At 71.7% G+C, this 55,007-nt stretch carries 50 protein-coding genes and 1 riboswitch; of the genes, 32 read left to right on the top strand and 18 right to left on the bottom strand.

Going from position 1 to position 55,007, the window contains the following annotated elements; all coding sequences use genetic code 11:
- The coding region (locus tag ACWC09_RS39010) for an alginate lyase family protein (protein ID WP_450855789.1) at window positions 1-1,072 on the top strand (1,072 nt) is incomplete at its 5' end.
- A gap of 89 nt (window positions 1,073-1,161) precedes the next feature.
- The gene (locus ACWC09_RS39005) at window positions 1,162-1,620 is read left to right on the top strand and encodes an acyl-CoA thioesterase (RefSeq protein WP_450855788.1); all 459 of its coding nucleotides are present in this window, start codon (window positions 1,162-1,164) and stop codon (window positions 1,618-1,620) included.
- Here ACWC09_RS39005 and ACWC09_RS39000 read toward each other — a convergent pair.
- Window positions 1,580-2,794 carry an MFS transporter gene (locus ACWC09_RS39000; protein WP_450855787.1) on the bottom strand — a complete coding sequence of 405 codons (1,215 nt, stop codon included), beginning with the start codon at window positions 2,792-2,794 and terminating at the stop codon, window positions 1,580-1,582. The two genes, ACWC09_RS39005 and ACWC09_RS39000, sit on opposite strands and share 41 nt — an antisense overlap.
- Before the next feature lie 165 nt (window positions 2,795-2,959).
- Between ACWC09_RS39000 and ACWC09_RS38995 the strand changes: the two genes are divergently transcribed.
- Window positions 2,960-4,255, top strand: a complete 1,296-nt coding sequence (locus tag ACWC09_RS38995) for an ROK family transcriptional regulator (RefSeq protein ID WP_450855786.1) — start codon at window positions 2,960-2,962, stop codon at window positions 4,253-4,255.
- 229 nt (window positions 4,256-4,484) lie between these two features.
- Here the strand turns inward: ACWC09_RS38995 and ACWC09_RS38990 are convergent, their stop codons facing one another.
- From ACWC09_RS38990 to ACWC09_RS38980, 3 genes are all read right to left on the bottom strand, one after another.
- Window positions 4,485-4,964: a hypothetical protein gene (locus ACWC09_RS38990; RefSeq protein ID WP_450855785.1), complete on the bottom strand. Its 480-nt coding sequence runs from the start codon at window positions 4,962-4,964 to the stop codon at window positions 4,485-4,487.
- Window positions 4,961-5,701 (bottom strand): SDR family oxidoreductase, encoded by a 741-nt coding sequence (locus tag ACWC09_RS38985; protein ID WP_450855784.1) that lies wholly within the window; start codon window positions 5,699-5,701, stop codon window positions 4,961-4,963. The genes ACWC09_RS38990 and ACWC09_RS38985 overlap by 4 nt, the downstream gene beginning before the upstream one ends.
- Before the next feature lie 344 nt (window positions 5,702-6,045).
- Complete coding sequence (locus ACWC09_RS38980; protein ID WP_450855783.1) at window positions 6,046-6,936, bottom strand: RNA polymerase sigma-70 factor; 891 nt, start codon at window positions 6,934-6,936, stop codon at window positions 6,046-6,048.
- A gap of 231 nt (window positions 6,937-7,167) precedes the next feature.
- Window positions 7,168-7,298: riboswitch (FMN riboswitch) on the top strand.
- 144 nt (window positions 7,299-7,442) lie between these two features.
- Here ACWC09_RS38980 and ACWC09_RS38975 point away from each other — a divergent pair.
- The 9 genes from ACWC09_RS38975 (at window position 7,443) to ACWC09_RS38935 (ending at window position 14,728) form a co-directional block, all read left to right on the top strand.
- Window positions 7,443-8,048 carry a riboflavin synthase gene (locus ACWC09_RS38975; protein ID WP_450855782.1) on the top strand — a complete coding sequence of 202 codons (606 nt, stop codon included), beginning with the start codon at window positions 7,443-7,445 and terminating at the stop codon, window positions 8,046-8,048.
- Entirely contained in the window at window positions 8,045-8,686 is a 642-nt protein-coding gene (locus tag ACWC09_RS38970) for a nicotinamide mononucleotide transporter family protein (RefSeq protein WP_450855781.1), read from the top strand. The genes ACWC09_RS38975 and ACWC09_RS38970 overlap by 4 nt, the downstream gene beginning before the upstream one ends.
- Complete coding sequence (locus ACWC09_RS38965; RefSeq protein WP_450855780.1) at window positions 8,683-9,972, top strand: bifunctional 3,4-dihydroxy-2-butanone-4-phosphate synthase/GTP cyclohydrolase II; 1,290 nt, start codon at window positions 8,683-8,685, stop codon at window positions 9,970-9,972. Before ACWC09_RS38970 ends, ACWC09_RS38965 begins: the two co-directional genes overlap by 4 nt.
- Window positions 9,973-9,997: 25 nt before the next feature.
- Entirely contained in the window at window positions 9,998-10,483 is a 486-nt protein-coding gene (gene ribH, locus ACWC09_RS38960) for a 6,7-dimethyl-8-ribityllumazine synthase (RefSeq protein ID WP_450855779.1), read from the top strand.
- Between the two features lie 33 nt (window positions 10,484-10,516).
- On the top strand, window positions 10,517-10,789 hold the full coding sequence (locus ACWC09_RS38955) for a phosphoribosyl-ATP diphosphatase (protein WP_030946750.1): 273 nt from the start codon (window positions 10,517-10,519) through the stop codon (window positions 10,787-10,789).
- Window positions 10,790-10,837: 48 nt separating this feature from the next.
- Complete coding sequence (gene hisG / locus ACWC09_RS38950; RefSeq protein WP_450855778.1) at window positions 10,838-11,686, top strand: ATP phosphoribosyltransferase; 849 nt, start codon at window positions 10,838-10,840, stop codon at window positions 11,684-11,686.
- Window positions 11,687-11,700: 14 nt separating this feature from the next.
- The gene (locus ACWC09_RS38945) at window positions 11,701-12,144 is read left to right on the top strand and encodes a PH domain-containing protein (protein WP_450855777.1); all 444 of its coding nucleotides are present in this window, start codon (window positions 11,701-11,703) and stop codon (window positions 12,142-12,144) included.
- A 176-nt stretch (window positions 12,145-12,320) separates the two neighbouring features.
- Window positions 12,321-13,646, top strand: coding sequence for a hemolysin family protein (locus ACWC09_RS38940; RefSeq protein ID WP_450855776.1), 1,326 nt, complete (start codon window positions 12,321-12,323; stop codon window positions 13,644-13,646).
- Window positions 13,643-14,728 (top strand): hemolysin family protein, encoded by a 1,086-nt coding sequence (locus ACWC09_RS38935; RefSeq protein WP_450855775.1) that lies wholly within the window; start codon window positions 13,643-13,645, stop codon window positions 14,726-14,728. Before ACWC09_RS38940 ends, ACWC09_RS38935 begins: the two co-directional genes overlap by 4 nt.
- Before the next feature lie 107 nt (window positions 14,729-14,835).
- On the opposite strand, the gene ACWC09_RS38930 is transcribed toward ACWC09_RS38935, so the two are convergent.
- Together ACWC09_RS38930 and ACWC09_RS38925 are read right to left on the bottom strand one after the other, a co-directional pair.
- Window positions 14,836-16,695 carry an AAA family ATPase gene (locus tag ACWC09_RS38930; RefSeq protein ID WP_450855774.1) on the bottom strand — a complete coding sequence of 620 codons (1,860 nt, stop codon included), beginning with the start codon at window positions 16,693-16,695 and terminating at the stop codon, window positions 14,836-14,838.
- Window positions 16,696-17,123: 428 nt separating this feature from the next.
- Entirely contained in the window at window positions 17,124-17,744 is a 621-nt protein-coding gene (locus tag ACWC09_RS38925) for a uridine kinase family protein (protein ID WP_450855790.1), read from the bottom strand.
- Between the two features lie 263 nt (window positions 17,745-18,007).
- Between ACWC09_RS38925 and ACWC09_RS38920 the strand changes: the two genes are divergently transcribed.
- From ACWC09_RS38920 to ACWC09_RS38895, 6 genes are all read left to right on the top strand, one after another.
- Window positions 18,008-19,360: a peptidase C39 family protein gene (locus ACWC09_RS38920; RefSeq protein ID WP_450855773.1), complete on the top strand. Its 1,353-nt coding sequence runs from the start codon at window positions 18,008-18,010 to the stop codon at window positions 19,358-19,360.
- 144 nt (window positions 19,361-19,504) lie between these two features.
- Window positions 19,505-19,645 (top strand): SCO1431 family membrane protein, encoded by a 141-nt coding sequence (locus tag ACWC09_RS38915; RefSeq protein WP_450855772.1) that lies wholly within the window; start codon window positions 19,505-19,507, stop codon window positions 19,643-19,645.
- 124 nt (window positions 19,646-19,769) lie between these two features.
- Window positions 19,770-20,429, top strand: a complete 660-nt coding sequence (locus ACWC09_RS38910; protein ID WP_450855771.1) for a TetR/AcrR family transcriptional regulator — start codon at window positions 19,770-19,772, stop codon at window positions 20,427-20,429.
- Window positions 20,430-20,913: 484 nt separating this feature from the next.
- A complete protein-coding gene (locus ACWC09_RS38905; RefSeq protein WP_450855770.1) occupies window positions 20,914-22,086 on the top strand; it encodes an acyl-CoA dehydrogenase family protein in 1,173 nt (390 codons plus the stop codon).
- A gap of 319 nt (window positions 22,087-22,405) precedes the next feature.
- Entirely contained in the window at window positions 22,406-23,506 is a 1,101-nt protein-coding gene (locus tag ACWC09_RS38900) for a hypothetical protein (protein WP_450855769.1), read from the top strand.
- 13 nt (window positions 23,507-23,519) lie between these two features.
- Entirely contained in the window at window positions 23,520-24,617 is a 1,098-nt protein-coding gene (locus ACWC09_RS38895; RefSeq protein ID WP_450855768.1) for a phosphotransferase family protein, read from the top strand.
- A gap of 10 nt (window positions 24,618-24,627) precedes the next feature.
- Here the strand turns inward: ACWC09_RS38895 and ACWC09_RS38890 are convergent, their stop codons facing one another.
- Window positions 24,628-25,059, bottom strand: a complete 432-nt coding sequence (locus ACWC09_RS38890) for a hypothetical protein (protein WP_450855767.1) — start codon at window positions 25,057-25,059, stop codon at window positions 24,628-24,630.
- A gap of 269 nt (window positions 25,060-25,328) precedes the next feature.
- Between ACWC09_RS38890 and ACWC09_RS38885 the strand changes: the two genes are divergently transcribed.
- From ACWC09_RS38885 to fxsA, 4 genes are all read left to right on the top strand, one after another.
- Window positions 25,329-25,769, top strand: a complete 441-nt coding sequence (locus ACWC09_RS38885; RefSeq protein ID WP_020138156.1) for an Lrp/AsnC family transcriptional regulator — start codon at window positions 25,329-25,331, stop codon at window positions 25,767-25,769.
- A 46-nt stretch (window positions 25,770-25,815) separates the two neighbouring features.
- Window positions 25,816-27,414 (top strand): amidohydrolase, encoded by a 1,599-nt coding sequence (locus tag ACWC09_RS38880; protein ID WP_450855766.1) that lies wholly within the window; start codon window positions 25,816-25,818, stop codon window positions 27,412-27,414.
- 530 nt (window positions 27,415-27,944) lie between these two features.
- Window positions 27,945-28,739 carry a polyprenol monophosphomannose synthase gene (locus ACWC09_RS38875; protein WP_450855765.1) on the top strand — a complete coding sequence of 265 codons (795 nt, stop codon included), beginning with the start codon at window positions 27,945-27,947 and terminating at the stop codon, window positions 28,737-28,739.
- 111 nt (window positions 28,740-28,850) lie between these two features.
- The gene (fxsA, locus tag ACWC09_RS38870) at window positions 28,851-29,411 is read left to right on the top strand and encodes an FxsA family membrane protein (protein ID WP_450855764.1); all 561 of its coding nucleotides are present in this window, start codon (window positions 28,851-28,853) and stop codon (window positions 29,409-29,411) included.
- Window positions 29,412-29,514: 103 nt separating this feature from the next.
- Here the strand turns inward: fxsA and ACWC09_RS38865 are convergent, their stop codons facing one another.
- The 4 genes from ACWC09_RS38865 to yczE all read right to left on the bottom strand — a co-directional run bounded on the left by ACWC09_RS38865 (window position 29,515) and on the right by yczE (window position 32,976).
- A complete protein-coding gene (locus ACWC09_RS38865) occupies window positions 29,515-29,889 on the bottom strand; it encodes an RNA polymerase-binding protein RbpA (protein ID WP_010046329.1) in 375 nt (124 codons plus the stop codon).
- A gap of 267 nt (window positions 29,890-30,156) precedes the next feature.
- On the bottom strand, window positions 30,157-31,491 hold the full coding sequence (locus ACWC09_RS38860; protein WP_450855763.1) for an MFS transporter: 1,335 nt from the start codon (window positions 31,489-31,491) through the stop codon (window positions 30,157-30,159).
- Between the two features lie 58 nt (window positions 31,492-31,549).
- Window positions 31,550-32,326: a glycerophosphodiester phosphodiesterase gene (locus ACWC09_RS38855; protein WP_450855762.1), complete on the bottom strand. Its 777-nt coding sequence runs from the start codon at window positions 32,324-32,326 to the stop codon at window positions 31,550-31,552.
- Complete coding sequence (gene yczE, locus ACWC09_RS38850) at window positions 32,323-32,976, bottom strand: membrane protein YczE (protein WP_450855761.1); 654 nt, start codon at window positions 32,974-32,976, stop codon at window positions 32,323-32,325. The genes ACWC09_RS38855 and yczE overlap by 4 nt, the downstream gene beginning before the upstream one ends.
- 99 nt (window positions 32,977-33,075) lie before the next feature.
- Between yczE and ACWC09_RS38845 the strand changes: the two genes are divergently transcribed.
- Window positions 33,076-34,575: an SCO1417 family MocR-like transcription factor gene (locus ACWC09_RS38845; protein WP_450855760.1), complete on the top strand. Its 1,500-nt coding sequence runs from the start codon at window positions 33,076-33,078 to the stop codon at window positions 34,573-34,575.
- 75 nt (window positions 34,576-34,650) lie between these two features.
- Here ACWC09_RS38845 and ACWC09_RS38840 read toward each other — a convergent pair whose 3' ends face one another.
- Both ACWC09_RS38840 and ACWC09_RS38835 read right to left on the bottom strand, forming a co-directional pair.
- Window positions 34,651-36,228 (bottom strand): hypothetical protein, encoded by a 1,578-nt coding sequence (locus ACWC09_RS38840; protein WP_450855759.1) that lies wholly within the window; start codon window positions 36,226-36,228, stop codon window positions 34,651-34,653.
- Window positions 36,229-36,268: 40 nt separating this feature from the next.
- Window positions 36,269-36,463, bottom strand: a complete 195-nt coding sequence (locus tag ACWC09_RS38835) for a hypothetical protein (RefSeq protein WP_450855758.1) — start codon at window positions 36,461-36,463, stop codon at window positions 36,269-36,271.
- A gap of 260 nt (window positions 36,464-36,723) precedes the next feature.
- On the opposite strand from ACWC09_RS38835, the gene ACWC09_RS38830 reads away from it, so the two are divergent.
- The 5 genes from ACWC09_RS38830 to ACWC09_RS38810 all read left to right on the top strand — a co-directional run bounded on the left by ACWC09_RS38830 (window position 36,724) and on the right by ACWC09_RS38810 (window position 42,210).
- On the top strand, window positions 36,724-37,116 hold the full coding sequence (locus tag ACWC09_RS38830; RefSeq protein ID WP_450855757.1) for an ankyrin repeat domain-containing protein: 393 nt from the start codon (window positions 36,724-36,726) through the stop codon (window positions 37,114-37,116).
- 300 nt (window positions 37,117-37,416) lie between these two features.
- Entirely contained in the window at window positions 37,417-38,835 is a 1,419-nt protein-coding gene (locus ACWC09_RS38825; RefSeq protein ID WP_450855756.1) for a HEAT repeat domain-containing protein, read from the top strand.
- 230 nt (window positions 38,836-39,065) lie between these two features.
- Window positions 39,066-40,211: a glycosyltransferase family 4 protein gene (locus ACWC09_RS38820; RefSeq protein ID WP_450855755.1), complete on the top strand. Its 1,146-nt coding sequence runs from the start codon at window positions 39,066-39,068 to the stop codon at window positions 40,209-40,211.
- A complete protein-coding gene (locus tag ACWC09_RS38815; protein ID WP_450855754.1) occupies window positions 40,208-41,365 on the top strand; it encodes a glycosyltransferase in 1,158 nt (385 codons plus the stop codon). Before ACWC09_RS38820 ends, ACWC09_RS38815 begins: the two co-directional genes overlap by 4 nt.
- A complete protein-coding gene (locus ACWC09_RS38810) occupies window positions 41,362-42,210 on the top strand; it encodes an SGNH/GDSL hydrolase family protein (protein WP_450855753.1) in 849 nt (282 codons plus the stop codon). The genes ACWC09_RS38815 and ACWC09_RS38810 overlap by 4 nt, the downstream gene beginning before the upstream one ends.
- A 100-nt stretch (window positions 42,211-42,310) precedes the next feature.
- Here the strand turns inward: ACWC09_RS38810 and ACWC09_RS38805 are convergent, their stop codons facing one another.
- From ACWC09_RS38805 to ACWC09_RS38785, 5 genes are read right to left on the bottom strand one after another with little or no spacing between them, the layout of a single operon-like run.
- Window positions 42,311-43,180, bottom strand: a complete 870-nt coding sequence (locus ACWC09_RS38805; RefSeq protein ID WP_450855752.1) for a 5-oxoprolinase subunit C family protein — start codon at window positions 43,178-43,180, stop codon at window positions 42,311-42,313.
- Window positions 43,177-43,794, bottom strand: a complete 618-nt coding sequence (locus ACWC09_RS38800; protein ID WP_450855751.1) for a 5-oxoprolinase subunit B family protein — start codon at window positions 43,792-43,794, stop codon at window positions 43,177-43,179. Before ACWC09_RS38800 ends, ACWC09_RS38805 begins: the two co-directional genes overlap by 4 nt.
- The gene (locus tag ACWC09_RS38795) at window positions 43,791-44,549 is read right to left on the bottom strand and encodes a LamB/YcsF family protein (protein ID WP_450855750.1); all 759 of its coding nucleotides are present in this window, start codon (window positions 44,547-44,549) and stop codon (window positions 43,791-43,793) included. Before ACWC09_RS38795 ends, ACWC09_RS38800 begins: the two co-directional genes overlap by 4 nt.
- A 20-nt stretch (window positions 44,550-44,569) precedes the next feature.
- Complete coding sequence (locus ACWC09_RS38790) at window positions 44,570-45,406, bottom strand: putative hydro-lyase (RefSeq protein ID WP_450855749.1); 837 nt, start codon at window positions 45,404-45,406, stop codon at window positions 44,570-44,572.
- The gene (locus tag ACWC09_RS38785) at window positions 45,403-46,698 is read right to left on the bottom strand and encodes an MFS transporter (protein WP_450855748.1); all 1,296 of its coding nucleotides are present in this window, start codon (window positions 46,696-46,698) and stop codon (window positions 45,403-45,405) included. The genes ACWC09_RS38790 and ACWC09_RS38785 overlap by 4 nt, the downstream gene beginning before the upstream one ends.
- A 174-nt stretch (window positions 46,699-46,872) precedes the next feature.
- Here ACWC09_RS38785 and ACWC09_RS38780 point away from each other — a divergent pair, with 174 nt between their 5' ends.
- From ACWC09_RS38780 to ACWC09_RS38765, 4 genes are all read left to right on the top strand, one after another.
- Window positions 46,873-47,568, top strand: coding sequence for a GntR family transcriptional regulator (locus ACWC09_RS38780; RefSeq protein WP_450855747.1), 696 nt, complete (start codon window positions 46,873-46,875; stop codon window positions 47,566-47,568).
- Between the two features lie 91 nt (window positions 47,569-47,659).
- On the top strand, window positions 47,660-49,189 hold the full coding sequence (locus ACWC09_RS38775; protein ID WP_450855746.1) for a hypothetical protein: 1,530 nt from the start codon (window positions 47,660-47,662) through the stop codon (window positions 49,187-49,189).
- A gap of 31 nt (window positions 49,190-49,220) precedes the next feature.
- Window positions 49,221-50,111 carry a hypothetical protein gene (locus ACWC09_RS38770; protein WP_450855745.1) on the top strand — a complete coding sequence of 297 codons (891 nt, stop codon included), beginning with the start codon at window positions 49,221-49,223 and terminating at the stop codon, window positions 50,109-50,111.
- 37 nt (window positions 50,112-50,148) lie between these two features.
- A complete protein-coding gene (locus tag ACWC09_RS38765) occupies window positions 50,149-54,783 on the top strand; it encodes a hypothetical protein (RefSeq protein ID WP_450855744.1) in 4,635 nt (1,544 codons plus the stop codon).
- Window positions 54,784-55,007 lie beyond the last annotated feature (224 nt).

The raw sequence follows: 55,007 nt of genomic DNA, 5'->3' as shown, positions 1-55,007 counted from the left end.
GACGGCCCGCGCCGACAACTGGCTGTCCCAGGGCCCCTGGACGGTCGTCGACAAGCCCAAACCCGCACCCGGCGGCGACATCCACGACTACCTCAGTCAGGCCCCCTACTGGTGGCCCACCACGACCCCGACCGCCGACAACCCCTGGGGCTGCCCGTACGTCCAGCGCGACGGACAGCGCAACCCCGAGGTCGACTCCGGCACCGACCGCCAGGACGTGGAGCACGTCTTCGACTCGACGTACGACCTCTCCCTGGCCTGGTACTACACGGGCAGGAAGGCGTACGCGGAGAAGGCCGCCCAGATCCTGCGCACCTGGTTCCTCACCCCGGCCACCCGCATGAACCCGAACCTGAACCACGCCCAGTTCATCCCGTGCAAGTACGACGGCCGGTCCATCGGCATCATCGACTTCTCGCAGTCGTACACGAGCGTGCTCGACGCACAGGCCCTCCTCGCCACCGGCGCCCCGGGCTGGAGCGCCAAGGACCGTGCCGCGATGGGCAAGTGGAACTCCGACTTCCTCGGCTGGCTGAAGAACGGCGACTTCGGCAAGGAGGAGGGCGCGGCCGCCAACAACCACGGCACCTTCTACGACATGCAGCTCGCCGCCCTGGCGTACGCGACCGGCGACCGGGCGCTGGCCCGGCGGACCGTGCTCGACGCGCGCACCAAGCGCATCGACCCGCAGATCGCGGCCGACGGCAGCCAGCCGCAGGAGCTCGCGCGGACGCGCAGCTGGCACTACTCGACCTTCGACCTGGTCGCCTACACGCGGCTCGCCGCCATCGGCCGGCATGTCGGCGTGAACCTGTGGGCCTATCAAGGGCCGGAGGGGCAGGGGGTGTTCAAGGCGCTGGACTATCTGCTGCCCCCGGCGACCGGGGCTGCCACGTGGTCGTATCCGGAGCTCGAGTTCCACCGGTTCGCGGCGAGCGACATCGTGCACGCCGCGGCGGACGCGGGGGACAAGGCGGCGCAGAGGGCCGTACCGAACCTGGAGACCCCGCCCGGCGGTGACCTCTGGGCGCTGCGCCCGGCCGCCGAGCAGCTGGACTCCATAGCGGGCTGACCAGGCCCTTCCCGACCGGGACTCCTGAGCGTCCGCTTAGGATGGAGTGTCCCCACCGCTCCGCCCCGCGACGCCCAGGAGTCCCACCCGTGACCGCACAAGCCCCGACGGCCCCCGCCCTCTCGTACGGCCGGCTGATGCCCGTCACCGTGCACTTCGACGATCTGGACGCGCTCGGACTGCTCCACAACGCCCGCTACCCGCTGAAGGTCGAGCGGGCCTGGACCGAGCTGTGGCAGGAGCACGGCATTCACTTCGACGGCGACTGGGTCGCGGCCGGCGACGCCTGCAACGCGGTCAAGGAGCTGGTCATCAGCTACGAGGCACCGGTGACCCGGCCGGGCGAGTACGCCGTCCACCTGTGGCTGGAGCGGCTGGGGAACACCGGGCTGACGTACGGCTTCCGATTCTGCTCGGCGGACGGCACCGAGACGTACGCGCGGGGCACCCGGGTGCTGGTCCGGCTGGACGCGACCACGATGCGCCCCGCGCCGTGGAGCGACGGTTTCAGGGCCGCGGGTCGGGAACTGCTGCGGCCCGCGGACTGACCTCGCGCCGGGTGCGGGGGTCGCCGGTGCGCAGGACGCCGGCGAAGGCCGCGAGGCCGCAGGCCAGGACCGTCACCAGCATGAACGACACCACCAGGCTCGTCGCCTGCGCCACCCCGCCGATCAGGCTGGGGGCGATCAGGCCCGAGGTGTAGGTGATGGTCGCGACGCCCGCGATGGCCTGGCTCGGATTCGGGCCGCTGTGCCCGGCCGCCGCGAAGCAGAGCGGTACGACGACCGCGATGCCGAGGCCGAGCAGCGCGAACCCGGTCATCGCCACCGCCGGAACACCGGCCACGACGATGAGCAGGCCGCCGAGCACGGCGAAGGCCCCGCCCGCCCGCACCGTGCGGACCGCGCCGAAGCGGTTCACCACCGCGTCGCCCACGAGCCGGGCCACCGCCATGGTGAGCATGAAGCCGGTCGTGCAGGCCGCGGCGAGACCGGCCGAGGTGTCCAGCTGGTCCCGCAGGAAGACCGCCGACCAGTCCAGGCTCGCGCCCTCCGCGAAGACCGCGCAGAAGCCGACCGCGCCGATGAGCAGCGCCGACTTCGGCGGCAGCGCGAACCGCGGCGGCGGCTCCTCGTCCGCGGCGGGCTGCACATCGAGGACCCAGGTGCAGGCCAGGACGCCGAGAGTCGTCAGCGTCGCCGACGCCAGCGCGAAGTGCACACGGGCGTCCGCGCCCAGGTGCGCCGCCAGCGTGCCGCCCGCCGAGCCGATCAGCGCGCCCGCGCTCCACATGCCGTGCAGCCCGGACATGATCGACCTGTTGAGCCGGTGCTCGATCTCGATGCCGAGTGCGTTCATGGCGACGTCGGCCATGCCGGCGCTCGCGCCGTAGGTGAACATCGCCAGGCACAGCGTGAGCATGTTCGGGGCGAGGGACGGCAGGACGAGGGCCAGCGTCCACAGGACGATCAGCCCGCGCAGGGCCGTACGGCTGCCGAAGCGGTGGCTGATGCGGCCGGCCAGCGGCATCGAGCAGGAGGCGCCGAAGGCCGTGAAGGCGAGCGCGAAGCCCAGCTCGCCCGCGCTGAGGTGCGCGTGCTCCCGGATCCACGGGACGCGGGTCGCGAACGAGCCGGTGACGGCGCCGTGCACGGCGAACACGGCCGCCACGGCGTACCGGGCGCGCCTCACCACACGCAGGTCATGGACCACGTCGTTCATTCTGCGTCCCCTCCCGTTTCCCGTTTCCCGTCCTGTGCTCGGTAGCGCCGCGTAAACTATCAGGGTCCCTTCCTGATAGATAGAGGATTAATGGACGATCGGGCGACAGGTCGGGTGGCAGGGCTCCCTGCCTGCCCGCCCCCGCTCATCTGGAAGGATCCCGGCATGCCCGCATCCCCGAGCACCGCCCGGGCCATCAACGACCGGCTCGCCCTGCGGCTTCTGCAGCAGGAGGGCCCGTTGACGGCGGGGCAGTTGAAGCAGCTGACCGGACTGTCCCGGCCGACGGTCGCCGACCTCGTCGAGCGCCTCGCCGCGGCCGGGCTGATCGGTGTGGTCGGGGAGGCGGGGGAGCAGCGGCGAGGGCCGAACGCGAAGCTGTACGGGATCGTGGCCGACCGTGCGTATCTGGCGGCGCTGGATGTGCGGATGGAGGGCGTCTCGGTCGTCGTGTCCGACCTGGTGGGACGGGTGCTCGCGGAGGCTTCCGTGCCGATCGGCGGGGACACGGGGACCGAGCCGGCGGTGGAACAGGCGGTCGCGCTGGTCGAGCGGGTGGCGAAGGAGGCCGCCGCGGACCGGCTGCACACGATCGGGATCGGTGCGCCCGGGCTGATCGACCCGGTCACGGGTGAACTCCGCGACTCGACCGGCCTGCCCGAATGGCACCGCCGCCTGTGCGCCGCCCTCCAGGAGCGCTTCCCCGAGGCGCGGGTCAGCGTCGAGAACGAGACCAATCTCGCGGCACTCGCGGAACAACGGGACGGCGCGGCCCGGGACCGGGACACCTTCGTGCTCCTGTGGCTGGGGCACGGGACGGGGGCGGCGGTGGTGCTGGACGGTTCCCTGCGGCGGGGCGCTTCGGGCGGCACCGGGGAGATCGGGTTCCTGCCGGTGCCGGGGACGACCGGACTGCCGTCGGCCACCGCGTGTGACGGGGGGTTTCACTCGCTGGCGGGGTCGGCGGCGGTGGTGGAGTTGGCGGGGGAGTTCGGGGTGGTGGCGGACGGGGCGGTGGATGAGCCGCCGGCCGCAGCGGTGGTGCGGGGGGCCGTGCTCCTGGTGTCCGGGGATGCGGGGGCGAGCGCGGGTGAAGCAGGGTCGGTGTCGGAGATGAGCGAGGGGCCGGCCCTTGCCGAAGGCGTTGAGCGGCATGCCGGTGGCGTGTCGGACGCGGGCTCCGCCGAACGTTTCCTCGACGCCCTCGCCGATCGCCTCGCCATAGGCGTCGCGTCGGTCGTGGCCGTCCTCGACCCCGGATGCCTCGTCCTCGGCGGTGAGGTCGGGCAGGCCGGCGGGGGTGAGCTCGCCGCACGTGTGGCGGAGCGGGTCCGGCGGATGTCGCCGCTGCCCACCGAGGTCCGGTCGAGCGACCTCGGTGGTGGCGCCGTACTGCGCGGGGCGCTGCTCACCGCGCGGGACCGCGCTCAGGACGAGTTGTTCGCGCCGCCCGAGCGGTAGTCACGTCTGCCGAGGGGCGGTTCGGGACGGTGCGCCGGTCCGGACGGCGTGTCCGCGGCTTCCGTGCGCTGGTCCGGACCGCGCGTCAGCGACTGCCGCTCGCCAGTCCGGACCGGCGAGTCCGAGACCCCCGCTCGGCGGTCCCGACGGAGCGTCCGCGCCCCCCTGCTCGCGACTCTCCTCCACTCGGCACTCGTTTCTACTCAGCACTCGTTCGCGTCCCCGCGTCTCATCCGTCGGCGTCAGCAGCGGTGTTGGTGTCGGGCGTCGGAAGTGGTGTTGGCGTCGACGTTCGTGTCGGCGTCGGCTCGGCGAAGGCCGAGGGTGTGGTCGCCAGCCACAGCAGCCCGGCCGGCGCCCCCACCCCCACTCCCAGCAACGCCATCAGCCCCGCGTCGCTGCCCGCCGACAGGGACCCCAAGTGCTGGGCGTGGAACAGCAGATGCGGCACCGAGGCCGTCAGGTAGGCCGTCAGTGCCGTGAGCACCAGGCGCCGTTCCATCGCCGTGACGGCCGCGCACAGCACCACGGCCAGCGCGAGGTCTGCCCCGCCGAGGTCCCGGAGCAGATGTTCGTTGTACGGCGGAAGGAACGACACCCAGCGCCACTTCCAGAACGCCTCCGGCAGCAGCAGGACCCACAGCCCGAGCAGCACCTGCGTACCGGCGAGGACCCCCAGCCCGGCCCGCAGCCAGTGACGTCGGCTCACCCCTGCCCCCTCGCCAGGTACTCCTCGAACGTCCCCTTCCCGACCGCGTGTTCCGGCGTGCAGTGCCCGCCCTCGCGGAACGCCCGGTACGCCTTGCCCCACAGCGGCACGTTCACCACCGCCCGCCTCCGCCCCGTCGCCTTCAGATAGGAACGGGCCAGCGACTCGAAGGTCCGGATCTCGGGGCCGCCCATGTCCTCGACCCGTCCCGCAGGCTCCCCCTGCGCCAACTCGGCCAACCGGTCCGCGACTTCGGCCACCTCGATCGGCTGGTCCGACACTCCGGCCGGGAGCGGTACGACCGGTAGTTTGGCCAGCGCCCGGAACAGCATGACGGGCAGGTCGTGGAACTGGGTCGTGCGCAGCACCGTCCAGCCGAGTCCCGACTCCTCGATGCGCCTCTCCACCGCGAGCTTGGTCCGGTAGTACGGGAACGGAACCCGGTCGATGCCGACGATCGAGATGTAGACCAGATGAGTCACCCCGGCCCGGCGCGCCGCCGCGATCAGGTTCGTCGCCGCCTTCTCGTCGCCGCCGGTCTGCGTGGTCGCGCAGTGCACGATCGTGTCCACGCCCTCGACCGCCGCGTCCAGCCCGGCACCGCCCGCCCGCAGATCGACGCCGTACGGCTGCGAGTGCCGACTGAGCACCCGCACCTCGTGGCCGTCCGCCCGCAGCCGCTCGGTGACGAGCCGGCCGAGTGTTCCGGTCCCGCCGGTCACCAGGATCGTGGTCATGCTGTTCAGCCCCTTCACGCGCCGGGTGCTCCCGGGTGGAACGCCCTTCGCCAGCTGAGACTGAGCAGCCCCCGCGGAATGTGACAGGCGCCCGGCAGGGCCCGTCCAAGCCCTGCCGGCCGACGCCTGTGGTGAGCAGGCCGGTCCGCAGGCCGCAGCTGGGTCGAGGACGGCCGGAGAGGCGAGGGTCGAGTCGTCGAAGCCACCGCGGCCGACGAAGTCCCGGCGTCTTGGCCTTGTGCGGGTGGTTGATCCAGGCCACGTCCTGGAGGACGGCGGGACCGCCCCGCCGGCGACGGTGCGACGCGCGGGCCGGGATCCGCTCGAACGGACCCGACCGGGCCCTACCGGGAGCGCGTGAGCTGGCGCCGTACGAAGCCCAGCTTGTCCGGGTTGACCATGACCCGTACATGGCCGATCAGGCCGTCCCGCACATCGAACGCGACCACAGCGGCAAGCGTGTCCCCGGCCCATGCGGCCAGCCCGGGCGCGCCGTTGACCTCGGCCCACGTGTACTCCAGGCCCGCCGCGAACCGTTCGACACCGCCCGCCACCAGCCGTACGACCTTGTCCCGGCCGAAGACCGGCCGCCGGGCCGCGCTGACCTTGCCGCCGCCGTCGCTGGACCAGGTCACATCCGCCGCGAGCACCTTCTCCAGACCCGCGAGGTCCCCGTCCCGGGCCGCCGTCAGGAACGACGTGACCAGCTCCTGCTGCCGCTCCGGCACCGGCTCGAACCGCGACCGGTCCTCGCCCACCCGCCGCACCGCCCGTCGGTACAGCTGACGGCAGTTGGCCTCGGTCAGATCCAGCGCGCCGGCGATCTCCCGGTGGCCGTACCCGAAGGCCTCGCGCAGCACGTACACCGCGCGCTCGGTCGGTGTGAGCCGCTCCAGCAGGACCAGCATCGCCATCGACACGGCGTCCCGCTGCTCCGCCGACTCCAGCGGGCCGAGCGTGCCGTCCGAGGTGATGACCGGCTCCGGCAGCCAGGTGCCGACGTACTGCTCGCGCCGGGCCCGCGCCGAGGTCAGGCGCGTGAGGCAGAGATGGGTGACGACCTTGGCCAGCCAGGCGGCCGGGTGCTCGATGGCCGTACGGTCCACGCCGCTGAAGCGGAGATACGCGTCCTGCACCGCGTCCTCGGCCTCGTCGGCCGAACCCAGCAGGCGGTAGGCCAGGCCGAACAGGCGCGGACGGTGCGGCTCGAAGTCGTCGGCGGTCGCGCTGCTCATGGCTCCACCCTGCCAGAGCCCACCGACAACGGAGTGAGGTGGCCCGGCGACGGGCAAGGGCCGTCGTCACCGCCGCCGGGCCGGCACGGGAAGATCCAGAAAGGACTAGACCATAGGGTCCAACAGGTGAGCGGGAGTTGAGAAGTCCAGTAACGTCACCTGTGAGCCAACCCACACCGCTCGCCCGTATGGGCGTCAATCAGGCGTGGCACACTGGCTCTGTACCAGAAGCAGCGCACTCCGGGGTCGGTGAAATTCCGAACCGGCGGTTACAGTCCGCGACCCGGTCGCTTCCAGCGGCCGGTTGACCAGGTGAAATTCCTGGACCGACGGTTAAAGTCCGGATGGGAGGCAGTGCGCGGCGGGCGGGCATTCGTGCGCGCCGCCGTATGCGCTCGTCCGTGCGGACGGGTCGGTCCGGCGTCGCCCCCGGTGTCCTCGCTCGTCCTCTGTCGTCTTCGACAGCCCCGGAGTCCGTGCCCGAATGAGGCAGGAGGACCCGGGAAGTGTTCACCGGAATCGTCGAAGAGCTGGGTGAGATCACCGCTGTCGAGAACCTCGGTGACTCCTGTCGTTTCCGAGTGCGCGGCCCGGTGGTCACCGAGGGCGCGAAGCACGGGGACTCCATCGCCGTCAACGGCGTCTGCCTCACGGTCGTCGAGCACGAGACCGACTGGTTCACCGCCGACGTCATGGCGGAGACCCTCGACCGCTCCAGCCTCGGCGCCATCGCCGTCGGCTCCCGCGTCAACCTCGAACGGCCCATGGCGGTGGGCGCGCGCCTGGGCGGGCACATCGTGCAGGGTCATGTCGACGGCACCGGGCAGGTCCTGGAGCGCAAGCCGTCCGAGAACTGGGAGATCATCAAGATCTCGCTGCCCGCGGACCTCACGCGCTACGTCGTGGAGAAGGGCTCCATCACCGTCGACGGCATCAGCCTCACGGTCGTCGACGCCGGCCCCGACTACTTCACGGTCAGCCTCATCCCGACCACCCTCGCCCTGACCACGCTCGGCATCAAGCAGCCCGGCGACCCGGTCAACCTCGAGGTGGACGTCGTGGCCAAGTACGTCGAGCGCCTGCTCGCCGCCGGTCAGGGGGCCGCGCAGTGAACTCCCTCAACTCCGAGGCCTTCGTCCTGTTCGGCCAGCACATCCTCTGGTCGGACATGATCGGCAACATCCTCGGCCTGATCGCCCTCGCCCTCGGCTGGCGGCGCAACCTCTGGAGCTGGCCGGTCCAGTTCGCCTCCGGCCTCATCCTCTTCGGCGCCTTCTTCGGCCATCTGACCGGCAGCGCGGGCAAGCAGGCGGTCGTCATGGCCGTCGCCCTGTACGGCTGGTGGCAGTGGAACCGCAACAAGGGTGAGTCCGGCGACGGCCACATCGCCCCGCGGTTCGCCACCTGGCGCGAGCGCGGCGCGATGATCGGCGCCGCCGCGGTCGGCACGGTCGTGGTCGCCCTGCTCTTCAAGGCCTACCCGTCCCTGTCCTGGGACCCCTGGCCGGACGCCTACATCTTCGTCGGCACCATCGTCGCCATGTACGCCCAGGCGCGCGGCATGGTCGAGTTCTGGTTCGCCTGGCTCCTCGTCGACCTGGTCGGCGTCCCCCTCAACTTCGCCAACGGCTACGCCTTCTCCGGCTTCGTCTACGTCATCTACGGCGCACTCGTCCTGTGGGGCATGCGCGACTGGTGGCTGCGCTCCCGCAGGACGTCGCAGCCCGTCCTGGAAGGAGCGCCGGCATGACAGCGGCACCGATTCTCTACAGCACGGACGGCATCGAGGACTGGTCGCTCGACCCGGTCGAGCAGGCCATCGCCGACATCGCGGCCGGCCGCCCGATCGTGGTCGTCGACGACGAGGACCGCGAGAACGAGGGCGACCTGGTCGTCGCCGCCGAGAAGGTCACCCCCGAGATCGTGGCCTTCATGATGAGCGAGTGCCGCGGCCTGATCTGCGCGCCCATGGAGAGCGACGAGCTGGAGCGGCTGAAGCTCCCGCAGATGGTCGACGACAACACCGAGTCGATGAAGACGGCCTTCACCGTCTCCGTGGACGCCTCCGGCGCGCACGGCGTGACCACCGGCATCTCGGCCTCCGACCGCGCCACCACGCTCCGGCTCCTGGCGAGCGGTGACGCCGAGGCTTCCGACTTCGTGCGCCCCGGCCACATCTTCCCCCTGCGCGCCAAGCCCGGCGGCGTCCTGACCCGCAACGGCCACACCGAGGCCGCCGTCGACCTCGCCCGCCTCGCGGGCCTGCGCCCGGCCGGCGCGATCGTCGAGATCGCCGGCGAGGACGGCCGCATGCTGCGCCTGCCCGAGCTGATCCCGTTCGCCCGCAAGCACGGCCTGACGATCATCTCCATCGAGGACCTGATCGCCTACCGCCGGACCAGCGAGCCCACCGTCCGCCGCGAGGCCGAGACCCATCTGCCCACCGCCCACGGCGAGTTCAAGGCCTACGGCTACCGCTCCACCGTCGACGGCGTCGAGCACGTCGCTCTCGTCGCCGGCGAGATCGGCGACGGCGAGGACGTCCTGGTCCGCGTCCACTCCGAGTGCCTGACCGGCGACATCTTCTCTTCCCTGCGCTGCGACTGCGGACCCCAGCTGAACGCCTCCCTGGAGCGCATCCAGGAAGAGGGCAGGGGAGTGGTCGTCTACCTGCGCGGCCACGAGGGCCGCGGTATCGGCCTGCTCTCCAAGCTGCGCGCCTACGAGCTCCAGGAGCGGGGCCGCGACACCCTCGACGCCAACCTGGAGCTCGGCCTGCCCGCCGACGCCCGGGACTACGGCGCGGGTGCCCAGATCCTCGAAGACCTCGGCGTCCGCAGCGTCCGCCTGATGACCAACAACCCCGACAAGACCGACGCTCTTGTCCGCCATGGGCTCAAGGTCACCGGCCGGGAGCCGATGCCCGTACAGGCGGGTGAGCACAACCTCCGCTACCTGCGCACCAAGCGGGACCGGATGGGACACGACCTGCCCTGGCTGGACACCACCCCGGTGTCCACCTGCAGCAACCAGTAATCGCACCTCTAGGAGACAAGAGAACGTGAGCGGCAAGGGCGCACCGGAGCTGTCCGTACGCAACGTCGGAGACCTGCGGGTCGCCGTCATCGCGGCGCAGTGGCACGAAAAGGTGATGGACGGCCTGGTGGACGGCGCCCTGCGCGCCCTGCACGACCTCGGCATCGACGAGCCGACCCTGCTGCGGGTCCCCGGCAGCTGGGAGCTCCCGGTCGTCGCCAAGGTCCTCGCGGGCCGCGGCTACGACGCGATCGTCGCCCTCGGTGTCGTCATCCGCGGCGGCACCCCGCACTTCGAGTACGTGTGCCAGGGCGTCACCCAGGGCCTGACCCAGGTCTCCGTCGAGACCGGCGTCCCCGTCGGGTTCGGCGTGCTGACCTGCGACACCGAGGAACAGGCCCTGGACCGCGCCGGAATCGCGGGCTCCAGCGAGGACAAGGGGCACGAGGCGGTGACGGCGGCGGTGGCGACCGCGGCCACCCTCCGCTCAGTATCTGAACCGTGGCGCTGACGAATCGCGTATGTGGATAGGGTGGGCGTCACCATGTCCAATAAGACGTTCGAGGAGCTCTTCACCGAGCTCCAGCACAAGGCCGCCCACGGCGATCCCGCCACTTCCCGCACCGCAGAACTGGTCGGCAAGGGCGTCCATGCCATCGGCAAGAAGGTCGTCGAAGAGGCCGCCGAGGTCTGGATGGCCGCCGAGTACGAGGGCAAGGAGGCGGCCGCCGAGGAGATCTCGCAGCTGCTGTACCACGTCCAGGTGATGATGGTCGCCCGCGGGATCTCCCTGGACGACGTCTACGCCCACCTGTAAGCCGCACACCCCCACTCGCACACCTCACACGCAAAGGAAGCCGACCTCATGCTGCGCATCGCCGTCCCCAACAAGGGTTCCCTGTCAGGCCCTGCGGCGGAGATGCTGCATGAGGCCGGCTACCAGCAGCGCCGCGAGTCCAAGGAGCTGCGGATCGTCGACCCGGTCAACGACGTGGAGTTCTTCTACCTCCGGCCGCGCGACATCGCGATCTACGTCTCCTCCGGCCAGCTCGACATCGGCATCACCGGCCGCGACCTGCTGATCGACTCCGGCGCCGACGCCGAGGAGATCCTCCCGCTCGGCTTCGCCCGCTCCACCTTCCGCTTCGCCTCCAAGCCGGGCACCGCGACCGGCATCGAGGACCTGAAGGGCAAGACGATCGCCACCTCGTACGAGGGCATCGTCGCGGGGCACCTCGCCGACGGCGGCATCGACGCCTCCGTCGTGCACCTGGACGGCGCCGTCGAGACCGCCATCGAGCTCGGTGTCGCCGAGGTCATCGCGGACGTCGTCGAGACCGGCACCAGCCTGCGCAATGCCGGCCTGGAGGTCTTCGGCGAGCCGATCATGAAGTCCGAGGCCATCGTCATCCGCCGCACCGGGGCGGACGGCGAGGAGCCCAAGGTGCAGCAGTTCCTGCGCCGCCTCCAGGGCGTCCTGGTGGCCCGGACGTACGTGATGATGGACTACGACTGCCGAGTCGAGCAGCTGGAGAAGGCCGTCGCCCTGACCCCCGGTCTGGAGTCGCCGACCGTCTCCCCGCTGCACAACGAGGGCTGGGTCGCCGTCCGCGCGATGGTCCCCGCCAAGGAGGCCCAGCGGATCATGGACGACCTGTACGATCTCGGCGCCCGGGCCATCCTGACCACGGCCATCCACGCCTGCCGTCTCTGAGGGACGTACGAGAGATGTCCGCACTGCCCACCCTCCCGGTCACCTTCCGGCCGGGCCGCACCCGGGCCGTCCTGCTCACCAGCGGTGTCGTGATCTTCGTGGTGATCACGGTCATCGCGCTGCTCCTGGACCAGCTCAGCCCCGGCGAGAAGCTCAGCTTCGTCCTCACCGGCGCGATCCTCTTCGGCGTGCTGGCAACCCTCGCCCGGGTGAAGGTCGTCGCCGCCGAGGACGGCGTCACCGTGGTCAACATCGCCAGCAGGCGCCACCTGGAATGGGCCGAAATCCTCCATGTGAACCTGCGCCCCGGGGACCCCTGGGTCTTCCTCAACCTCAGCGACGGCACCAGCCTGCCCGCGCTGGGCATCCAGCCCGGCATCGCAAAGGAGCGTGCCATCGCCGACGCGCGCACCCTCCGGGCGCTCGCCGAGGCCCGCTCGACAAGGGATCTGCCGTAGAGGCCCTTGTCTTGATTAATCTGTTGGCGGAGGCGTTTTCGTCGCGCCTCCGCCGCCGATGTTCCCGCCGGGCATCGGCTGCCCCTGCTACCCGAGGAGTGACTCCCTCCAGCGATGGACGGATCGTCCTGTAGTACCTGCGCCGCCCCCTCACGACATACCGAGGCGGCGGCATCATGACCACCCCCCTGCTGCTCCTCGGAGCGGCCCTCCTGCTGATCCTCGCCAACGGCTTCTTCGTCGCCGCGGAGTTCGGCCTGGTCACGGTCGAGTCCACGGACGCCGAGAAGGCCGCGGCCGAGGGCGACAAACGAGCCCGCAGGGTCGCGGAGTCGCTGAAGGAACTCTCCTTCCAGCTCTCCGGCACCCAGCTCGGCATCACCATCACCTCCCTCGTCGTCGGCATGCTCGCCGAACCGGCGCTCGCGGAGCTGCTGCACGGCCCGTTCAAGGCCGTCGGCATCCCCGAGGGGGCGGTCTCCGGCGTCGCGGTGGTCGTCGGCATGCTGCTGGCTTCGGCCGTGCAGATGGTGATCGGCGAACTCGTGCCCAAGAACTGGGCGGTGTCCAAGCCCATGCAGGTCGCGCGTTTCGTCGCCGGCCCGCAGCACGCCTTCGCGCGCCTGTTCCGCCCGGTCATCGCCGCGCTGAACACGGTCGCCAACCGCCTCGTCCGCGCCCTGGGCGTCGAGCCCGCCGATGAGCTGGCCTCCGCCCGCACCCCCGGCGAGCTGGTCTCCCTGGCCCGGCACTCCGCACAGGCCGGCGCCCTGGAACAGGACACGGCCGACCTCTTCGTACGGACCCTGTCGCTCGCCGAGCTGACCGCGCAGCACGTCATGACCCCGCGCGTGAAGGTCAGCGCGCTGCAGTCGTCGGCGACCGCCGAGGACGTGGTCAACCTGACCCGCGCCACCGGCCTGTCCCGCTTCCCCGTCTACAAGGAGAAGATCGACGAGGTCGTCGGCATGGTCCACCTCAAGGACGCGCTGGCGGTCCCCGCACACGACCGTCTGCGCACCCCGGTCCTCCGTATCGCCCGCCCGGCGCTGCTGGTCCCGGAGACCCTGCCGGTCCAGCCCCTGCTGGCCCAGCTGCGCAGCGAGCAGCCCATCGCGGTCGTCGTCGACGAGTACGGCGGCACGGCGGGCGTGGTCACCCTGGAGGACATCGTCGAGGAGATCGTCGGCGAGGTCCGCGACGAGCACGACGGCCAGGACGTGCCGGAACTCGCCGCCGCCCCGCCCGAGGACGGCAGGCCCGCCTGGGACGCCGACGGCAGCTGCCGCGTCGACATCCTGCAGCGGATAGGCCTTGACGTGCCCGAGGGCCCGTACGAGACCGTCGCGGGTCTGGTCGCCGACCTGCTCGGCCGCATCCCGGCCGCCGGCGACAAGGCCGAACTGCCCGGCTGGCGGCTGACCGTGCGCCGGGTGGGCCACTACCGTGCCGAGCGCGTGCGGCTGGTCCGGACCGGGCCGGTCGTGGAGGTCGCCCGATGAGCGTGCTCCAGCTCCTCTTCGCCGCGCTGCTCGTGCTCGCCAACGGGTTCTTCGTCGGCGCGGAGTTCGCGCTCGTGTCGGTCCGCCGAAGCCAGATCGAGCCATTGGGCACGGCCCGGGCCCGCCAGGTGTTGTACGGCCTCGAGCGGCTTCCGCAGATGATGGCCGCGGCCCAGTTCGGTATCACCGTCTGCTCGTTGACGCTGGGCGCGGTCGCCGAGCCGACGGTGGCACACCTGCTTGAACCGGTGTTCGAGTGGATCCATCTGCCGGACGGCGTGATCCACCCGCTGGGTTACGTCATCGCGCTCGCCGCGGTGGTCTTCTTCCACCTGGTCATCGGTGAGATGGTGCCGAAGAACCTGGCGATGGCCGCACCGGAGAAGGCCGCGGTGTGGCTCGCCCCGGGCCTGGTCGCCTTCGCCCGTGTCTGCAAGCCGATCACCATCGCGCTCGGCGCCGTCGCCCAGGGGATCCTGCGGCTCTTCCGGGTCGAGCCGAAGGACGAGGTCGAGGCGGTCTTCACCAGCGAGCAGCTCAACCGGCTGGTGGAGGACTCCGGCCAGGCCGGTCTGCTCGACCCGGAGGAGCAGGAACGTCTGGAGGACGCCCTGGAGCTGGGCTCCCGTCCGGTGACGGACGTGCTCCTGAAGCGCGAGTCCCTGGTGACGGTCAGCCCGTCGGTCACGCCGGGCCGCATCGTCGAGCTCACCGCCCGCACCGGCTACTCCCGCTTCCCGGTCGCAGCCGAGAACGGCGCCTTCATGGGCTATCTGCACGTGAAGGACGTACTCGACCTGGAGGACTCCCAGCGGGCCGTACCCCAGCAGCTCTGGCACCCGATGACGACCCTGAGGTCTGACCTGCCGCTCGACGACGCCCTCACGGTGATGCGCCGGGCCGCGACCCACCTGGCCCAGGTGGCCGACGGGTCGGGCAAGGTGCTGGGGCTGGTGGCGCTGGAGGACGTGCTGGAGTTGTTGGTGGGTGAGGTCACGGACCCGGCCCATCGAGAGGTGCCGGAGGTGAAGGTGACGGAGCCCAGGGGGAGCGGGGAGCCGGAGCAGGCGCTCGCGGGCTGAAGTACGGGGGCGGACTGCGGTTGTTGTCCGCCCCGGACGGGCCGCCCCGGACGGGCCGCCCGGGGCGGCCCGTCCGGTTCGAGAACGTCACACCGCCGCTTGGGACGTCACATCGCGGACGGATCCTGCGGCCCCCGCCCCGACAGCACCTCCCCGTACGCCTGCATCAGATCCGGCAACCGCAACGTCGACAAGTCGTCCCGCGACAACATCCCGGGGTACGTCGACAACCGCAGATCCCGATACGCGCAGCTCTTCTCGTACAGCGTCCGCAGGAACCGTCCGTTGCCCAGCTCGTCGATCCATCCCTGGTCCACCACGTGCCCGGCGATGGACCGCAGTTCGTCGAGGGCCTCCTCGTCCCACACGTCCCCGTTCTCGCCCGCCAACACCTCGCCGATGGAGGTGAGTTCGAGCGGGCGGTAGGAGGGGAAGTCGACGCGGGTGGTGAAGCGGGACGACAGGCCGGGGTTGGCGGCGAGGAGGCGGTCCATGCCCTCGGGGTAGCCGGCCAGGATGACCACCAGGTGGTCCCGGTTGTCCTCGGCCCGCTTCAGCAGGACCTGCAACGCCTCGTCGCCATACGCATCCCCCTTGCCGTAACCGGAGTTGGAGAGCGAGTACGCCTCGTCGACGAAGAGCACGCCACCGATCGCGGAGTCGATCAGTTCGTTGGCCTTGACGGCCGTCTGGCCCAGGTACTCGCCCACCAGATCGGCGCGCTGGGCCTCGACCAGGTGGTCGCCGCCGAGGAGGCCGAGGGCGTAGAAGACGCGGCCCAGGATGCGGGCGACCGTGGTCTTGCCGGTGCCGGAGGGGCCGGAGAAGACGAAGTGGCGTTTGGGGGGCTGGACCGGCAGTCCCTGACCGGTCCGCAGCCTCGCCATGTTCAACTGGGCGGACAGCGCCTTCACCTGGCGCTTCACCGGCTCCAGGCCCACCATGCGCTCGAGCTCGGCGAGCGCCTCCTCGAGTAGTGCGGGGTCGGTGGGACCGGCGGGCAGCGGTGAGCCGGTGACGGTCTTCTCGCGGACGAGCGGGTCGATCGCCGACGGCAGCGGGCCGACCGGCGGAAGATCCGGCTCGGGGTACCTCAGGTCCCGCCCTTCGGCGCCGAAGAGCGGGTCGAGGGCGTCCGGGCCCTCCAGGACGTCCTGGGTGCCGGCGAGGGCGATCGCCGCGAGGTCGGTCGCGTCGTCGTAGCCGTCGCCCTCGGCGATCGCGGCGAGCCGGGCCGAGGTGTCCATGAAGGCGGGGTCGACGCGGTGCACGGCCCGGTAGAGGGGAAGCGCGGCGGCCGAGCGGCCGGTGCCCTCGTGGGCCCGCGCCAGCCAGTACCGCAGCTCCTTGCGCTGCGGCTGTTCGCTGCGACAGCGCATCAGTGCGGCGGACAGGAGCGGTTCGGCCTGGCCGTACATCTCCAGGCGGACCCGCGCCATCCCGCCGAACAGGCCCGCCTCGATGCCCAGCAGTGGGTCGTCGATCAGCGGGTCGGTGTGGCGGACCAGCTGCTCCCAGTCCTTGACCAGATAGGCGCGGCAGGCGTGCAGGAAGCGGACCTGGTGGTCGGTGTCCACGGGTGGGAGGCCGGCGAGGGCCCGGTCGAGTTCCGGGACGTGGCGGCCGTCGAGCCAGTGGGAGGCGTGCGCGAGCAGCAGGTCGCGGGGGCTCTCCAGCACCGGCTGCACCCACCAGCCGAGCCAGTACCAGGAGTTGAGGGCCCGGCGGTGCCGGGCGCGCTGTTCCCCGAAGCGGTCCCGGTGCCGGAACATCCGCAGCAGCGCGGTCGTCGTGTCGACGCGCAGCGCGTGCAGCCCGAGCCAGCCGTCGGCCATCCCGGGATCCATCCGGACCGCGGCCCGGAACTCCTCCTCCGCCTGCGGATAGGCGCCCATCGTGTAGGCATCCACACCTCGCAGCCAGGCGAGGTCGGCCGGGGCCTCGGGGCCCTGCGTGCCGAAGTCCATCACGTCCCCCACAAACCGTGCCCCCGTCGGTTGGCCCACGGGCGGTCACCCGTCGGCCGCCTTGATCGAACCGCCGTGCCGCGGACCGGAGTTGCGGTGCGCGCAGCCGTCGTCCGTAGGTCGCACCGAGGGCATCGTACCTGCGGGGGTGTCGCCTGCCGAAGGGTGCCGCACAGGACGTTTGGCGAGGTGAGGGCGGGTGAGGTCCGGATCGGACGGTGACCGAGAGTGAGCAAAAGGCGCCGCACCGCGTCCGGAAAACGGGGTGAGGGCAGAACGAAGCCCCCGATCACGGGGGAACAACCGGGGGCTTCGCGAGTGTGGGCGGCTTTGAAGGCCGCACATTGAGAACGTAAGACCTGTATGGCCCCCGGGTCAAGCGGAGTTGGGCGCCTGTGGGAGGTTCCTACGGAGGCTCCTTCACGAGTTCAGCACATTGCGGATGGATCGTCACTCTCGGTGAGATCCTGGTCCGGTCCAAGTGTGTTCACGGGCCCCGGGAGCACCTCGTATCCCTTCTCGCACTGTCGTACCAGGAGGTCCGCGAACGGCCGCGAGGGGTCATCGGTGAAGTGCCGGCGTTCCGCCTGGACCCACCCGGCCCAGAACTCCCGCTGTTCCTCTCCGTCCCGCAGACGCCCACGCGTCCAGGAGTCCTCGTTCGGCAACTCCATCCACAGCAGCCGGGCGAGGTGCGGACGCAGGGCGCGGCGGCCGGCGCCGACGCCCTCGACGAGGACGACGGGGGCGGGCGGGAGGGGGCGGGGCGACCCGAACCGGCGGGCTCGCCAGTCGTAGGGGGTGTAGTGGGCGGTCTCGCCGCGGCGGAACGGTTCGATCACCTGGGTCAGGAGTCTGCCGGTCCACTCGAACAGCTCGTCGTGGCTGGCGATGTCGTCGAGGTGCAGTACCGGGGCGTCGCCGAGCGCCCGAGCCAACTCCCCGGCGAACGTGGACTTTCCGGAGCCGGCGTGCCCGTCGACGCCGATCAGGCGGACCGGGCCACAGGACGGTGGGAGCCGGCGGAGCCGAGTGGCGAGGTCGTGAATGGCCGTTCCTTGGCTGGGAAAGGTGCGGGCGTGTGAGACAGGAACAGTCTAATCGGCCTCGAAAAGGGTTACCTGCCAGGCAGGCCAGACGGTCGGGGCCACGGTCGACCCGTACCCCTGTCAAGGCGGTCCGGTGGGCCAGGTCGCATCAGTGGTATAGACCAATATTGATGGGCGTGGCAAGGGCCGAAGTGCTGGCAGGGCGCCCTGCCTTTGGCCATAGTTGGCGCACAATACTCGGACACCTGGGGGTCGTTCCACCCATGAGCAGAGCCGAACAGCCGTCCCGTAGAACCGTCCTGGCCGCCGCGGTCGCCGCAGCAGTGGTGGGCCCGTCGGTCTCCATGGGCGTGGCCCATGCGGCGGACTCCGCCGAGGACCCGGCCCGCCCGGTCGACTACCACGCCTGGACCTCGCACCCCGACTGGCGCTCCGGCACCGCCCAGGGCACCCGCGCCATCGCCGGTGTCCGTCCCGGCGTCGTGATCGCCACCCCGGTCGGCACCACCGACTACACGGACCCGCACACCGGCACGACCGCGAGCTGGGAGTACGCGACCTGGACCTCCCCGGTCCACAAGCTCCGCGTCCCCGTCACCGAGGTCGTCTCCTCCTGGAACGCGCACACCCCGGCCGGCACCTGGCTCCAGGTCGAGCTGCACGGCACGTACTCCGACGGCACCGAGACCCCCTGGTACGTGATGGGCCGCTGGGCGGCCGGCGACCAGGACATCAAGCGGACCTCGGTCGACGGCCAGACCGACGGCAAGAGCACCATCTGGACGGACACCTTCGCCATCGACGACGCGACGACCGGCCTGCGCCTGGTGTCGTACCGCCTCCGTCTCACCCTCTATCGCGAGCCCGGCATCAAGCTCACCCCCACCGTGTGGCGGCTCGGCGCGATGGGCTCGGACATCCCCGACCGCTTCACGGTCCCGGCCTCGACACCCGGCCTCGCCCAGGAGCTGATCGTCCCGCGCTACTCGCAGGAGATCCACAAGGGGCAGTACCCCGAGTACGACAACGGCGGCGAGGCCTGGTGCAGCCCCACCTCCTCTCAGATGATCATCGAGTACTGGGGCGGCCGGCTCACCCCCGAGCAGCTGTCCTGGGTGGACCCGAGCTATGCCGACCCACAGGTCGACCACGCGGCCCGCTTCACCTACGACTACCAGTACGAGGGCTGCGGCAACTGGCCGTTCAACGCCGCCTACGCCGCCACGTACAAGGACCTCCAGGGCATCGTCACCCGGCTCGGCTCGCTCACCGATCTGGAGACGCTGATCGCGGCCGGCATCCCGGCCATAACGTCCCAGTCGTTCCTCAAGGAGGAGCTGACGGGGGCGGGTTACGGCACCTCCGGGCACCTGATGACCGTCATCGGCTTCACGGCGGACGGCGATGTGATCGCCAACGACCCGTTCTCGCCGAGCGACGAGGCGGTGCGACGGGTGTACATCCGCCGGGAGTTCGAGAACATCTGGCTCAGGACCAAGCGGTACAACGCCAGTGGCAAGGTCGTCTCCGGCACCGGCGGTGTCTGCTACCTGTACTTCCCGGCGCGTCTCACCGCCCGCCAGTGCAAGGCGCTGGCCGCGGTCGGCGTGCACTGACCCCCACACACTCCCGCGTAGGCCCCGGGAAAACCGGGGCCTTTGCGCTGTGACCAACGTCTCTGCCGCAAAAGCCATTCAAGGTGGCAAGGTGGACAGAACTGTAGGGGGAGTCCACCGCATCACCGACCTCAGTGAGACGCCATGACCGCACACTCGGCCACCGCCGCCCGTACCCGCACCGGCGGCCCCAAGGAAGACGGCCCGAAGATCTTCGAGCATGTCATGGGGTGGACCCTCGTCGTGGTCGTCGCGATGCTCGTCACCCAGCTCGGCCTGCTGTGATCCGAGGCACGCCGACCTGGTTTCACCTCGGCTTCCGTTAGTCGATCAGAGTCGAACGAGTGGGCGTTGTTGTTCTGACATACTGCGGATGTCCCGCCACCGCCGCCCGAGACCAGGGTCTAAATTGAAGATCAGCGAACAGAGCGACACCGCCCGCCCGCGTGCGCGTGGTACGGAGCGCTCGCTGGCGCGCCGCGCCGAACTCATCGCCATCGGGCGGAAGTTGTTCGCCGACACGTCGTACGACGCGCTCTCCATGGATGACATCGCCAAGCAGGCTCATGTCGCCAAGGGGCTGATCTACTACTACTTCCAGTCCAAGCGCGGCTACTACCTCGCGATCATCCATGACTCGGTCGCCGACCTGGTCAACTTCGCGGCGAGCGGCGTGGAACTGGAGCAGCTGGACCGGGTCCACCGCACCATGGAGGGCTACCTCCGCTACGCCGAGCACAACCAGGCCGCCTTCCGTACGATCGTCAGCGGCGGCGTCGGCTTCGACGCCGAGGTGCACGCCGTGCGGGACGGGGTGCGCGAGGCGATCGTGGCGACCATCGCCGAAGGCGCGTACGGCCGTACGGACATATCGTCGCTCGCCCGCATGGGCCTGTTCGGCTGGGTGTGCAGCGTGGAGGGCGCCACCCTCGACTGGATCGACCGGCCGCGGCTCTCCCGCGACCAGATGCGCGAACTCCTGGTCAAGACGCTCGGCGGCACCCTGCGCGCCATCGAGGAACTCGACCCCGACTACACGGCCCCCGGTCCCGCGCGCCGCGACGCCTGAGACGAGGGGTGGAGGCTCCCGCGCCCCCGCCCCAACCACCGTACCGCCGCCGTCAGTTGACCGTCCCGATGGTCCGCCCGGATGGGCGCGGGACCGGTGACGTGCCCCACACCGGGAGGCCCCGGTGACCCCAGTCCGATCGGCGCCCACCACGACCGTGTCCCCGGATGAACCGGTTCGCGCCGTCAAAGGCTCCCAGGTCGATTGCACCAGGCCGGCGGCAGAGGGGGCCGTCCGTCACGGGTCGCTTTCCGTCAGGGATCGGACACGCTGAGTAGTCGAGGTATTCTTGAAGTAAGCGGTCGTTAACTGGTGACGAGATGCCTCCGATCGGGCATACTCACAGCGCACAGCCGCTGGTCAGCAGCTTCCGAGACCCGGGAGAGCGAGCGTCGGCTGGGCATCGGAGCAAGACCCGGCGGAGCCGCCCCCACCCAAGGCGCACGTCGGCCGATGTGCCCTACACAGGGAGGAGAGCGTCGCCATGCCCGACCGCGCCCCGCAGCCGGTGGACCGTCAACTGCCCACGGACGAGGCCCGAGAGCTGATCTCGCTCGTCCGTGATATCGCCCAGCGCGAGATCGCCCCGAAGGCGGCCGCGGAGGAGGACGCCGGGCGCTTCCCGCGCGAGGTCTTCACACTGCTCTCGGAGTCGGGACTGCTCGGACTGCCGTACGACTCCGAATACGGCGGCGGCGACCAGCCGTACGAGGTCTATCTCCAGGTCCTGGAGGAGCTGGCCGCGGCGCGCCTCACGGTCGGCCTCGGCGTCAGCGTCCACACCCTCGCCTCCTTTGCGCTCGCCGCCTACGGCAGCAAGGAACAGCAGGTCGAGCACCTGCCGGACATGCTCGGTGGTGGTCTGCTCGGCGCGTACTGCCTCTCCGAGCCGGCCTCCGGCTCCGACGCCGCCTCCCTGCGTACGAAGGCCGTGCGCGACGGCGACGACTGGGTGATCACCGGCACCAAGGCCTGGATCACGCACGGCGGGATCGCCGACTTCTACACGGTCATGGCGCGGACGGGAGAGGAAGGCGCGCGCGGGATCACCGCTTTCCTGGTTTCCGGTGACGCCGAGGGCCTCAGCGGTGCCGTCCCCGAGAAGAAGATGGGCATGAAGGGTTCGCCCACCGCGCAGGTCCACTTCGACGGGGTGCGGGTCTCCGACGAGCGGCGCATCGGCGAGGAAGGCCAGGGCTTCGCGATCGCGCTGGCCTCGCTCGACTCCGGGCGGCTCGGCATCGCGGCCTGTGCGATCGGGCTGGCCCAGGCGGCGCTCGACGAGGCGGTCGCGTACGCCACCGGGCGGCAGCAGTTCGGGCGGCCCATCGCCGACTTCCAGGGGCTGCGGTTCATGCTCGCCGACATGGCCACCCAGATCGAGGCGGGGCGTGCCCTGTACCTGACGGCGGCCCGACTGCGCGACGCCGGGCGGCCGTTCGCCAAACAGGCGGCCATGGCCAAGCTGTACTGCACCGACACCGCGATGAAGGTGACGACCGACGCGGTCCAGGTCCTCGGCGGGTACGGCTACACGGCCGACTTCCCGGCCGAGCGCTATATGCGCGAGGCCAAGGTCCTGCAGATCGTCGAGGGCACCAACCAGATCCAGCGGATGGTCATCGCCCGTCACCTGGCAGGTCCGGAGACCCGCTGAACTGCCCCGGCCTGACCTGCGGCGCCGCGAGCCGGACCCACTCCGGGTCGTGGCGCCCCGGCAGGGTGCGGCCGCGGTCGGCCCAGGCGCGCATCAGGTCGCGGTAGATCGGTGGGTCCTGGGGTTGCGGCGGCGCCAACGGAACCGTTCCCGTGGAGCGGCGCCGGACCGCCGTGTACGTGGGGGTCATACCAGGGCAACGCGGAGGCGGCCGGACAAGTCACCGATCCCCGGAATCGACCGTGAGTTCGTCGGCGTCTCTGGTCAGCCACCGTTGTCTGACGTACCGTCAGCCAGACTCTCTCCAGGGAGGTTTGGCATGGCCGACGACCGCCCCGTACCGCTCGACGAGTACCCCGTGCACCAGGTCCCCCTGTCCATGAAGCACATGGCGACCGGGGACCGGAACGCCTACGACCGCTGCATCTTCCACGTCCTCGACCACGAGGGACGCGCCCTGCTCATCCTGGGCCTCGGGGTCTATCCCAATGTCGGTGTGATCGACGCGTACGCGACCCTGCGGATGGGGGAGACCCTGCACGCGGTACGGGCCTCGGACGCGCTCGGTGAGGACCGTATGCGGCTCGCCGTCGGACCGCTGAGGATCGAGGTCGAGGAGCCGCTGCGCCGGCTGAGGCTGCGCTGCGACGACGAGTCGCTGTCGTACGACCTCGTCTGGACCGCCGGCTTCCCGGCCCTGTGGGAGCCGCACCATCTCCAGCGCCGCGGCGACCGGCTCACCCTCGAAGGGCGCCGGTTCGTGCAGGCGGGGAGCGTGGAGGGCGTGATCCGGGCTGCCGGCGAGGAGTTCCGGGTCACGGCCACCGAGTGGACGGGGACCCGTGACCGCAGCTGGGGTGTGCGGCCCATACCGGGGGAGGAGGGCGGCCGGTTCGCGGAGGAGCAGCCGACCGAGGGGTTCCACTGGCTGTGGTGTCCGGTCCGCTTCGAGGACCGGTTCCTGATGGTGATCGTCCAGGAGGACGCCGACGGCTACCGCACCCTGAACGACGCGACCCTCGTCCGCCCCGGCCACCGCGACCGCCAACTCGGCTGGCCCCAGCCCGAGATCACGTACCGCTCGGGAACCCGCCACCCGGAGAGCGCCCTCATCCACCTCGGCGACCTTCGCAAACCCCAGGAGTTGGAGGTCGAGATCCTCACCTCCTCCCCGCTGGCGATCGGGGCCGGCTACCCGCCCGCCGGCGACTGGCAGCACGGCACCTGGCGGGGGAGGGGCTGGACCGACCGGCAGACGTACGACCTGACGCAGGCGCACCCTCTCGCCGCGTACGGCGTCACCGACCACGCGGCCCGCTTCCGCCTGGACGGCCGGACCGGCCACGGCGTCTTCGAGCACGGCTCGTTCGGGCGGCACGACCCGAGCGGGTTCACGGACTTCAAGTCGGTCGCACCATAGGGGGGTTCACGACATGGCGGCCACGGCACCCCGCCCTCGCACCACCACCCGCGATCCGGAGGACATCGCCCGCCGCCTCACCGCCTGGCTCGGTACCCGCCTCCCCGGCGCCAAGGCGACCGGCGTCACCGTCCCCGAGTCCAACGGTATGTCCAGCGAGACCCTGCTCTTCGACATCGAGCACCCGGAACCGCCGGTCCGCGCCTGCGCGTTGAGGCTCGCCGCGGACCCGGCGGCGTACACCGTCTTCCCGGTCTACGACATGCCGCGCCAGTACCGCACGATGCGTGTCGTCGCCGAGCACACCGACCTGCCCGTGCCGAAGGTGCTCTGGCTGGAGAAGGACCCGGGCCCGCTCGGGGCGCCGTTCTTCGTCATGGAGCGGGTCGAGGGACGCGTCCCCCCGGACGTCATGCCGTACACCTACGAGGGCAACTGGCTGCACGCGGCGAGCGACGCGGAGCGCGAGCGGCTGGAGGCGGCGTCGGTCGGTCTGTTGGCGAGGCTGCACGACCAAGTGCCACCGGAGGCGGCCGAGTTTCTCGCCCTCCCGGGCGACGGCGACTCGCTGCGCCGCCACGTCACCGCCCAACGTGCCTACTACGACTGGGTGGTTGACGGACGCACCCGCTCACCGCTCATCGAGGCCGCGTTCGACCGGCTGGAGGACCTCTGGCCGCGCGATCCGGGCGCACCCGTACTCAACTGGGGTGACGCGCGCATCGGGAACGTCGTCTACGACGGCTTCGAGCCCGCCGCCGTACTGGACTGGGAGATGGCGGCCCTGGCCCCGCGCGAGGTCGACCTCGGCTGGACCGTCTATCTGCACCGCTTCTTCCACGACCTGACGGTCGCCTTCGGCCAGCACGGACTGCCGGACTTCCTGCGCCGCGACCGCGTCGAGGCCCGCTACGCCGAACTCACCGGCCACACACCGCGCGACATGGACTTCCACACGCTGTACGCCGCGCTGCGGCACGCGATCGTGATGCTGCGTGTCGCCTACCGGCAGGTGCACTTCGGTGAGGTGGCCGTCCCGGCGGACCCGGACACCCTGATCCTGCACCACGGCAGCCTGCGAGCCATGGTGCAGGGCAGCTACTGGGATTGAGCGAGGCGGCTCAGGCGGCCCGGCGCATCACCGGCACGCGCATCGGGCGCGAGCCAGGGCCGCCGACGTGCGAGAACGGCTGCGTCCGCCAGTCGAGCCCCTGAGGGAGCGTCAACAGAAGGGCGGTGTCCTGCTCCTGGGGCTCGGTCGACTTGTCCGCGGAGCGGGCGTCGGCGGCCCGGCGGCCCGTACCGGCGCACACTGTGAGGCCGAACGGGTTCCACGGCGAGGCACACAGCGCGTGCTCCGGCAGAACCTCCTCGTCCGCCAGCAGGGCGATGGGCTGCGCGCAGTCCGGGCAGATCACCCGGTACATCTCGAAGGTGTCGTACGCGTCGAGCTCGTCGTCGAAGTCGTCGGGTTCGACGCCCTCCGGCTCGGGTTCGACGACAGCCTGGAGCCGCTTGGGCGCGGTACGACCAGGGCGCTTAAGACTCTGCATGGATAACTCCCCCTTGGGCTGGGGCCGTGAAGGCGCTGCGGCCTCGACCACAGCAAGCACTTCCCGCCCGGTCTCGCGGGTAATCACGAGAGCATCACGGAGACGTCTCCCTGGGTGTGGTGTTCGTCACATGCCGTGTGCAGGTGCCCGTGGCGGACGATTTTTCCCTCGGTCGGCTCACAGGCTGCTCTCGTCCACATCACGAACCGGGCATGACCTGGGCCGCTGAGGTATCCGAGGAGATCAAGCGCACTGTAGGTTCTTGCGCCATGGAGGAGCTCGACCGACAAATCGTTCAGCTGCTCGTCAAGGACGGGCGGATGAGCTACACCGACCTGGGCAAGGCCACGGGCCTGTCCACGTCGGCCGTGCACCAGCGGGTGCGTCGGCTGGAACAGCGGGGCGTCATCCGCGGCTACGCGGCGGTCGTCGACCCCGAGGCGGTCGGGCTGCCCATGACCGCGTTCATCTCGGTCAAACCGTTCGATCCCAGTGCGCCGGACGACATCGCGGAGCGGTTGGCGGGGGTGCCGGAGATCGAGGCGTGCCACAGTGTGGCGGGCGACGAGAACTACATCCTCAAGGTGCGGGTGGCCACGCCGCACGAGCTGGAGGAGTTGTTGGCCCGGCTGCGGACGTTGGCGGGGGTCTCGACGCGAACGACGGTGGTTCTCTCGACTCCGTACGAGGCCAGGCCGCCGCGGATCTGAGGACCTGCGTACCGGACGGTCCCGGTGACACGCGAGACTGTTCCCCATGAGTGAGCGCACCCCCGAACCGGCCACCGTCCTCCTCCGTCGCGGCGAAGTCCACAGTCCCGCCGACCCCTTCGCCACCGCAATGGTCGTCGAGCGGGGGCAGGTGGCCTGGGTCGGGTCCGAGGGTGCTGCTGATGCCTTTGCGGACGGGGTCGACGAGGTGGTCGATCTGGAGGGGGCGCTGGTCACTCCGGCGTTCACCGATGCCCATGTGCACATCACCTCGACCGGGCTCGCGCTCACCGGCCTCGACCTGTCCGCAGCGCCTTCCCTGGAGGCGGCCCTGGTGGCCGTACGGGAGTTCGCCGCAGCTCGGCCCGATGATCGTGTTCTGCTCGGGCACGGCTGGGACGCGGCCCGCTGGGCCGGTGGGCGGCCGCCGACGCGTGTCGAGCTGGACGAGGCCACCGGTGGTCGCCCGCTCTATCTGAGCCGTATCGACGTCCACTCGGCGGTCGTCAGCACCGGCCTGCTCGACCTGACCGAGCTGGGTCGGGTGGACGGCCCGCTGACCGCCGCCGCCCACCATGCCGTGCGCGCCGCCGCGTTCGCAGCCGCGACCCCGGCCCAGCGCACCGAGGCCCAGCGCACCGCCCTCGCCCATGCCGCCTCCCTCGGCATCGGGTCGGTCCACGAGTGCGCGGGACCGGAGATCTCCTCCGAGGACGACTTCGGCGGGTTGCTGCGGCTCGCGGCGGAGGAGGCCGGGCCGCGTGTGGTCGGCTACTGGGCCGAGCAGGACGTCGAGAAGGCGCGGGAGCTCGGCGCGGTCGGTGCCGCGGGGGATCTGTTCGTCGACGGGGCCCTCGGCTCCCACACCGCCTGTCTGCACCAGCCGTACGCCGACGCCGACCACACCGGCACCGGCTACCTGGACGCGGCCGCCGTGGCCGCCCATGTCGTCGCCTGCATCGAGGCCGGCCTCCAGGCGGGCTTCCATGCGATCGGCGATGCCGCCGTGGCCACGGTCGTCGAGGGCGTCCGTGTCGCCGCCGAGAAGGTCGGGCTGGCCCGCGTCCGCGCCGCCCGCCACCGCGTCGAGCACGCCGAGATGCTCACCCCCGAGACCATCGCCGCCTTCGCCGAGCTGGGCCTGACGGCGTCCGTGCAGCCTGCCTTCGACGCGCTGTGGGGCGGCGAGGAGGGCATGTACGCCCAGCGCCTCGGTGCGGAGCGCGCTCGCTCCCTGAACCCCTTCGCCGCCCTGCTGCGGGCCGGCGTCCCGCTCGCCTTCGGCTCCGACAGCCCGGTCACGCCCCTCGACCCGTGGGGCACCGTCCGCGCCGCCGCCTTCCATCGCACACCGGAACACCGGGTCTCCGTACGCGCCGCCTTCACCGCCCACACCCGAGGCGGCTGGCGGGCCATCGGCCGCGACGACGCAGGCGTCCTGGTGCCCGGCGCCCCCGCCGACTACGCCGTCTGGCGCACCGACGAACTCGTCGTCCAGGCACCCGACGACCGGGTGGCCCGCTGGTCCACCGATCCCCGCTCCGGCACCCCCGGTCTGCCCGACCTCACTCCGGGCCGTGACCTGCCCGTCTGCCTGCGCACCGTGGTGGGCGGCCGGACCGTGTTCGTACGGCCGGGCGAGTGATCTCCCGGGGTGGCGCACCCCCGATCGTGGTGCGACACCCCGTCGCGCGACCTGCGTATCCGCCCCGCTGACCAGGGCTTTGCCGGAAGATGCGCAGGTCGAACGGCTGTTGACAGGCGGAGGCAGGAGGCCGGTAGGTTCGGCGAGTCCACCACCGGACGCCCGACCGGGGAACTTCCGCGCACTCGCCCGCGGCGCCGCTGGGTCAGGGACGGTGTGCCGCACCGGGCACCGCCACTGGGAGCCAGGCTCAGCGCCCGCGCCGCGGCGAGGGACGTTCCGGCCGGTAGGGGAGGTGTGACCCGGGTGGGGCCCGGTCGCTCAGTAGACAACGGCTTTCGGTCGACCCGCAGCCAGCGGGTCCCAGGTCGGCCCGAAGGGCGCCGGGCCCCCATCCGCAGCACACGGCCGAAACAGGTGCTCTTACCCCGCTCTTGCGGAATCGACACCACCATACGAACGTCCTGGACCGTCATCGCAGGCCGCGGCCACTATGGTGGACGCCTGAGTACGGACATGAAGGGGCAGAAGTGAACGACGGCGACGGGACCCCCGCGGCATCGGACCGAGGTCGGCAGTTCGGCCCGCTCGGCACGGCCTTGGTGATCATTCCGACCTACAACGAGGCGGAGAACATCAAGAAGATCGTCGGCCGGGTGCGCACGGCCGTCCCCGAGGCGCACGTCCTCGTGGCCGACGACAACAGCCCCGACGGCACCGGCAAGCTGGCCGACGAGCTGGCCGCCGAGGACGACCATGTCCAGGTCCTGCACCGCAAGGGCAAGGAGGGCCTCGGCGCCGCCTACCTCGCGGGCTTCCGCTGGGGAATGGAGAACGGGTACGGCGTCCTGGTCGAGATGGACGCCGACGGCTCCCACCAGCCCGAGGAACTGCCCCGTCTGCTGACCGCCCTCAAGAGCGCGGACCTGGTGCTCGGCTCCCGCTGGGTGCCCGGCGGCCGGGTGGTGAACTGGCCCAAGAGCCGTGAGTTCATCTCTCGCGGCGGCAGCCTCTACTCCCGCCTCGCCCTCGACCTCCCGCTGCGGGACATCACCGGCGGCTACCGCGCCTTCCGCCGCGAGACCCTCGAAGGCCTCGGCCTCGACCAGGTCGCCTCCCAGGGCTACTGCTTCCAGGTCGACCTCGCCCGCCGCGCGGTCAAGGCCGGCTTCCACGTCGTCGAGGTCCCCATCACCTTCGTCGAGCGCGAACTCGGCGACTCCAAGATGAGCCGGGACATCCTCGTGGAAGCCCTGTGGCGGGTCACGGCGTGGGGCGCCAGGGAGCGGGTCGGCAAGCTGACGGGCCGCGGCAAGAAGGCCTGACGGCCGCGAACACCGGGTTCCGGCACGGCTTCAGCGGTTTCCCACGGCTTCACAGGCCCGGTTGATCTTTCGCTTATCCCGCTCTGAGCCGTGCCCAGGCACACTGGATGCATGACGACTGGTGCACCGACCCCCACCTACCCCGCCCGGCCCCGGCGCTCCCGGCTGCGGACCTTCCTGCCGCTCGGCGTCGCGGCCTGGCTGGTGCTGGAGATCTGGCTGCTGACCGTGGTCGCCGGCGCGTCGAGCGGGTTCGTGGTGTTCCTGCTGCTGCTCGCCGGGTTCGTGCTCGGCGCCGGAGTGATCAAGAAGGCCGGTCGCCGTGCCTTCCAGAACCTCAACGAGGCGCTGCAGCGCGGCGGCACCCCGCAGAACGGCGGGGGCAACGGCCTGCTGATGCTCGGCGGCCTGCTCCTGATGATCCCCGGTCTGATCTCGGACGCGGTGGGCCTGCTTCTGCTGATCCCCCCGGTCCAGAAGGCGCTGAGCCGGTTCACCGAGCGCACCCTCGACCGCAAGCTGCGCGAGGCCACCCCGGGCGGCTTCGGCGATGCCTTCCAGCAGGCCCGTATCCACCGCCCCGACGGCAAGGTCGTCCAGGGCGAGGTCATCCGGAACGACGAGCCGGGCGGTGACGCCCCGCAGGACCCGCGCCCGCCGCTGACGCGGTGAGCGCGGCGCGGACAAGGACATACGACGGCGGGCGTCTACGTGAATCCACGTAGACGCCCGCCGTCACTTGCGTGCGTTGGTGTCTGCCCTACCCAGGCAAGGACTAGGCCGACTTGCGGCTGTCCCGCGGATGGATCGCGATGTTCATCGCGCCCGAACGCAGAACCGCCAGGCGCTCCTCGAGGACCTCTTCGAGTTCCTCTCGGGTGCGCCGTTCCATCAGCATGTCCCAATGGGTACGCGCGGGCTTGGCCTTCTTTTCCTCAGGGCCGTCGCCGTCAACGAGGAGTGCCTGGGCCCCGCAGACCTTGCACTCCCACTCCGGCGGGATCTCCGCCTCGACCGAGAAGGGCATCTCGAAGCGGTGCCCCTTCTCGCATGCGTACTCCACGGCCTGGCGCGGGGCCAGGTCGATGCCGCGGTCCGTCTCGTAGCTGGTCACCACGAGGCGCGTGCCGCGAAGAGCTCGCTCACTCATGAATCGTGCCTCCCGGGCTTGTCGCCCACAGGACAGGTGTCGCTGTCGTCGTCATCCGGTCAACGTCCGGTCGGCGGTAAAGATTCCCGTTCCGTGTCCCGTTCCGGGTCATGCGTCGCCGTCGTAGCCGCCCCTTGTTGTACCCACCCTCGCCCGGTTTGTCACATCTGCTAGCAGATGTAACCCAGCGTTTCGTCATCTTTGACGCGCAGTAACGGTACGCCTGGCAGGCCAAACGCGTACACTACAGCCCTTTCGCCGCGAGCGCTAAATCCTCTCCGGAACCGGATTGCCCGCGTCGCGGATCGCCCGGCCCACCGGAACCCGTGCGAGCAGCGCGAATCCGATGACGAAGAACGCCACGAGCGAGATGATCGCGTCCCGATAACTTCCGGTCAGCTGGTAGGTGATCCCGAACAGAAGCGGCCCGAGCCAGCTCATACCCCGGTCGCTCATCTCGTACGCCGAGAAGTACTCGGCCTCTTTGCCGGGCGGCACGAGATGGGAGAACAGGGAACGGGACAGGGCCTGGCTGCCGCCGAGCACCAACCCGATCCCGGCCGCGAGCACGAAGAACCACACGGGCCGCCCGGCCGGCAGGAAGTACCCGGCCGCCAGGGTCACGGTCCACGCCACCAGCGACCCGAGAATGGTGTGCTTCGCCCCGTACGTCCGCGCCAGCCGCCCCATCCCCAGCGCTCCTGCCACCGCCAGCACCTGGACCATCAGCACAGCCGTGATGAGCGTGGACTGGCTCAGCCCCAGCTCCTCGGATCCGTACACCGACGCCTGCGAGATCACCGTCTGGATGCCGTCGTTGTAGATGAGGTAGGCGAGCAGGAAGGCCAGGGTGAGCGGTTTGCCCCGCATGTCCCGGACGGTGGCCGCCAGTTGCCGCCAGCCGTGGACCGCGGGCGCCGTGTTCGACGTACGGCGGTCGCGCAGCCGCTTCAGCGGTACGAGCGTGAAGGCGCCCCACCACAGGCCCGCGGAGGCCAGACAGATGCGGACCGCCATCGACTCGGAGACGCCGAAGGAGTCGTGCGCCGTGAACAGGACCAGGTTCACGATCAGCATCGACGAACCGGCCGCGTAGCCGAAGGCCCAGCCGCGCGAGGAGACCCGGTCGCGGTCCTCGGGTCCGGCGATCTGCGGCAGGTAGGAGTTGTAGACGACCATCGAGACGGCCACGGACGCGTTGGCGACGATCAGCAGCAGGCCGCCCAGCAGATAGCGGTCCCCGGAGAGGAAGAACAGACCGGTCGTGGCCGTGGCCCCCACGTAGGCGCAGACGGCCAGCAGCGGCTTCTTCCGCCCCGTGCGGTCGGCCGCCGCGCCCACCAGGGGCATCACCACGATCGACACGATCACGGACGCGGAGACGCAGTACGCGAAGAACGACCCGGCCCGCACCGGGATGCCCAGCGGATGCACGAACCCGCCCGGGTCCGCGGCCGACTTGGCGACGGCCGTCAGATAGGGGCCCAGGAACACGGTGAGCACGCTCGTCGAGTAGACGGAACAGGCCCAGTCGTAGAAGTACCAGCCGCGCTGCTCGCGCCGCAGGTCGTGGGCCTTGGCCCGCACGGTGTCGGTGCTCACCCGTGCCCTCGCTTCCCCGCCGAAGGTGCCGTGCCAAGGGGGCGGTGGGGCGGGAGTGTCAGGGGTGAGGCACCCAGACGCCGCGGTCCTCCATGACCTTGCGCAACGTGTCGATGTGATCGGTCATGATGCCATCGACGCCCAGGTCCAGGAGCCGGTGCATGCGATCGGCCTCATTGATGGTCCACACGTGCACGTGCAGCCCACGCGCGTGTGCGGCGCGCACGAAGCGGTGGTCGACGACCTGGATGCCGGACTGGGCCTCGGGCACCTGGGCCGCGACCGCGGAGCGGCGCAGGGCCGCCGGCACGCCCCAGGAGCGCAGCCGCAGGTTGAGCACTCCCCGGGTGCCGTACGACGTCGCCAGGCGCGGCCCGGCCAGACGCTGGGCGCGGATCACCCGCGCCTCGGAGAAGGAGCCGACGCAGAGCCGGTCCCAGGCGCCCGTGCGCTCGACGAGCTCCAGGAAGGGGTGGAGCGAGGCCTCCGCCTTGAGATCGACGTTCCAGCGCACCTCGGGGAAGGTCTCCAGCAGCTCCTCGAAGAGCGGCACCGGTTCCTTGCCCGCCACGCGCGCGTGGCTGACGTCCTTCCACGGCAGATCCGCTATGCGCCCCGCGCCGTCCGTCACCCGGTCCAGCGTCGCGTCGTGGAAGGCGACCAGCTTGCCGTCCGCCGTGGTGTGCACATCGGTCTCGATGTACCGGTAGCCCGTCTCGACCGCCCGCCGGAACTGCAGCACGGTGTTCTCCAGACCGTCCGCGGCCCCGCCCCGGTGGGCGAAGGCGATGGGGCCGGGATGGTCGAGATAGGGGTGGCGTATCCGCGAGGTCACGGTCGCAGTATGGCCTCCCGCGGTTGCCCTTCGGCAACGACCGTGCTGCCACCGGATGCCGACGGGACGTCGAACAACCGCAGGAACAGCTGGGCGAGCGGGCCGATCGACATCGCGTAGAGCACCGTGCCGATGCCGACGGTGCCGCCGAGCGCGAATCCGGTCGCGACGACCGCGATCTCGATCGCCGTACGCATCAGACGGATCGAGCGGCCGGTACGGCGGTGCAGTCCGGTCATCAGGCCGTCGCGCGGGCCGGGTCCGAAGCGGGCCGAGATGTAGAGGCCGGTCGCCACGCCGTTGAGCAGGATGCCGGCCAGAAGGAGGGGGATGCGTGCGGCCAGGGAGTGCGGGTCGGGGACGAGGTCGAGGGTGCCGTCCATGGCGATGCCCACGACGAAGACATTGGAGACGGTGCCGAGGCCGGGGCGCTGGCGGAGCGGGATCCACAGGAGCAGTACCGCCGCGCCCACGAAGATCGACACCACGCCGATCGTGAGGCCGGTGAGCTTGGCGAGGCCCTGGTGCAGCACGCCCCAGGGCTCGAGTCCGAGGCCCGACTCCACGAGGAGCGCGGAGCTCGCCCCGTACAGCACGAGTCCGACGTAGAGCTGGATCAAGCGCCGCCCGAGACGGTCCTTCGTGGGCAAGGGATACCCCCTGTGGTCGTAGTGGCCTGGTGCATGCCACCCTGGGACCTGAGTGGAAATGTCATCCATGGCCAATTCGGGGAAGGTGGACTGATTTCCATGGCGCAGTGGACCTCAGCGATGGGCGCCGCGCAGCTCGCCCGGCTGCTCAAGTCCCAGCAGGACCGCCCCGCGGGCCCCGGCACGCGCCGCCCACCGGCGTACCGCGCTCTGGCCGACGGCATCCGCCTGCTGGTCCTGGAGGGCCGCGTCCCGGTCGCCGCCCGGCTCCCCGCCGAGCGCGAGCTGGCCCTCGCCCTGTCCGTCAGCCGTACGACGGTCGCGGCGGCCTACGAGGCGCTGCGCGCCGAGGGATTCCTGGAGTCCCGGCGCGGCGCCGGCAGCTGGACGGCCGTGCCGGCCGGAAACCCACTCCCCGCGCGCGGGCTGGAACCCCTCCCGCCGGAGGCTCTGGGCTCGATGATCGACCTGGGCACCGCGGCGCTCCCCGCGCCCGAGCCCTGGCTGACCCGTGCCGTCCAGGGCGCCCTGGAGGAACTGCCGCCGTATGCCCATACGCACGGCGACTACCCGGCCGGGCTCCCCGCCCTCCGCGCGATGATCGCCGACCGCTACACGGCGCGCGGCATTCCGACGATGCCCGAGCAGATCATGGTGACCACGGGCGCGATGGGCGCGATCGACGCCATCTGTCACCTCTTCGCGGGCCGCGGCGAGCGCGTCGCCGTCGAGTCGCCGTCGTACGCCAACATCCTGCAGCTGATGCGGGAGGCCGGAGCGCGACTCGTCCCGGTCGCGATGGCGGAGGGACTGACCGGCTGGGACCTGGACCGCTGGCGCCAGGTGCTCCGCGACGCGGCCCCCCGGATTGCCTACATCGTCGCCGACTTCCACAACCCGACCGGCGCGCTCGTGGGCGAGGACCAGCGGCGGCAACTCGTGGAGGCGGCCCGGTCGGCGGGGACGGTGCTGATCGCGGACGAGACGATGAGCGAGCTGTGGCTGGACGAGGGCGTGTCGATGCCGCGGCCGGTGTGCGCCTTCGACCCGGCGGGGTCCATCGTCATCACGGTCGGATCGGCGAGCAAGGCCTTCTGGGCCGGGATGCGGATCGGCTGGGTGCGCGCGGCACCGGACGTGATCCGCAGCCTGGTCGCGGCGCGCGCCTACGCCGACCTGGGTACGCCGGTGTTGGAGCAGCTCGCCGTGAACTGGCTGTTCAACACGGGCGGTTGGGAACAGGCCGTGGAACTGCGGCGCGGACAGGCCAGGGAGAACCGGGACGCGCTGGTCGCCGCGGTACGGCGGGAGCTGCCGGAGTGGGAGTTCGACGTGCCCCGCGGTGGGCTGACGCTGTGGGTGCGGACCGGCGGTCTGTCCGGGTCGCGGCTCGCGGAGGTGGGGGAGCGGGTCGGGGTACGGGTGCCGTCCGGGCCGCGGTTCGGGGTGGACGGCGCCTTCGAGGGGTATGTGCGCTTGCCGTTCACCGTGGCGGGCGCCGTGGCCGACGAGGCCGCGGTGAGGTTGGCGGCGGCGGCGAAGCTGGTGGAGACGGGGGCGTCGGGGGGCGGGGAGTCGCCGCGGACGTTTGTGGCGTAGCCGCGTAGCCGCGTAGCCGCGTAGCCGCGTGGCCGCGGGCAGTCGTGCCGCTGGGGCGGCTCCCGGCTCCGGTACTTACGAACTCTCGGCCACAACAGCCTCCGCAGGCACCGGCTCCGCCTCGACCCCCTCCGCATCGGCCGGCCTGGTCCGCGGCGGCAGCAACGCCAGCACCGCCTGCCGGTCCGACTCGCTCGTCGCGTCGTCATACGGATCCGGCGTCGCCGGCACCTGAAGCCGGTGCACCGGCCCCGCGCCGAGCCGCGCATATCCCCGCCCCGGCGGCACCTGGGCCACCGGCGTCGAGTTCGGCGGCGCCCCCAGTACCGCCCTCAACTGCTCGCCCGTCGCGGGTCCGAGTACGACACGCGCGCGTGTGTGCTGCCGTACCGGATCACTCAGGGCGTCCGCGCTGTCGAACTGCTCGGCCACCACCACCGTGACGTTGGCCGCGCGCCCGTGCCGGAGGGGGACCTGGAGCAGGGCCTGTGGGTCCTTGCGGCCGTCGGCCGCGGCGAGGTGGGAGAAGGCGCTGGGGCGGTCCAGGAGGATCCACAGGGGCCGCCTGGTGTCGTCCGGCGTCGGGTGGCCGGCCTGGCGGGCCCGGTTGGCCGCGATGAGCCGACGCTCCGTCTCGGTGGCCGCCCACTCCAGGCTGGCCGTCGCCCCGGCCAGCCCGCACTCGACGGCGAGGACGCCGTCCCGGCCGGTCAGGCACGCGTACTCGCCGGTGCCGCCGCCCTCGACGATCACGACGTCGCCGTACTGGAGCGCCTGGAGGGCGATCGAGCGCAGCAGCGTCGAGGTGCCGCTGCCCGGCTGGCCCATGACCAGCAGGTGCGGCTCGGTGGAGCGGATGCCGGTGCGCCAGACGACCGGAGGGACGTCGCGCTGCTCCTCGCCGTAGGTGAGCGGGAGCGTGCGCTGGACCTGGGTGGGGTCGGTGAAGCCGAGGACGGTCTCGCCGGGCGCCGTGACGAAACGCTGGGCGGCGATGTCGGTGGGCAGCGGGGACAGCACCGTGACGGTGAGCTGGTTGGCCTCCTCGTCCCAGGCGAAGTGGTACTCGCGGCCGCGGCCCGACTTGGCGTGCAGCAGCTGCTCGATCCGGGCCCGGGCCTCGGCCTCTCCGTCCGGGAAGTACGCGGGGTAGCGGATCACGAGCTGGGTTGCGCGACCCGTCTCGTCGAACTCGTATGCGGGGAAGGCCTGCTCCCACTCGCCGCCGTGGGCGTAGAGGGGCGCGGGGTCCTCGGGGGTCGAGAAGTACGGGACCAGGGCCTCGTAGAGCGACTTGAGCCGCTGCGTCTGCGACTCGTCGGGGCCTTCGGGCGTCGATGGCTTGCGATCGCGGCCCTGCCAGGCCGCCGCCGCCATCAGGAGGATGGCGGCGAGCAGCGGGCCGTACGGCACCAGTGCCACGACCAGGATCACCGACGCCACCAGGAACAGCAGCGGTCCGCGCTTGTCCTTGGGGGTCTCGGCCCATCTGCGCCGCCCGGCCGCCGCCAGCCGGCGCAGACCGCGCGTGATCGTGATCAGCGGATGGAGAACGTCGGTGGCGCTGTCGGCCGCCGTCCGGGCCAGCTCCCGGCTCCGGGCGATCTGCGCGCTGCCTGTGCTCAGGATGCGGGGTAGGGGGCGGCGAGCCACTGCTGTCTCCTGGTGGTGCGTACGGACGGGACGGGCGGCGTCAGAACTTGATGCCGCCGAGGAGGCTGGCCAGGCTCTCGCCGCCTGCCTTGATGCTCGGCGCGATCGCCGTGCTCGCCAGGTAGAAGCCGAACAGGGCCGACACCATGGCGTGCGACGCCTTCAGGCCGTCCTTGCGGAAGAAGAGGAAGACGACGATGCCGAGCAGGACCACGCCTGAGATGGACAGGATCATTTGGGATCTCCTGGTTCGCGGGGACAGTCACCATGAGTACTTCCAGGATCACAGGATGTATCCATACGATAAAAGGTGCAACTGGGTGAATTTCGGTGGATTTCCCTCAAGTGGTCGAGCCGTGTGGGGCCGGATGGGCAGGGCGCTTGCGTCCGACCGGGTCTGTGGTGATCTTTACCTCTGGCGCATCGGGTCATGTGGCGCGGCACCCAGTACCCTGGCGATTCACCTGAACGGTTGTATGAGAGGCGGTCCGGCCGATGACTGAAGCCCCCGACCCCGAGGTCGTGGAGCTGGCGACCAAGATCTTCGATCTGGCCCGGCAGGGGCGGACCGAGGCTCTCGTGGCGTACGTCGACGCGGGTGTTCCGGCCAACCTCACCAACGACCGGGGCGACTCGCTCGTGATGCTCGCCGCGTACCACGGGCACGCGGACGCGGTGCGTGAACTGCTCGCCCGGGGCGCCGCCGCCGACGAGATCAACGACCGGGGGCAGACCCCGCTCGCCGGGGCCGTCTTCAAGGGTGAGGCGGACGTCATCAAAGCTCTGCTGGAGGGGGGCGCGGACCCGTCCGCGGGCACCCCTTCGGCCGTCGACACCGCACGCATGTTCGACAAGACAGAACTGCTCGATTTGTTCGGCGCACACTGAACCGATGTTCTGACCAGCGAAAACAGAGAAAACGGGGGAGGCGGTACAGGGCCGCCGAAATTTCGGTCGCGGCAGGTCGAAGTGCCGAGTCATCATGACGTCGTGATTCACGGACGCGATGGCTGGGCAGGTGTTGCCGCACCGCGCGGGCCGTGATGCGGCCCGCATGGGCCAATGACGAGAGGCAGAGGAAAATGGTCTACAGCAAGCAGGAAACGGCGGGCGCCCCGACGTGTTGTCACGCGGCCAGGTGAAGCAAGAATCCCGGTTGCGTCGACGCTTGATGTGAGGCTGTTTCCCATGTTCGAACCGGTCATAGCGCCCAGCGGCACGCTGCTCGGCCTGCTCCAGCGGGGCCGCGGCGACGGCACACTGCACGCGCTCACCGCCCCGCGAGCCGAAGCGCTCGCGGCCCTGAACCACTGTGTGCTGCGCGATCCCCGCCACGACTGGCAGGTGGAGAACCGCTCGCTCTACTACGCCCGTCTCTACATCGACCTGAACGGCGAGCTCGACGAGATCGAGGCGCACCTCTTCGACGTCGAGGACGCCTTCGACACCGAGGAGTCACGCACGGGCCTGGCCCTCGCCGTCCTCGGCCACCTCGCCTCGTACGGGAGGCTGGACGCGCTCGCACTGCTGCGCAGGTACGCCGCCTCCGGCTCGAACTGGGCCTGGGCCCTGGACGAGCTGGCGCTGCGTGACGACGACGCGGGTCTACGGTCCCTGGCGGCCCCGGTGCTGGCCCGTTTCGCCACCGACGCCGAGGGCGAGGCCGAACTGGCCGCCGTCGTGCGCGATGCCTTCGAGCCCCGGCCCTGGCGGCTGTGGGCCGAGGATCCGCGCGAATCGATCGCCACGCGCGTGCGTGCCGCCCAGGAGACCGGCTGCTTCGACCGCTGGCAACGCCAGATGCGACCAACCGGGCCCCGTCCGGGGTGGAGCGTGCAGGCGGTCTTCGAGTGGGCCCAGCAGGGCATCGAGCGGGGCGCGGCCCTGCATGTGCCCGCCGCCCGCTGCCTGGTCGCCGTGGCCGGCCCCGAGAACCGGCCCGAGATCGTCCGCGCCGCCCTGGACGGCAGCGACGGAGCCCGCTGCACCGCCCTGCGCTATCTCGCCGACAGCAATGATCCCGACGCCCTCGATCTGATCGAGGCCGCCGTGACCACCGGCACACCGGTCGTCGTGGAGGCCGCCGTAGACGCCTTCGAACGGATGCGCAGCATCGCCGCCGTCGACCGGGCGCGCGGCTGGGGCCACCGCCCCGACCCCCTCGGCGCCGCCGCCGGCCGCATGCTCGCCTGCCGGGGCGGAGTCGAGGACAAGGACCTCGTCCTGGGCGCACTCCGCGAAGCGGTACGGGGCGAAGGCCCCGACGCCCCGACGCTGTGGACCCTCGTCGACGGCACCGGCCGGCTGGGCATCGCCTGTGCCGCCCCCGTCCTGCGCCACATCTACCGCGAGACCGCCTCCTCGCACCTCCGCGGCCGCGCCGCCCGCGCCCTCGCCGCCACCGATCCCTCCTTCCCGTCGGGCTTCGCCGTCGAGTGCCTCTGGGACTGCGAGGAGACCACCCGCGAGATCGCCGCCCGGCACGCCGAGACCGGCGACGCCCGGGTCGTGGAACAGCTCCGCCGCCTCGCCGCCGACCCGGCCGAGGAGGCCGAGGTGCAGACCGCCGTACGAAGTCGCATCGCGCCCGAGGGACCCGCTGTGTGACGCCGCCGGGACGGCGAGAACCGGGCAGCACCCGCCGATGAGGAGCCTGCACCGCACACTTTCACCGGGTGGCGGTACGGCCGCCGGGTGAACAAGGGGTGACCCGCGGGTCAGGCGGTCATGGACACGGTCTGACCTGCTCGGGTGTGAGAAGGAACGCTCACGGGACGTTCATCGTGCGCAAAGATCGACGTTGACGCGACCACGTCCGGTACGGCGAGAACACCAGTATGCGTGTCGTCATCGTGACCGAATCCTTTCCCCCCGATGTGAACGGCGTGGCCCACTGCGCGCTCCAGACCGCCCGGCACCTCGTAGATCGCGGTCACTCTCCGCTCGTCGTCGCCCCGGCCAGCACCGCTCTGCTGGGCCGGGCCGGGACCGGGCCCGACGCCCAGGCGCCGTGCCCCGTCGTCCGTGTCCCCTCCCTCCCGCTCCCGGGCTATCCCCAGGTCCGAGTCGCCCTGCCCAGCCGACGCCTGGCCGCCGCCATCGTCGAACACCGGGCCGACATCGTGCACCTGGCCAGCCCCTTCGTCCTCGGCGTCCGTGGCATGACGGCCGCCGCCCGGCTCGGCATCCCCGCCGTCGCCGTCTACCAGACCGACCTGGCCGGATACGCCCGCACCTACATGGGTGCCGGCGAGGCGGCGGCCTGGCGGCGCATCCGCTCCGTCCACGCCGCCGCCGACCTCACCCTCGCCCCCTCCAGCGCCTCGATGCACGACCTGGAGACCCATGACGTCCCCCGGGTCAAGCTGTGGCAGCGCGGCGTGGACACCGTCCGCTTCCGCCCCGACCTGCGCGACGAGGCCCTGCGCCGCGAACTCGCCCCGGGCGGCGAGCTGATCGTCGGCTACGTCGGTCGGCTCGCCCCCGAGAAGCATGTCGAGCTCCTGTCCGGAGTGTGCGGACTGGAGGGAGTGAAGGTCGTGGTCGTCGGCGACGGCCCGAGCCAGCCGACCCTGTCCGAGGCGCTGCCGGGCGCGGTCTTCCTCGGCCGTCGCACCGGCGACGAACTCGCCCGGATCTACGCCTCGTTCGACGTCTTCGCGCACACCGGCCCGTTCGAGACCTTCTGCCAGACCGTGCAGGAGGCCATGGCCAGCGGCCTCCCCGTCGTCGCCCCCGCGGTCGGCGGACCCCTCGACCTGGTCGCCCACGGGCGCACCGGGTTCCTCGTCCCGCCCCGCGACGCGGACGCCGTGCGGGACGCGGTGAAGTCCCTGGCCGCCGATCCGGAGCAGCGGTTCCTGTTCGGCGCCACCGCACGCGCCACCGTCGAGGGCCGCACCTGGGCGGCCGTCGGCGACCAGCTGATCGGCCACTACGCGGACGTCCTCGCCGCCCGGAAGAAGACGGCGGTGGCGGCATGACCCCACTCAGGATCGTGCGCCTCGCGAACTTCGTCGCCCCCGCCTCCGGCGGTCTGCGCACCGCTCTGCGGGAGCTGGGCAAGGGCTACAAGGCGGCCGGGCACGAGCCCGTGCTGATCGTCCCCGGCGAGCGCGCCGCCGACCGGGACACCGAGCAGGGGCGCGTCATCACCCTGCCCGGCCCGCTGCTGCCCGGCACCGGCGGATACCGCGTGCTGACCGACAAGCGGCGCGTGGCCGCGCTGCTGGAGGAACTCGCACCGGACCGGCTGGAGGTCTCCGACCGTACGACGCTCCGCTGGACCGGCAAGTGGGCGCGGCGCCACCGGGTCCCCGCCGTGATGGTCTCCCACGAGACGGCCGACGGTGTCCTGCGCACCTGGGGTCTGTCCGAGGGTGCGGCCCGGCGTGCCGCCGACGCCCTCAACGTCCGTACGGCGCACACGTACGCGCGCGTGGTGTGCACAACCGAGTTCGCCGAGCGGGAGTTCGTACGGATCGGCGCCCGCAATGTCGTACGAGCCCCACTGGGAGTCGACCTGGTGGAACGGCATCCCGCACTGCGCGACCCGGGGCTGCGCGCAGAGCACGCGCGGGCGGACGAGACGCTGCTCGTGACGTGCACCCGGCTCTCCGTGGAGAAGCGGCCCGGGACGGCGCTGGACGCCCTGGAGGCGTTGGTGCGGCGCGGCCGGAAGGCGGTGCTGGTGGTCGCCGGGGACGGGCCGCTGCGGCCGCGGCTCGAACTGCGGGCACGGCAGCGCGGGTTGCCGGTGACCTTCCTCGGGCACGTCTCCGACCGGGCCCTGCTGGGTGCCCTCCAGGCCTCCGCCGACGTCTGCCTGGCTCCTGGGCCCGCCGAGACGTTCGGGCTCGCCGCACTGGAGGCGATGGCCTGCGGGACACCCGTCGTGGTGAGTACGTCCTCCGCGCTGCCGGAGGTCATCGGCTCGGCCGGGGCCGTCGCCGCCGACCACGGGGACGCCTTCGCGGACGCCGTCGAGATGCTGCTCGAACTTTCCGAGCGGGAGCGGCGTGAGGCGGCACGTGCGCGTGCCGAGTGCTTCGGGTGGGGTGCGGCCGTCGACGCGTTCCTCGCCGCGCACGACGCGACGGTACCGTCGCGTCGCTACGTGCCCGGGGGAGTGACATGAGACCGGTGCGTTTCGTCGCCCTCGGGGACTCGCTGACCGAGGGCGTGGGCGATCCCGTCGGGGACGGGTGGCGCGGCTGGGCCGCGCTGCTCGCCGGCGGGCTGGCCGAGGGGGCGGTGGACTTCACCAACCTCGCGGTGAGCGGGGCGCAGACCCGGGAAGTGCTGGAACAGCAGACGCCGGCCGGGCTGGCCCTGAAGCCGGACGTCGCCTCCGTGGTGATCGGCGTCAACGACACCTTGCGCTGCACGTTCGACATCCATGCCGTCGCCGAACGGCTCGACAAGGTGTACGCCGCCTTCACCGGGCAGGGCGCGACCCTGCTCACGGCCTGTCTGCCCGACCCCGGGTCGATGCTCGGGCTGCCGGGTTCGCTGGCCCGTCCACTGGCCCGGCGGCAGCGGGCGGTCAACCGGGTGGTCCATGCGCTGTCCGACCGCTACGGAGCGGTGCATCTGCATGCGGCCGAGGCCGACTGGATCACGGACCGGGCGATGTGGAGTGCGGACCGGTTGCACCCCGGCGAGCGGGGACATCGGCAGCTGGCGGTGCGGTTTCATTCTCTGTTGGCCGAGGCGGGGGTCGGTGTGGGCGCCGTGCCTTCGGCGGAGCCGGAGTTCTCGGTGCCTCCGCGGTCGGCGAGTCTGTGGTGGTTGGCGACCGCGGGGACTGCGTGGGTCGCTCGGCGATGTACCGATCTGTTGCCGCAGCTGATGACGTTGGCCGCGGATGAGATGCGGCATCGGGCTCGGGGGACCAGTGCGCGGCTGGACGTGCGGGCGTCGGCTGCCGTGACGGCGGCGTTGGCTGCGTTGTCCGTCGTGGAGCCGGCGGACGCGGTGTGAACGGTTGTGGGGTCGGTGGGTCTCCGTGGATGCGTGGGGGCCTCTCGCGCCCACGCGCCGGAGCCGCGAATCGACACAGCCCCGCGCCCCCTTGGCGGCGTCACCGCCGCCGTATGCCCACAAAGCGGACCGGCGTGCCGGGGGACGCCTGGGCTGCGCCCGAGAGGTCCTGTGAGTGGACCACTGCGATCACCGGGTAGCCGCCGGTGGTCGGGTGGTCGGCGAGGAAGACAACCGGTCTGCCGTCCGGCGGGACTTGGACCGCCCCCAGGACCATGCCCTCGCTGGGGAGTTCACCGGGGAGGGCTCGTTCCAGGGCGGGGCCTTCCGTGCGGAGGCCGATGCGGTTGCTGGCCGGGGAGACCCGGTACGTGCGGGACGTGAAGGTGTGTACGGCCTCTCGTGTGAACCAGTCGTCGCGGGGGCCGAGTGTCACCCGTAGGACGAGTTCGGTCGGCGGGGCCGGCTGCGGGGCTGCCTCCACGCGTGTGTGGAGGTTTCTCGGTGCCCCCAGGGGGAGCACCGAGCCGTCCGTGAGGACTGGCGGGCCCAGGCCGGACAGGAGGTCCGTGGAGCGGCTGCCGAGTACCGGGTCGACGGTGATGCCGCCGGAGACGGCCAGGTAGCTGCGTACTCCGGAGATGACGGTACCGATCTCCAGGAGCGCGCCCGCGGGCACGTGGACCGGTGCTCCCCAGGCGGCAGGGCGGCCGTTCACCGTGACCGGGCAGGGAGCGCCGCCCACCGCCACCGCGACCGCCGAACGCGGGCGTACGGCGCAGCCGTTGACGGTGGTCTCCAGGACGGCCGCCTCGGATGGGTTGCCGACCAGGCGGTTGACGAGGGCCGCCGTCAAGCCGTCAAGAGCACCCGAGCGGGGGACGCCGAGGTGGGCGTGGCCGGGGCGGCCCTCGTCCTGCACGGTGGTGAGGGCTCCGGCGCGTACGACCACGAGTGCGCGGTCCGTCATGAGCGGACCGCCGGGACGAAGCGCACGCGTGTGCCGGGTGACAGGAGCGCGGCCGGTACGCGCGCGTGGTCCCACAGGACGGAGTCCGTGCTGCCGATCAGTTGCCAGCCGCCCGGCGAGGAGCGCGGGTACACGCCCGTGTAGGGGCCTGCGAGCGCCACGGAGCCTGCCGGGACCGCCGTGCGGGGGGTCGCGCGGCGTGGGACGTCGTAGTGCGGGGGCAGGCCGGTGAGGTAGCCGAAGCCGGGGGCGAAGCCGCAGAAGGCGACGGTGAATTCGGTGTCCGCGTGGATGCGGGCCACCTCGTGCTCGGGCACGCCCCAGTGCGCGGCTACGTCGGCCAGGTCCGGGCCGTCGTAGCGCAGTGGGATCTCGATCGCCTCGCGCGCGCGTGAGGGAGCGGGGGGTACGTCGGCGGTGGTGAGTTCGGCGGCCAGGCGGGATGGGTCGGTGAGGCCGTCGAGGAGGACCGTGCGGGCCGCCGGGACGATCTCACGGACCGACAGTGAGCCCTCCGCGCGGCGGCGCAGCAACTCCGCGTGGAGGGCCTGCGCCTCCTCGCCGGAGGACACCTCGACGAGGAGGGCGGCGTCGCCGACGCGCAGGGCCCTCATGCGAAGGCCTCGACACGGACTCCGGACTCCTGCAGGCGCCGTCGCACCAGCCGGGCCAGTTCGACCGCACCCGGAGTGTCGCCGTGCAGGCAGAGCGAACGTGCGCGTACCACGACGTGCGTACCGGAGTGCGAGGCGACCACTCCTTCGCGGGCCAGGCCCACCGAGCGCTCCACGACCGTCTCCGGATCGGTGACCACGGCACCGTCCTGGCCGCGCGGCACGAGCGTGCCCTGTTCGGTGTACGCGCGGTCCGCGAACGCCTCCGTGACGGCCGGGAGGCCCGCCTTCGCGGCGTGCTCCAGCAGCCGCGAGCCGGGCAGCCCGAGCACCGGCAGGGTGGCGTCGGCGAGCCGGACGCCGTCCACCACCGCGCCGGCCTGTTCCTCGTCGTGCACGACGCGGTTGTAGAGCGCGCCGTGCGGCTTGACGTACGACACGCGCGTGCCCGCCGCGCGCGCGAAGACCTCCAGGGCGCCGATCTGGTAGGCCACTTCGGCCGTCAGCTCGGCGGGCGGCACGTCCATCGCACGCCGCCCGAAGCCCGCGAGGTCCCGGTAGGAGACCTGGGCTCCGATCCGGACGCCGCGCTCGGCCGCCAGCTCGCACACCCGCCGCATGGTGGCCGCGTCCCCGGCGTGGAACCCACAGGCCACATTGGCGCTGGTGACGACGGACAGCAGCTGTTCGTCGTCGGTCAGCCGCCAGCGGCCGAAGCCCTCGCCGAGGTCGGCGTTCAGATCGATCGAGGTCATGGATCCTTCGTGTCTTCTGCTCAGGCCACGACGCGGTACTGCTCGTCGCGGGCGTCCGTCAGGAACATCTGTCCGGGTGCGTGGGTGATGGCGAACGGCGGGCGCGAGGCCATCACCGCGGCTTGCGGGGTCACACCACAGGCCCAGAACACCGGGATGTCGTCCGGCTCGCTGTCCACCGGGTCGCCGAAGTCGGGCCGGCCTAGGTCGTCGATGCCGAGCGCCGAGGGATCGCCGCAGTGTACGGGGCTGCCGTGCACCGCCGGGAGCAGGGCGCTCTCCCGGATCGCCGCCGCCAGGTGCTGCGGCGGCACCGGCCGCATGGACACCACCATGGGGCCGTGCAGCCGTCCCGCCGGCCTGCACTGCCGACGGGTCACGTACATCGGAACGTTGCGCCCCTGTTCGATGTGCCGGATCGGCACCCCGGCCTCGGCGAGCGCCCACTCGAAGGTGAAGCTGCAGCCGATCAGGAACGACACCAGGTCCTCGCGCCAGTACGCGCGCACGTCCGTCGGCTCGTCCACCAACTCGCCGTCCCGCCACACCCGGTAGCGCGGCAGATCGGTGCGCAGGTCCGCGCCGGCGGCGAGGACCGTGGACCAGGAGCCGGCGTCCGTCACGTCGAGCACCGGGCAGGGCTGGGGGTTGCGCTGGCAGAACAGCAGCATGTCGTACGCCCCGTCGGCGGGCACCGAGATCAGGTTGACCTGGGTGTGGCCCGCCGCGACCCCGGCGGTGGGGCCGGTGAGCCCCTTCCGGAAGCGGGCCCGGGCGCTTTTCGGGCTCCACGCGTGCGCGTGCTCGTCGACGAGGGTCAGGGGGCGGTCGGTGACCGTGTCCTCGCTCCGGTTCACGTGAGCTCCTTCCCGCGCGTCTCCGGCAGCCCCAGCAGCGCCAGCGCCGCGATGCCGTAGCCGATGGCACCGAACACCAGCGCACCGCCCACGCCCCAGCTGTCGGCCAGGAAGCCGACCGTGGTGGGGAAGACGGCGCCCACGGCCCGCCCGGTGTTGTACGTGAAGCCCTGGCCCGTGCCCCGTACGGCCGTCGGGTACAGCTCGCTCAGATAGGACCCGAAGCCGCTGAAGATCGCCGACATGCAGAACCCCAGCGGGAAACCGAGCACCAGGAGCAGGGTGTTGGCGCCGTGCGGGATGTTCGCGTACGCCAGGATGCAGACCGCGGACAGCAGCGCGAACAGCCAGATGTTGCGGCGGCGGCCCAGCCGGTCGGTGAGGTAGCCGCCGGTCAGATAGCCGAGGAAGGCGCCGGAGATCAGGAACGTCAGATAGCCGCCGGTGCCGACCACCGACAGGCCCCGGTCGGTCTTCAGATACGTCGGCACCCAGGTGGCGAGCGTGTAGTAGCCGCCCTGGACCCCGGTGGAGAGCAGACCGGCGAAGATCGTGGTGCGCAGCAGGCCGGGCTTGAAGATCGCCGTGAACGAGCCCTTCTCCGCGCTCTGTTCGCGTACGGCGACCGCCTCGGGGGCGTCGTGCACCCGGCGTCGCATCCAGATCACCAGCAGCGCGGGCAGCGCGCCCGTCCAGAACATGATGCGCCAGGCCAGATCGGCACCGGCGAACGAGAACACCAGGGTGTACACGATCGCGGCCAGCGCCCAGCCCACGGCCCAGGAGCTCTGGACCGCGCCCAGGGTGCGCCCCCGGTGCCTGGCGCTCGCGTACTCGGCGACGAGGATCGCGCCGACCGCCCACTCACCGCCGAAGCCGAGACCCTGGAGGGCGCGGAAGACCAGCAGCGTCTCGTAGTTGGGCGCGAAGCCGCAGGCCACGGTGAAGACCGCGTAGGTGATCACCGTGATCATCAGTGCCCTGACCCGGCCGACCCGGTCCGCCACCACCCCCGCGACAGCGCCGCCGACCGCGGAGACGACGAGCGTGACGGTCGTGAAGAGGCCGGTCTGGCCGCTGCTCAGCCCGAAGTAGGCGGACAGCGCGACCATGCTCAGCGGGAGCGTGAAGTAGTCGTACGAATCCAGGGCGTAGCCGCCGAAGGCGCCCGCGAAGGCGCGGCGGCCTTGTGGTCCCAGGGCGCGCAGCCAGCCCAACGCGCCGTCGTGATCGGAGAGTTCGCCGGCTTGTGCGCCGGTGGCCAGGGCCTGCGGTGGAGGGGTCGTGCTCATGGGCACCTCGCAGAGGGAGGACGGAGGGTGCTTCAGAAGTGAGCCGTGCCGTGCGGGAGCGGTCGGGCGCCGCGGTGATCGGAGCGGCGCCGCGAGTAGCACCGTAGAGGATTGTTCAACGATCCCTCAATACCCATGTTGTTTCGTTCTTGTAATCTGCGATTGAATTCCGGCATGGCAGAGCAGCTGACCTCACTCGCGGAGGACCGGGCCCTTCTGGGCCGCACCAGCACCGCCGAACGGGTTTCGGACATCCTCCGGAGCCGTATCGCCGAGGGCTTCTTCCCGCCGGGCACCCGCCTGTCGGAGGACAGCATCGGTGGCGCCCTCGGGGTCTCCCGCAACACCCTGCGTGAGGCGTTCCGGCTGCTCACCCACGAACGCCTGCTCGTGCACGAGTTGAACCGGGGTGTCTTCGTCCGGGTCCTGACCGTCGAGGACGTCGAGGACATCTACCGCACCCGCGGCCTCGTCGAGTGCGCCGTGGTCCGCGGCCTCGGCGACCCGCCGTACGGCCTTCAGGCACTCACCGGTGCGGTCGAGGAGGGTCTGCGGGCGGCGCACGAAGGTGACTGGAAAACGGTGGGTACGGCCAACATCCACTTCCACCGCGAACTGGTGTCCCTGGCCGGCAGCGCCCGCACCGACGAACTCATGCGCAGTGTCTTCGCCGAACTGCGGCTGGCCTTCCACGTCGTGGACGACCCGAAGGCCCTCCACGAGCCGTACCTCGCCCGCAACCGCCAGATCCTCCAGGCACTGGCGGCGGGGGACCGGGGGGAGGCCGAGAAGCTGCTCGCGGTCTACCTGGAGGACTCGCTGGAGCGGGTCGTCGAGGTGTACCGGAGGCGGGTCGGCGAGGAGTCGTAGGGGAACCGTCCCAGGGGTGTGACAACCGTGACGCCAGGGTGCATCTGCGTCGTTTGGGTCGTTGTCAGAGCGAGGACCTAGTCTGTGCACCGTGACTTCGCCTGCAACGACGGACAGTGTTCCGCCCCAGTTCACCGCGGGACCGCGCCCTGCCCCGGGCCCGGCCGCGGACGAAGGACTGGCGCGGCGGCTGCGCGCGCTCGCCTGCACCGCGCCGCTGCACGACCTCGACGCACGCAAGGCCAACCTCGCGGGTGAGTACTCGGTCTACGGCATGGCGGAGGTGGCCCTCTCGGCCATCGACCTGGTGACCCTGAACATGGACTTCGACACGGGCGCCGACCACGACCAGATAGTGGCCCGCCTCATCCCGCGCATCGCCGCCCAGGCCCCGCAGCGCCCGGTCGCCGAGCACGAGCGCGTGGCCCGCTGGGTCCTGGAGAACCTGATCAACGTCGGGAGCGTCGACCGCGGCTTCCGGGCGGTCTACGGGACCTTCACGACCGACGGCAGCTACGTCCGGCGTGACTACGACTTCAAGCTGATCGAGGAGGTGCCGGGTCCCGGCGGCACGGTCTATCTCCGTACGACGGACGAGGCGGTCAACGTCCTCGTGGGCGCCCTCGACACGGACGTCACCAGCGCCCAGATCGCCGCCGAGGTCAAGCTGGAGGTCCTGATCAACCGGGGCCGTCTCGCCGATGCCCAGCTCGCCGCCGAGCAGGCCCGGTACCGGACGGTGCAGTACTCGGAGACCCTCCGCCGGGCTCTCGACGCGACCCGGCGCAACGTCCGGGCGGTGGACTGGCTCAACTCCGTGCCCGACATGATCGCCGAGGCGCTGGACCACGTGGCCGACCGCTACCGCCACGAGAACGCGATCCTGACGAACATCCGCAAGGCGCGGGACGAGTCGGAGGACCCCGAGCAGAAGCGGCGCGCGGCCGAGCTCGTCGACATCGTCAAGGACTGCATCCGGCGGCACACACAGTTGCAGTCCCGGCTGCTGGAGGCCGGGCCCCTGTTCCGGGCCGAGCAGGACCGACAGGCCTTCGCCACACCGATGACGTCCTCGGGGATAGACCTGTACGGGCATCTGGTCGCGCCGATCCTCCCGCTGCCGCTGGAGCAGGCGGTCCGCGTCACGGACGCGTTCTTCGCGCGCGGGACCGGCTTCCGTACGCCGGTGTCGGTCCGGGTGTCCGACCTCGTCGACATACTGCTGACACCGCCGGTGGAGCGGGAGCACCTCGGTGCGGAGATGCCGGAGCCGGATCTGATCGCGACGCCGGACGACAGCCGGTTCAGCGAGGCGCAGTTGGCGGCGGCGAAGGAACTGCTCGATCTGCCGGCGGACGCGCCACGACGCCTGTCGGGGCTTCTCGCCGAGGCGCGGCGCACCGGGGACCTCGACCTGCCCTATCTGGTCGCCCTGTTGGCCGTCCACGCCGCCAGCCCCGCCGTGGGGACCGCCTATCGGCAGGGCGAGGAGAAGCTGCTCTTCGCCGTGGACGACGGGACCGAGCTGGACGATCCCGAGTTCGGCGGGGCCGACCTGATCGTGGGCACCGCGCTGCTGGACGCGGCGGGGATGGCAGCCGATCGGACGGAAGCAGCATGAGTGAGCAACGACGCGACAAGGAGCCCGAGCAGTGACCGAGCACATCGAGTGGAGTGAGACGGAAGCCCCCGCCCCGTCGGCCTCGAGTGCCGTCACCCCCGCGGACGCCGCCGACGCGGCGCGGCTCGTCGCCTTCGGGCTGCAGCCCAAGGTGCAGCCCGCGCGGGACCAGGAGTACGCGGAACTGCTGCGACGGTACCGGGAGGACGGGGCGTTCGCGCGCCTCGCGGACGCCGTGGCCGCCGGGCTCGGCCTTGTGGTCCTGGAGGTGTCCCCGCGCGCGGGGATGGCCGTGACCGCCGCCGAGGACTCGGTGTTCGCCGTCCGTATGGGGGACTACGCGCGTCGTACGTCCGCGGACGGCGGGGACCGGTTCCTGCACGGGCTGGCCCATCTCGCCGTCGCGGCCATGGCGTTCCCGCGGCCCGAGGACCTGGCCGACGACGGATACATCGGCCGCGTGACCGTCAACGGCGTCGACGCGTTCGTGCGACAGGCCTGCCGGCGGCTGGAGGAGCGCGCCGAGGAGCAGGGCGAGAACACCGACCCGGCGACCGAGGCGCCCGGGCTGGAGGCCGCCTGGCGGATCTGGGCGAGACGCAGCGCCGCCGGTGCCACCAAGGACGCGCGCAGACTCGCCGGTTCCACGACCGGCATCGTCGGCAAGGCGGTCGCCTTCCTCACGGACTCCGGGTTCCTGCAGCGCACCGGCGACGACAACGGCGGTACGTACCGCACGACCGCCCGCTACCAGCTCCAGGTGCGGGACATGGCGGGCAGCGCCGCGATGGCCGAGCTGCTGGAGCTGGGCGTCGTCCCGGTGACCGACGGCACCCCGACGCTGCTGCCGCCCGAGGACACCGACGACCTGGAGCTGGCGGCCGACGCCGGGCTGCCGTTCCACGCGTCGTCGCACTCCTGAACCTCCCCGACCTGCCGAAGACTTACGAGAGTCCGCCATGTACGAGCTGTCCCGGGTCCGCCTCTACTCCATCGGTCCCGCCGGTGCGCGCTACGCCGACACCGTGCTTGACCTGCGCGGCGTGGGCGAGCCCGTGCCCGACCCCGCGCCCACCCAGGCCGAGTTCTTCGAGGAGGACCCCGTCGGCCCGCCGCGCCGCCCCGCGCCCGCCGGAGTGCTCTTCCTGGAGAACGGCGGCGGCAAGTCGGTCCTGCTCAAGCTGATCTTCTCGGTGATGCTGCCGGGCCATCGCAACACTCTGGGCGGCGCCAGTTCGGGTGTGCTGCGCAAGTTCCTGCTCGCCGACGACTGCGGGCACGTCGCCCTGGAGTGGCAGCACACGCTGACCGGCGAGTGCGTGGTCGTCGGCAAGGTGAGCGAGTGGCGGGGGCGCCAAGTCTCCAACGACCCGCGGAAGTTCGCCGAGGCCTGGTACTCGTTCCGGCCGGGCCCCGGCCTGTCGCTGGACAACCTGCCGGTCGCCGAGGCCACTTCCGTACGGCCGGCCGTCGAGGGCCAGTCCGGTGCGCAGGGCCGCCGCCGCACCATGAAGGGCTTCCGGGACGCCATCACCGAGGCGGGCAAGGCGTATCCGCACCTGGAGGTGCACTGGGAGGAGATCCACGACCGGTGGATCGAGCACCTGGGTGACCTCGGCCTCGACCCCGAACTCTTTCGCTACCAGCGGGAGATGAACGCCGACGAGGGCGAGGCCGCCGGCCTCTTCGCGGTCAAGAAGGACTCCGACTTCACCGACCTGCTGCTGCGCGCCGTGACGGACACCCGGGACACGGACGGGCTCGCCGACCTGGTCAGCGGCTTCGGCAACAAGCTGGGACGACGCGCCGAGCTGATCGCCGAACGGGACTTCACCGCCGGGTCGGTGGACCTGCTCGGGCGGATCGTCGAGGCCGCCGAGGCACGCGCACGCGCGCGTGACATCCATGCCGGAGCCGAGCGCCGCACGCGCACGCTGGCCCGTCGGCTGTCGGCGCGGGGCGTGCAGGAGCGGGTACGGGCCGCCGACCTCGCCCAGCGGGTCACCGCCGCCGCGTACTCGGTCACGCACTCCGAGGCGGCCCGGGAGCGCAGCGCGCTGATCGCCGCCGAACTCGCCTACCGCAACGCCTCCTTGGCGCTCGCCGTCGCCGAGAAGTCCGCCGCCGGACTGAAGCGCGAGCTCGCCGACGCGCGCACCCTGCACTCCGCCTGGCAGGCCGCCGAGGCCGTACTGCGCCACCGCGCCGCCGCCGACCGCGTCGCGCGTGTGGCCGCCGCCATCCAGGAGGCCGAACGGGACGCAGCCCCCGCCCTCGCCGCCCGAGCCAGGGCCGCCGTGGATCTCGTACGGGCCCTGCACTCGGCCGCCGAGAGCGCCGAGACCCTCGCGAACGAGGAGGAGGAGCGGTCCGCCGCCCTCCAGGAGGTCGGCGAGGCCGCCCACCGGGACTCGACCGCCGCCGCCACGGAGGCGCAGCGCGCCCGCAGTGAGATCGGGCATCTGCGGCAGCGCCTCACCGAGGTCGAGCAGGAGACCGCCGAGGCGGTGCGGGCGGGCTGGCTCGACGACAGCGCGCCCGACGCCGACCCGGCCCGCGCCGCCCTCGCGGCCAGCGACGCCGAGAAGACGGCCGTGGCGGCCTGGGACACCGCCCGTGAGGCCTCCCGCAAAGCCACCGAGCACGCACGCGAGGCGACCTCGACCGAGTCCCGCGCCGAGCTGACGGCCGCCCGCGCGGCGGACACGGCCACGGCGACCCGGCGCTCGTACGAGGCCGAGCGACGCCTCGCCGAGGGGCTGGCCGCCGAGGAGCGGCTGGCGGAGCTGCTGAGCCTGTCCGGGAGCGCGTCCGCACGGTCCTCGGTCCCACAGCCACGCCACGACCCGGAGAGCAGCGAGCCTGCCCTCACCCCCGAGGACCTCGACCGCTTCGCCGACGAACTGCGCGAACTGCTCGAGGACTCCGTCTCCTCCGCCGAACGCCACCTCTTCGAGCTGCGCACGGCCGCGGCCGACGACTCCCGCATCCTCGGCGCGCTCGGTGATGGTGGGCTGCTCCCGCCGGGCCCGGACGTTTTGGCCACGGTGGAGTTCCTGGGCGAGCACGGCATCCCGGCACTGCCCGGCTGGCGCTACCTCGCCCAGGCCGTCGACCCCGCCGACCACGCGCGCGTACTGGCGGCCCGCCCCGAGCTGGTCGACGGCGTGATCATCACCGACCCCGACACGCACGCGCGTGCCCGGGACGCACTGGCCGACGCCGCCCTGCTCCCACGGTCCGCCGTGGCCGTCGGCACGGCCGCCGCCCTGCTCGCCCCGACGCCCGCCACCGACTCCCGGAACGGCCGTTCTTCCGACGTATTCCTCGTACCGCCGAACCCGGCCATGCACGACGAGCACGCCGCCGACGAGGAGCGGCAGGCGCTGCGCGTGCGGGCGACCGAGCGGGACGAGGAGATCCGGACGCTCGCCGCGAGGCTCGGCAAGGACCGCGAACTGGCGGCACGGCTCGCCTCCTGGCGCACCGGCTGCCCGGCGGGACGGCTCGTCGAGCTGGCGCAGGCCGCGCAGGACGCGGGGGCGTTCGCCGAGGAGTCCGAGGCCGAGCTGGCCGAAGCGCGCACGGTGCGGGCCGAGGCCGACGAGGCGGCCTCGGAAGCCGCGCAGGTGCGGGACGAGCGGCAGGAGGCCGCCCAGAAGGCCCGCCGTGCCGCCGACGCCCTCGCCGGGCTCGCCTTCCGGCTGCGCGAGCGCGCCGGGTGGCAGGTGAAGCTGCGCGAACTGGCCGACGACGGAGCCGAGTCCGAAGCCCGCGCCCAGGTCTGTCTGGAGCGCGCCCGGGCCGCCGACGAGGACCGGCGCGCCGCTCAGCGTGCCGCCGACGACGCCCGCCGTACCGCCCGCGCGCTGCGTGCCGAGCGGTCCGAGATCGCGGGAGCCCCCGACGACGTACCGGAGGACGACGCGGCAGCCCCGAAGTCGTCGCTGCCCGCCCTCCGCGAGGCCTACCGGGCCGCCTCCCAGGTCTACGAGAAGGTCGGTGTCGGCGCCGACCTGCGCGCCGAACAGGCCCGCGCGGAGAGCGACGAGAGCGCGGCCCGCACCGAGCTGGACCGGCTCAGCAACAAGGTCCGCACGCGCGCGGAGCAGCTGCTCCAGTCCCCGGACGGCTCCGACGGGCCGTCCCGCCAGGCCGCCGCCACTCGGGCCGAGGAGCTGGTGCAGCTCCTGGAGACCCGGATGTCGACCGCGAGCGAGCAGCTGGGCCGACTACGCGGCGAGGCCGAGCGGCACGCGCCCGAGGACGGCGAGGCGCACACCGAGCTGCCCGAGGAGCTCCAGCCGCGTGACGCCGAGCACGCCCAGGCCCTGCTGCGCACCGCGACGGCCGAACTGGCCTCCCGCACCGAGGCGTTGGCCCAGGCCCGGGAGGCACACGCCGAGCTTCTCGACGCCCATCGCGCGGCCGAGGACGCGGCCGGCGGCTTCGACGAGATCGCCGCGATGCTGCGCGACCTGCTGCGCGAGCACATCTCCGAGGAGGAGCAGACGGAGCCGGAGCCCTACCCGGGCACCCTGGAGGAGGCCCGTCACTCCGCGGCCGAGGCCCGCCGCTCGCTGCGCGGGTGCGCCGCCGATCTGTCGTCCGCCGAGTCCGCCGTACGGGAGGCGAGCGATGTCCTCGTCCGGCACGCCAACTCCACCCGCTACGAGCAGGTGCGCACGCCGGCACGCCAGCAGATCCGCGAACTGCCCGCCTCCGCCCTGCCCGAGCACGCCCAGAAGTGGGCGGACGCCTTCGCGCCCCGACTCCGCGTCCTCACCGACGAGTTGGCTCAATTGGAGCGCAACCGCGACTCGATCGTCGACCGGCTGCGCGGGCTTGTCGAGTCGGCCCTGGCGACCCTGCGATCCGCCCAGCGGCTGTCGCGGCTGCCCGAGGGGCTCGGTGAGTGGTCCGGGCAGGAGTTCCTGCGCATCCGCTTCGAGGAGCCCGACCAGGCCACGCTCACCGAGCGGCTGGGCGAGGTCATCGACGAGGCGACCCGGGCCGCCGTAAAGAAGAACTCCGACCTGCGGCGCGACGGCATGTCCCTGCTGCTGCGGGGCGTTGCCGCCGCCCTGCAGCCCAAGGGTGTCGCCGTCGAGATCCTCAAGCCGGACGCCGTGCTGCGCGCCGAGCGTGTCCCCGTCGGGCAGATGGGCGATGTGTTCTCCGGCGGTCAGCTGCTCACCGCCGCGATCGCCCTGTACTGCACGATGGCAGCGCTGCGCTCGAACGACCGGGGCCGCGACAAGCACCGACACGCCGGCACGCTGTTCCTGGACAACCCCATCGGCCGCGCGAACGCCACGTATCTGCTGGAGCTGCAGCGGGCCGTGTCCGACGCGTTGGGTGTCCAACTCCTGTACACCACGGGCCTGTTCGACACGACCGCGCTGGCGGAGTTCCCCCTGGTGATCCGGCTGCGCAATGACGCCGACCTGCGGGCCGGGCTCAAGTACATCAGCGTGGAGGAACATCTCCGGCCAGGGCTGCCCCAGCAGGCTCCGGCGGGTGAGGGCGAAGCGGTGCACAGCGAGATCACGGCGACACGGATGTTCAAGAGGCCGGCGCCGACGACAGGTTGATCAACCGGCCGAACCGGTTCCTGACCCTCGGGGACGCGACGGGCACCCACGCCTGCACGCCCCCGCCGCAGGCCCTCAGGAGTGCGACAGCTGTCCGCTGCCGCCCCGTCGGCGTATTCGCTCCTGTGTCCGCTCGGTGGCCCTCGCCTGACGCCGGGCCCTGCGCCGCGCGCGGCGCAGGGCCCGGGCGGTGCTGCTCGGCGTCGACACCACGCCCGTGCGCA

This window comes from Streptomyces sp. NPDC001617 (genome assembly GCF_053596855.1).
The sequence above is the reverse complement of the archived record's forward strand: the minus strand, read 5'-3'. Positions and strand labels throughout refer to the sequence as shown.

Bases quoted from the DNA above. Each gene is read 5' to 3' on its own strand.
- ACWC09_RS39000 (WP_450855787.1), bottom strand. From the start codon at position 2,794: ATGAACGACGTGGTCCATGACCTGCGTGTGGTGAGGCGCGCCCGGTAC.
- ACWC09_RS38995 (WP_450855786.1), top strand. From the start codon at position 2,960: ATGCCCGCATCCCCGAGCACCGCCCGGGCCATCAACGACCGGCTCGCC.
- ACWC09_RS38985 (WP_450855784.1), bottom strand. From the start codon at position 5,701: ATGACCACGATCCTGGTGACCGGCGGGACCGGAACACTCGGCCGGCTC.
- ACWC09_RS38980 (WP_450855783.1), bottom strand. From the start codon at position 6,936: ATGAGCAGCGCGACCGCCGACGACTTCGAGCCGCACCGTCCGCGCCTG.
- ACWC09_RS38965 (WP_450855780.1), top strand. From the start codon at position 8,683: ATGACAGCGGCACCGATTCTCTACAGCACGGACGGCATCGAGGACTGG.
- ACWC09_RS38955 (WP_030946750.1), top strand. From the start codon at position 10,517: ATGTCCAATAAGACGTTCGAGGAGCTCTTCACCGAGCTCCAGCACAAG.
- hisG (WP_450855778.1), top strand. From the start codon at position 10,838: ATGCTGCGCATCGCCGTCCCCAACAAGGGTTCCCTGTCAGGCCCTGCG.
- ACWC09_RS38945 (WP_450855777.1), top strand. From the start codon at position 11,701: ATGTCCGCACTGCCCACCCTCCCGGTCACCTTCCGGCCGGGCCGCACC.
- ACWC09_RS38940 (WP_450855776.1), top strand. From the start codon at position 12,321: ATGACCACCCCCCTGCTGCTCCTCGGAGCGGCCCTCCTGCTGATCCTC.
- ACWC09_RS38935 (WP_450855775.1), top strand. From the start codon at position 13,643: ATGAGCGTGCTCCAGCTCCTCTTCGCCGCGCTGCTCGTGCTCGCCAAC.
- ACWC09_RS38930 (WP_450855774.1), bottom strand. From the start codon at position 16,695: ATGGACTTCGGCACGCAGGGCCCCGAGGCCCCGGCCGACCTCGCCTGG.
- ACWC09_RS38920 (WP_450855773.1), top strand. From the start codon at position 18,008: ATGAGCAGAGCCGAACAGCCGTCCCGTAGAACCGTCCTGGCCGCCGCG.
- ACWC09_RS38915 (WP_450855772.1), top strand. From the start codon at position 19,505: ATGACCGCACACTCGGCCACCGCCGCCCGTACCCGCACCGGCGGCCCC.
- ACWC09_RS38905 (WP_450855770.1), top strand. From the start codon at position 20,914: ATGCCCGACCGCGCCCCGCAGCCGGTGGACCGTCAACTGCCCACGGAC.
- ACWC09_RS38900 (WP_450855769.1), top strand. From the start codon at position 22,406: ATGGCCGACGACCGCCCCGTACCGCTCGACGAGTACCCCGTGCACCAG.
- ACWC09_RS38895 (WP_450855768.1), top strand. From the start codon at position 23,520: ATGGCGGCCACGGCACCCCGCCCTCGCACCACCACCCGCGATCCGGAG.
- ACWC09_RS38890 (WP_450855767.1), bottom strand. From the start codon at position 25,059: ATGCAGAGTCTTAAGCGCCCTGGTCGTACCGCGCCCAAGCGGCTCCAG.
- ACWC09_RS38885 (WP_020138156.1), top strand. From the start codon at position 25,329: ATGGAGGAGCTCGACCGACAAATCGTTCAGCTGCTCGTCAAGGACGGG.
- ACWC09_RS38880 (WP_450855766.1), top strand. From the start codon at position 25,816: ATGAGTGAGCGCACCCCCGAACCGGCCACCGTCCTCCTCCGTCGCGGC.
- fxsA (WP_450855764.1), top strand. From the start codon at position 28,851: ATGACGACTGGTGCACCGACCCCCACCTACCCCGCCCGGCCCCGGCGC.
- ACWC09_RS38865 (WP_010046329.1), bottom strand. From the start codon at position 29,889: ATGAGTGAGCGAGCTCTTCGCGGCACGCGCCTCGTGGTGACCAGCTAC.
- ACWC09_RS38845 (WP_450855760.1), top strand. From the start codon at position 33,076: ATGGCGCAGTGGACCTCAGCGATGGGCGCCGCGCAGCTCGCCCGGCTG.
- ACWC09_RS38835 (WP_450855758.1), bottom strand. From the start codon at position 36,463: ATGATCCTGTCCATCTCAGGCGTGGTCCTGCTCGGCATCGTCGTCTTC.
- ACWC09_RS38830 (WP_450855757.1), top strand. From the start codon at position 36,724: ATGACTGAAGCCCCCGACCCCGAGGTCGTGGAGCTGGCGACCAAGATC.
- ACWC09_RS38825 (WP_450855756.1), top strand. From the start codon at position 37,417: ATGTTCGAACCGGTCATAGCGCCCAGCGGCACGCTGCTCGGCCTGCTC.
- ACWC09_RS38820 (WP_450855755.1), top strand. From the start codon at position 39,066: ATGCGTGTCGTCATCGTGACCGAATCCTTTCCCCCCGATGTGAACGGC.
- ACWC09_RS38815 (WP_450855754.1), top strand. From the start codon at position 40,208: ATGACCCCACTCAGGATCGTGCGCCTCGCGAACTTCGTCGCCCCCGCC.
- ACWC09_RS38810 (WP_450855753.1), top strand. From the start codon at position 41,362: ATGAGACCGGTGCGTTTCGTCGCCCTCGGGGACTCGCTGACCGAGGGC.
- ACWC09_RS38805 (WP_450855752.1), bottom strand. From the start codon at position 43,180: ATGACGGACCGCGCACTCGTGGTCGTACGCGCCGGAGCCCTCACCACC.
- ACWC09_RS38800 (WP_450855751.1), bottom strand. From the start codon at position 43,794: ATGAGGGCCCTGCGCGTCGGCGACGCCGCCCTCCTCGTCGAGGTGTCC.
- ACWC09_RS38795 (WP_450855750.1), bottom strand. From the start codon at position 44,549: ATGACCTCGATCGATCTGAACGCCGACCTCGGCGAGGGCTTCGGCCGC.
- ACWC09_RS38785 (WP_450855748.1), bottom strand. From the start codon at position 46,698: ATGAGCACGACCCCTCCACCGCAGGCCCTGGCCACCGGCGCACAAGCC.
- ACWC09_RS38780 (WP_450855747.1), top strand. From the start codon at position 46,873: ATGGCAGAGCAGCTGACCTCACTCGCGGAGGACCGGGCCCTTCTGGGC.
- ACWC09_RS38765 (WP_450855744.1), top strand. From the start codon at position 50,149: ATGTACGAGCTGTCCCGGGTCCGCCTCTACTCCATCGGTCCCGCCGGT.